Source organism: Variovorax sp. VNK109 (assembly GCF_049445855.1).
GTDB lineage: Bacteria > Pseudomonadota > Gammaproteobacteria > Burkholderiales > Burkholderiaceae_C > JAGOCV01.
Genome location: NZ_JBMSDV010000001.1, coordinates 1 through 56,527 on the forward strand (window position 1 = coordinate 1; position 56,527 = coordinate 56,527).

The following is a 56,527-nucleotide window of genomic DNA, read 5'->3' on the forward strand; positions in this document are numbered from 1 at the left end:
GGCGAAACGGGGCCTCATGAAGCTCCAAATCGCCGTTCTGGCACCTCAAAGCACTGGATGAGAGGTGATGGTCGGTCAGGACTTCAATGCCGAGCGGCTACTGCGCGTTTGCACACAGCCTCGGCCCAAAGCAGACTATGAAACAGCCGCTCAATCGTCCCGGTCGTAGCCCATTGATCGCGGGGCTCGCGGCCAGAACCACACTCCTGCCAACATCGCAGGGGGTAGCCCTAGCAAGTATCCAGTTTTCTCTGCCACGTCGAAGACACCAATGGCGATAAGTGCCACGGCAACAAGTACTACGTACATAAAAATAAATGTGGCAATTGCAGAGGCGCACGTTCTATTGAACTTTGCCAAACGAGAAGGAGCTTTCATTCTTGAACTGTGACTGTCTTCCGTGGTCGCCAGACCAACCAAAAGGCTATTGCCGAGACAACCCCAGTGACTACTGATACTAGAAGAGTTGCTTGACCGTCACGAAGGGATAGGCCGACTGCTAACCCAGCCAACAACCCGGTGACAGACGAAGACCAAAAGTTGACGCGGTTGAAGTAGCGCAGTGCGAAGAACACTGGCAACCCGATGAAAAGTACCGCTGTCAGTGAAACAAGGTAGGAGAACGGCAGCACAGAGAGAAATAGGGCGGCCTCAACCGGTTGTCGAGCGGCCCCTGCTCCCAAGAACAAAAGAGTGGCAACCATCGCCGATACGGCAGCGGCAGCAGAAATTTTCAAAAATTGAGGCATCCGAACGTCCGCTTCTGGCCGATAGCAGAAATATTACCCAGAGCCTAAAGCAAACCCAATCCCATCACAACTTGGCTGGCACACTTTCTGCGTCTGGTCTGGATTGTGCACAATTCACACGATTAAGTGCACAATTCGGGTGCACACCGGTCTGCGGCTTGCCACCCATCCGTCCAATGTTCCAGACTGGAGTTCGCCATGAACAAGTTGTCGTCCGTGTCCTCTTTTTCCCGTCGCCGTGCGGCTGTGGTGCTGTCGCTCGGTGCGGCGCTGGCTGTCGCGCTGCCTGCCGTGCACGCGCAGTCGCCAGTTGCTTCGTACCCGGACAAGCCGGTGAAGATCATCGTGCCCTTCCCGCCCGGTGGCGCGGCGGACATGTTCGCGCGGCTCGTGGGCCAGAAGCTGTCGGAGGCCTGGGGCAACAAGCCGGTGGTCATCGACAACAAGCCGGGGGCGGGCGGCGTCATCGGCACGGAAGTAACCGCCAAGTCGCCCGCCGACGGCAGCACTTTCCTGATGGTGACCATCGGCCACGCGGTCAATCCGTTCATGTACGCCAAGCTGCCTTACGACACCAAGGCCGACCTGGTGCCGGTGGGTGTGGTGGCGCAGGTGCCGAGCATCATCGTCAGCGGCCCGGCGCTCAAGGGCAAGTCGCTCAAGGACCTGCTCGCGATGGCCAAGGCCAAGCCCGACGAGCTGCAGTACGCATCGTCCGGCACGGGCACGACGAGCCATGTGGGCGCGGCGCTGATCGAATCGATGGCTGGCGTTCAGATGACGCATGTGCCCTACAAGGGTGCAGCCCCTGCGCTGCAGGACGTGATGGGCGACCGCGTGCCGCTGTCGGTGGACATCATCACCTCGTCGCTGCCGCTGGTGAAGAGCGGCAAGCTCAACGGCGTGGCCATCACGAGCGCGAAGCGTTCTCCCAAGCTGCCCGATGTGCCCACGGTCGCCGAAGCCGGTGTGCCGGGCTACGAATTCGTGTCGTGGTACATGCTGCTGGCGCCCGCAAAAACGCCGCCCGCCATCCTGGAAAAGGTGAATGCCGAACTGCGCCGCATGGCCACGCTGCCGGACTTCCGTACCCGCATCGAGGACACGGGTGGCGAGGTGTCGAGCATGTCGCTGAAGGAGTCGAACGACTACCTGAACGCCGAGTTCACCCGCTGGGCCAAGGTGGTGAAGGACCGCAACATCAAGGCGGAATGAGTTTGAACGGAGTGAATGCCGATGCGTGATTTCAGGGGGTATGCCAACCAGCCGCCGGCCGTGAAGTGGCCGGGCGATGCGCGGGTGGCCGTGTCGTTCGTGCTCAATTTCGAGGAAGGTGCGGAATTCTCCGTGGCCGATGGAGACGCGCGCAACGAATCCGTGTACGAGGTGATCGACCCGCGCGCGGGCTGGGACCCTTGCATCGACAGCCACTTCGAATACGGCACGCGCGCAGCATGGTGGCGCATCGCCGACACCTTCGATCGCTGGCAGGCGCCGATGACGGTGAGCGCCTGCGGCCTTGCGGTGCAACGCAGCCCCTGGCTCGCGCAGGATGCCGTCGCACGTGGTCACGAGATCTCCGCGCACGGCTGGCGCTGGCAGAGCCACGCGGACATGACGCCCGAGCAGGAGCTGCAGAGCATTCTCGGCTGTGCGCACACCATCGAGGCGGTGACGGGCAAGCGTCCGGTCGGCTGGCACACGCGTTCGGCCTGCACGCCTGCCACGCGCGCCCTGCTGGTGCGCAGCGGCTTCCTGTACGACAGCGACGCCTACAACGACGACGTGCCCTACTTCGTGCAAGTGCCGGTGGACGGACGCGAGCGCAGGCACCTCGTGCTGCCGTATGCGTTCGACACCAACGACATGCAGTTCCAGCACACGCAGCGATTCGCCACCTCGGACGATTTCTCGTCGTACGTATGCGATGCGTTCGACTGGCTGCTGGAAGAAGGCGCCCACGCACCGCGCATGATGTCGGTCGGCCTGCACCTGCGGATGATCGGCCGGCCCGCGCGCATGAAGGCGCTCGCCGACATCCTCAGCCACATGCGTGCGCAGCCCGGCGCCTGGATCGCCACGCGCGAGCAGATTGCACGCCACTGGATCGCGAGCAGCGATGCGCAGCGCCAGTGACCCCGCGCCGCTGCGATACATTCATCGCATGCGGACCGAAGAAGAAGCCATCCACCAGACCCTGTCGCAAACCCTGCTTGCCGGCCGGCTCGCGCCCGGCGCGCAGCTCGTCGAGATGCGGCTGGCCGAGATCTTCGGCGTGTCGCGCGAACGCATCCGCAAAGTGCTGCACCGGCTCGGGCACGAACGGCTGCTGGACGTGATTCCCAACCGCGGATGCTTCGTGTCGAGCCCGACGCTGGTGCAGGCGCGCGAAATCTACGAAGCGCGGCGCATCGTCGAAGGCGGCATCACCGGCTGGCTGGCGGGCCGTCTCGGCCCGGCGCAACTGGAGGCGCTGCGCGAACACGGGCGGCGCGAGCACGAAGCCATGCACAAGGGCGACCGCGCGCTGTCCATCCGCCTGTCGGGCGAGTTCCACCTGCTGCTCGCCGGCTTCACCGACAGCCCGTTCGTGGTGCGCCAGTTGCAGGAACTCGTCAGCCGCACGGCGATGCTGGTCGCGTTCTTCGAGCCGGCTGCATCGTCCGAATGCGCCTGCGAGGAGCACGACGAGATCCTCCAGACACTGGCGCAGGGCGATGCAGCACGCGCGGTGAAGGCAATGCACGTGCACCTGTCGCTCATCGAGACGCGGCTGAATCCGCGCACCAGCACGCCCGCAGCAGGGGATGTGGAAGCCGAGATCGCCCGCGCGTGGGCGGCTGAACTCAAGTCCCGGAAAGCCCCAAAGAGCCGCGCCACCAGGACGCCGAAGGCGGCACCTGCGACGCCTGCGACGCCTCCGACGCCTGCGGCCCGTCCATCTCGGGCCGCGCGCGCTTCATGAACCTCCTCGTCCTGAACCCGAATTCGTCGCCCGGCATGACGGCGCAGGCCGTGGACGCGGTGCACCACGTCACGGGTGACCGGGTGCAGGCGCGGGGCGTGACGGCGATCCAGGGCCCGCCGGTCGTCGCATCGCGCGAATCCTTCGTCGCCGGTGCGTGGGCCGCGCTCGAAACGCTGAAAGCCGAACGCCCATCGGACGGCGCCGTGCTGCTGGCCTGCTTCGGTGACCCGGGCCTCGCCGCACTGCGCGAGGTATCGGACGTGCCCGTTGTCGGCATGGCAGAAAGCGCGCTCCTGGAAGCAGCAACGATCGGCAAGCCTTTCCACATCCTCACCGCCGGTCTTGCATGGGACGCGATGTTGCGCGAAACCGTCCGCCTTCACGGATGCGAGCCGCTACTCGATGGCGTCACCGTGCTCGACACCACCGGGCTCAGCATCAGCGCCGATCCGCAGGCCCACGCGCAACGCGTGCAGGCCGCGCTGGACGGCATCGCCGCACGCGGCCAGCCGACCTGCATCCTGGGTGGAACGGGATTCGCCTCGATGGCCGGCACGCTGCGTTACGGCGGCGTACTCATCGACGGCCTGGCAGCCGCCGCACGACGCGCGCTGCGACTGGCCGAAGCGGCCGAAGCACGCTAGCCAGCAGTGCGCCCTCTCAGAGCTTCTCGGTTTCGCCCGAACGCGGCTGCCACTTCATGAGCCGCTTCTCCACGCGCCCGACGATGCCGTCGAGCAGCAGCGCAAACGCCGTCAGCACCACGATGCCGGCGAACACCGTGTTCACGTCGAACGTGCCTTCGGCCTGGAGGATCAGGTAGCCCACACCGCGTGCGGAGCCGAGGTACTCGCCCACCACCGCGCCCACGAAGGCCAGGCCCACGGAGGTGTGCAGGCTGGAGAACACCCAGCTCGTCGCGCTCGGCAGGTACACCGTGCGCAGCAACTGCTTGCGGTTGGCGCCCAGCATGCGTGCGTTGGCCAGCACCACGGGGCTCACCTCCTTCACGCCCTGGTAGACATTGAAGAAGACGATGAAGAACACCAGCGTCACCGCCAGCGCCACCTTGCTCCAGATGCCCAGGCCGAACCACAGCGCGAAGATCGGCGCCAGGATCACGCGCGGCATGGAGTTGGCGGCCTTGATGTACGGATCGAGGATCGCGCTGGCCGTGGGCGCGAGCGCCAGCCACAGGCCGAATACCAGCCCCAGCACAGTACCGATGCCGAAGGCCAGCATGGTCTCCAGCAGCGTCACGCCCAGGTGGACGTAGATGTTGGCATTGCCGGGCAGGCCATCGGGAAAGAGCGCGCTTTCGCCGAAGCCGAAGGGCATGAACCACGACCAGACGCGACCCAGCACCTTGATGGGCTCGCCCATGAAGAAGGCCACGTTCTGGTTGCGCGACGCCCAGTGCCATGCCACCAGCACGACCACAAGCAGGCCGATCTGCCAGACGCGCAGGTTGCGCTCCGACGGCTTGATCACATTCCAGGGATTCATCGGATCAGGCTGCCTTCTTCAACTGCTGCGCATAGCCCTTGAGCACTTCGTCGCGCAGCACGCCCCAGATCTGGCTGTGCAGCTCCACGAAGCGCGGCTGGTTGCGCACCTCGGCCACGTCGCGCGGACGCGGCAGGTCGACGATGAATTCGCCGATGGGCCGCGTCGCCGGGCCAGCCGACAGCACCACCACGCGGTCGCTCATGGCGATGGCTTCGTCCAGATCGTGCGTGATGAAGAGCACGGCTTTCTTCTTCGCGGCCCACAGGTCGAGCACCTCGTTTTCCATCAGCTGGCGTGTCTGGATGTCGAGCGCGGAGAACGGTTCGTCCATGAGGATGATGTCCGGGTCGAGCGCGAGCGTCTGCGCGAGCGCGGTCCGCTTGCGCATGCCGCCCGACAACTGGTGCGGATAACGGTCGCCGAAACCACCCAGGCCTACGCGTTCGAGCCAGGCATTGGCCTGACGGCGCGCCTCGGCGTCCTCCATGCCCCGGTACTGCAGGCCGACCATCACGTTGTCGAGCGCGCTGCGCCATGGCATGAGCGCGTCGGCCTGGAACATGTAGCCGGCGCGGGCATTGATGCCCTGCAGCGGCTGGCCGAACACCTTCACCTCGCCCGACGACGGCGCGAGAAGACCCGCGCCGATATTCAGCAACGTGGACTTGCCACAACCCGTCGGCCCCACCACCGAGACGAACTCGCCCGCGCCGATGCGCAGCGTGGTGTCGCCGACGGCGGTGTAGCGGCGGGTCTTGTCTTCCTTGTCGCGGAAGGTGCAGGTGATGTCGAGGAACTCGAGCGCGTAGTCGGACATCGAGGCAGACATCAGGCTTTGAACTTGTCCTTGGCCTTGCGCGCGAACTCGTTCGTGTAGGTCTTGCCCAGGTCGATCTTGTCCGCCTTGATGGCAGGGTCGAAGCTGACCAGTGCCTTCAGCGCGGTGCGCGCGCCTTCCTCGGGGATCAGGCCGTCCACCGAGAACGCCTCACGCACCTTCGTGAACGATGCGAGATACAGCGCGCGGTCGCCCAGCAGGTAGTTTTCGGGCACGGTCTTGATGATGTCCGACGGGCCGGCCGTCTGCAGCCACTTCAGGCCATGCACGATGGCATTGGCCAGCGCCTGGCAGGTGTTGGGGTTCTTCTGGATGAACTCGGTGGGCGCATACAGGCAGGCCGCCGGCATGGTGCCGCCGAAGACTTCCTGCGTGCCCTTGAGCGTGCGGGTGTCGGAGACGATCTTCACTTCGCCCTTCTGCTCCAGCATGGTCATCACCGGGTCGATGTTGCTCATCGCGTCGATCTGGCCCGAGCGCAGCGCGGCCAGCGCACCGGCCGAGGTACCCACGCCGATGAAGCTGACGTCGGTGGGCTTGAGACCCACACGCGACAGCAGCAGGTTGGCGGCCATGTTTGTGGAAGAACCGGGTGCGGACACACCGATCTTCTTGCCCTTGAGGTCAGCCAGCGTCTTGTAGTTGGGCATGGCCTTGGTCGACACGCCGAAAGCAATCTGCGGTGCGCGGCCCTGCAGCACGAAGGCCTGGAACATCTGGTTCTTCGATTGCAGGTTGATCGTGTGCTCGTACGCCCCCGAGCAGACGTCCGCCGAACCGCCGACTACCGCCTGCAACGCACGGGCGCCACCTGCGAAGTCGGAAATCTCGACGTCCAGTCCTTCGGCCTTGAAGTAGCCCAGTTGCTCGGAAATCGTGAGCGGCAGGTAGTAGAACGAGGCCTTGCCGCCGACGGCGATCGAGACCTTTGTTTTCTCCAGCTTGCCCTGCGCACGCAGCGGCGGTGCAGACATGGCGGCAATGGCTGCCAGTGTGCCCAGTGCGGCGCCATTGAACGCGCGGCGGCTGACCAGGCTGGACGCAACGGTGTTGGATGTGAACCGGTTTGTTTTCATGAGTGAGCTTCCCTGTGATTTCGTGAACGCGCCAAGCGTAGCGAACGCACCGAAGCGGCGCATCGGGAACATCCCGTGGTAGGGGTTATTACGTAGGGTGCAGCAGGCGCTGCGGCAGATCAGCGATAGCCGACGAACAGGATGGCGATGTTGACAAAAAACCCGAGCGCCCAGACAGCGCTGCGGGCATTGCCGAAACCGCCGACATACAACGCGATGTAGATCAGCCGGAGCAGGACGTAAGCGAACGACAGGAGGTCCACCAGCGCCTGGTTGGCACCGAGCTGGTGGGCCACGATCACCGCGCCGATGAAGAACGGCAGGCCCTCGAAACTGTTGGCCTGCGCCGCGTCGGCGCGCGCCTGCCAGCCGGTGAGCTTGCCTTTCCAGGCACGCGGCTCGACGTTGTCATAGCCGCCGTTGTGTCGCGACCGGCCCATGGAAGGGTACTTCGCAATGCCAGCACACACGAAGGGCAGCAACGCCGCGACGAGCAGGCACCAGTAGGCGAAGGTGAAGTGATGGGTGTTCATGGCATGTCTTCCAGTGCGTTGTTCAGCGCCGGTCCACCAACGCATGGGCGATGGTGCCCAGATCCACATATTCGAGTTCACTGCCGGCGGGCACGCCGCGCGCGAGACGCGTCACATGAAGACCGCGCGCGCGCAGGCCTTCGCCGATGACATGCGCCGTCGCCTCGCCCTCGGCCGTGAAGTTGGTGGCGAGGATGACTTCCCGCACGTTGCCGTCGGTGGCTCGCTCGAACAGTTTCTGCAACCCGATGTCCTTCGGGCCGATGCCGTCGAGCGGGCTGAGCTTGCCCATGAGCACGAAGTACAGCCCCTTGTAGGCCGCCGTGCGCTCCACCGCCGACTGGTCGGCCGGCGTTTCCACCACGCACAGGCGCGTGATGTCACGTGACGGGTCGAGGCAGGTCGCACACACCTGCGCTTCGGTGAAGGTGTGGCAGCGCTCGCAGTGGCGGATGTTGAGCGCCGCCTCGCGCAAGGCCTGCGACAGATGCTGTGCACCTTCACGGTCATGCTGCAGCAGATGGAATGCCATGCGCTGGGCCGACTTCACGCCCACGCCGGGCAGGCGGCGCAGCGCCTCCACCAGCGCGCTCAGCGAATGTGCGTCGGCCATGCGGTCCTGCGGTGTGCGATCAGAAAGGCAGCTTCATGCCGCCCGGCAGGTTGGGCATGCCGGCGCTGATCTTGTTCATCTTGGCGGCGGAAGTTTCCTCGGCCTTGCGCACCGCGTCGTTGAACGCCGCGGCCACCAGGTCTTCGACCATGTCCTTGTCGTCCGAGAGCACGCTCGGGTCGATGGAGACGCGACGCACGTCGTGCTTGCAGGTCATGACGACCTTGACCATGCCGCCGCCGGCCTCCCCTTCCACCTCGATGTTGGCCAGTTCTTCCTGGGCCTTCTTGAGGTTGTCCTGCATGGCCTGGGCCTGTTTCATCAGGCCGGCGAGTTGTCCTTTGTTGAACATGAATGAATCCTTCGGTTCGGAAATGAGGGCTAGTTGGGTTTGATGCTTCCGGGCACGATTCTCGCGCCATATTCGCGCATCATCGACTGCACGAACGGGTCTGAATGGATGACTTCCTCGGCCTGTCGCTGGCGTTCGGCGGCAGCGGCGGCATTGCGACGCGCGGGACTATCCGAAACACGGCCGATCTCCACGGCAAGCCGCACGGTGTTGCCAGCCGCGTGCAATGCTGTCTGGAGGCGTTCGCGGCTCACAGGCTGGTTCAGTGATTCGCGCTCCACGCGCAGCAGCCATTGGTCGGTGTCGCGCGCCACCAGCTGCGACTGCAGCGCGAGTTCACGCACGAGCGCCGTCACTGCTTCGGCCGCCACGAGCTGCTGCACGGTGGAATACCAGAAGTTGCCTTCTTCGGTAGGCACGAGTTGCGCGGCTGCCGACTGCGCGGCCACCACGTCCTGCCGCGATTCGGATTGCTGGCGCACGGGCACCTGCATGAGCGGCGCGGCGGCGCGGTCGGCGGAATCGCTTGCAGGTGCCACAGGGCGACCGGGCAACGCGCGTGGCTCGACGACCGGGACGACGCGGCCTTGCGGTGAAGCAGGTCGCGATTCAGGTGCCCCCTGGGCTTGTGGCGAAGGTGTCGCACGATCCTCGGTCCGCGCCTGCATGGCGGGAGCGGCAGCGGGGGCACGGGCTGGCGCAACCGGTGCAACCGGCGCAACTGCCTGCGCCCGTGGCTCACTCAGAGTTTTTTTTTCAGCCGAGGCGGTGTTGCCCGAACCTGCTGATTTGAAGGCCAGCAGCCGCAGCAGCACCATGGTGAGCGCCGCATATTCATCGGGCGCGAGGCCCAGCTCGGCGCGGCCGTGCAGGCACATGCTGTAGAGCAGTTGCGTTTCGTCGGCGGGCATCAGCGCGGCCAGACGCGCAATCTCGACGACCTCCGCATCCGCACTTTCGACCGGCTTTGCGACCGCCTGCAGCACCGCCATGCGTTGCAGCACCGTGCTCATTTCTTCGAGCGTGGAGGCGGCGGACAGGCCGTTCACCCGCAACTGTTCGGACGTTTCGACGACCGTGCGTCCGTCGCCCTGCGCGAGTGCGTCGATCAGGCGGAACACATAGCTGCGGTCCACGCTGCCGAGCATCTGGCGCACGGCAGCTTCCTCGAGCTTGCCGGAGCCGAACGCGATCGCCTGGTCGGTGAGCGACAGCGCGTCACGCATCGAACCGCGCGCGGCGCGCGAGATCAGGCGCAAGGCTTGCGCGTCGGCGGACACGCTTTCGTTCTGGAGCACGTTGACCAGATGCTCGTTCACCGTCTCGGGCGCCATCGGCCGCAGGTTGAACTGCAGGCAGCGCGACAGCACGGTCACCGGCACCTTCTGCGGATCGGTGGTGGCGAGCACGAATTTCAGATACTCGGGCGGCTCTTCCAGCGTCTTGAGCATCGCATTGAACGCGGTGTTGGTGAGCATGTGCACTTCGTCGATCATGAAGACCTTGAAGCGCCCCTGCACCGGCTTGTAGACCGCCTGTTCCAGCAGGCCCTGCACCTCATCCACACCACGGTTGGACGCCGCGTCGAGCTCGGTGTAGTCGACGAAGCGGCCTGCGTCGATGTCGGTGCAGGCCTGGCACACGCCGCAGGGCGTGGCGGTGATGCCGCCCTGCCCATCGGGCCCCTGGCAGTTCAGCGACTTGGCCAGGATGCGTGACACGGTCGTCTTGCCCACGCCGCGCGTGCCGGTGAACAGGTACGCATGGTGCAGCCGCTGCTGCGTCAACGCGTTGGTGAGCGCCTGGACCACGTGCTCCTGCCCCACCATTTCGGAGAAATTCCGGGGGCGGTATTTGCGGGCCAGCACGAGATAGGACATCCGTGCATTCTACGGGCCGGGCCGGCCCCGTCCGGACAGCTCACAGCCTTCATCGCGGATAATCCCCGCCATGAGTTCCCCCTCCAAGAGCCATGGCACGCCCTCGTCCGCCGACACGCTGAGCTATGAACAAGCCGGCGTCAATTACGACCTGATCGACCCGCTGAAGGTCACCGCGCAGCGCGCCGCCGCAGCCACCGCATCGCATCTCACCGCCCACGGCTTCGCCGAAGTCGCGGCATCGCGCGGCGAATCGGCCTATGTCGTCGATGTGGGCCCGTTCTACATGGCGAGCATCGTCGAATGCCTGGGCAGCAAGGCACTCGTTGCCGACGAGATGGCCAGGCTCACCGGCAAGAGCTACTACGACGGCATCGCGCAGGACACCATTGCCATGGCCATCAACGACCTGATCACCGTCGGCGCAACGCCGCTCGTGGTGCAGGCCTACTGGGCCGCCGGCGGCAGCGACTGGTTCGGCGACGCCCAACGCGCGCAAGCCCTCGTGGCCGGCTGGAAGAAAGCCTGCGACACCTGCGCCGTGGCCTGGGGCGGTGGCGAAACGCCGGCGCTGGCGGGCATCGTGGAAGAAGGCCGCATCGACCTGGCCGCTTCGTGCACCGGTCTCATCAACCCCAAGGAACGCCTGTCGGTCGGCGACAAGCTCGGCGCGGGTGACGCCATCGTGCTGCTGGCCTCGAGCGGCATCCACGCCAATGGCCTGAGCCTCGCGCGCAAGCTGGTCGAACGCCTGCCCGATGGCTACCTGACCGAAGTGCAACCGGGTCTGACCTACGGCGACGCCCTGCTCGCCCCCACCGTGCTCTATTCACCTGTGACCGAAGCGCTGTACAAGGCCGGCGTGCGACCGCACTACTGCGCCAACATCACCGGCCACGGCTGGCGCAAGCTGCTGCGCCATCCGTCCGAACTGACCTACCGCATCCACACCGTGCCCCCGGTCACGCCCGTGCTGAAGTTCATGCAGCAGCATGCGAAGCAGGACGACCGAGAGGCTTACAGCACGCTCAACATGGGCGCAGGCTTTGCGATCTTCGTGAAGCAGGAAGACGCGCAGCGCACGGTAGACGTCGCCAAAGCCTGCGGCATCGACGCCATCGTTGCCGGGCAGGTGCAAGCCGGGCCGAAGCAACTCGTCATCGAGCCCCTGAATATCACCTTCGGCAACGACGATTTGCAACTGCGCTGAAAAGCGCGCGGGCCGCGTCGCCTACAATCGCGGGTGACGGGCCTCCCCGCATGGTGAAGCGGCCAACCGGGTCAGGTGGGGAACCAAGCAGCCCTAACTGTGTAGCCAGTGCCGGGGGTAAGGCTCGTCACCTCCAGTCGATTCTTCCGTATCCGTCTCCTTTGCGAGTACGGCCTCTCGCTTGGAGCTTCTCCTCATTCGAAGACATTCATGGTTCGGCAACCAGATCGCAAATTATTCAATAATTCAAATATAATTGAATAATGGAAGAACAAGACGTTGTCACGGCCCTTGCGGCCCTTGCCCAGCCGGTTCGCCTTCGGGTGTTCCGCGCCCTCGTGGTCGCCGGTGCTGGAGGGCTGACACCATCGGCCATGAGCGAGGCGCTTGCGGTCGCCCCCACGTCCCTGTCGTTCCACCTCAAGGAACTGACCCACGCCCGACTGGTGACACAGGTGCGCGACGGTCGGAACCTCATCTACCGCGCCGCGTTCGGCGAGATGAACGCCCTCATGGGCTACCTGACCGAGAACTGCTGCCAAGGCGAGGACTGCGCCGTGTCCTCCGCTTCTTGCGCCTGCTGACCGGTTTCCGCATGACCACCAACGTCCTCATCCTCTGCACACACAACTCGGCCCGCAGTGTTCTCGCAGAGGCCATGCTGAATCACTGGGCGGCCAAGCTCGGGGCTGACATCCGGGCCTACAGCGCGGGAAGTTCGCCGAGCGGTCGCATCAACCCGCTCGCCCTCGATGTCCTCGAGGCCGCTGGCGTGTCCACCGAGGGTGCCCGGAGCAAGAACTGGGACGAGTTCGCCAGTGAGTCCGCACCGCACATGCGGGTGGTCATCACCGTCTGCGACAGCGCCGCGCAGGAGGCATGCCCCTTCTGGCCCGGTGGCCCCGTCAAGCTGCACTGGGGCTACCCCGACCCATCCAACGCTCCGGGCGATGACGAGGCCCGCCGGCAAGCCTTCGAGGTGACCCGCCAAGCCATCGGCTACCGGATGCTCCAGCTTGCCCAGCTCAAGGATATCGAGGCCATGCCCGATGCCGACCTGAATGCAGCCCTTACGGCCATCGAGCGCGGCTAGACCATGAACGTCGCTGTACCTGCTCACACGACGCCTGCGGCCTCCATGAGCCTGTTCGAGCGGTTCCTGACGCTCTGGGTGTTCCTCTGCATCATCGTCGGCATCGGCCTGGGGCAGTTGTTCCCCGGTGTGGCACGTGCCGTCGGCAGCCTTGAGGTTGCCCGCGTGAACATCCCGGTAGGCCTGCTCATCTGGGTGATGATTGTTCCGATGCTCCTGCGCGTGGACTTCGCGGCCCTCAGCGGGGTCCGCAGCCACTGGCGTGGCATCGGCGTAACCCTCTTCGTGAACTGGGCTGTCAAGCCGTTCTCGATGGCGTTCCTCGCGTGGCTGTTCGTGCGGCAGGTGTTCGCGGAGCATCTGCCCGCAGACCAGCTCGACAGCTACGTGGCGGGACTCATCCTGCTCGCCGCTGCGCCCTGCACGGCGATGGTCTTCGTGTGGAGCCGCCTCACCGGGGGCGACGCGAACTTCACGCTCTCGCAGGTGGCCCTGAACGACACCATCATGGTGTTCGCCTTCGCCCCCATCGTGGGCCTGCTGCTGGGCCTGTCGGCCATCACCGTGCCGTGGGACACGCTCGTGACCTCGGTGGTGCTCTACATCCTCGTCCCGGTGGTCATCGCGCAGGTGTGGCGAGGTCGTCTGCTCCGTGCTGGCGGCGAGGTGTTCGAGCGCACGTTGGCCCGCATCGGCCCTTGGTCCATCGGGGCGCTGCTGCTCACCCTCGTGCTGTTGTTTGCGTTCCAGGGCGAGGCCATCCTGCAGCAGCCGCTCGTCATCGCCATGCTGGCGGTACCCATCCTCATTCAGGTGGTGCTGAACTCGGGGCTGGCCTACGTGCTCAACCGCGCCGCCAAGGAACCGCACAGCATCGCGTGCCCGTCGGCGCTCATCGGGGCCTCGAACTTCTTCGAGCTGGCCGTGGCCGCTGCCATCAGCCTGTTCGGGTTCCAGTCCGGCGCAGCCCTTGCGACCGTCGTGGGCGTTCTCATCGAGGTGCCGCTGATGCTGGCCGTGGTCAAGGTCGTGAACTCGACACGTGTCTGGTACGAGCACCCGAGGGCGAGAGAGGGCAGGTGAACTGATGAGCAGCAGGGTCGCCCGTACCACTGTGCTGCTCGGCATCACTCAGACTATCGCGTGGGCCTCGACCTACTACCTGCCCGCGATGGTCACCACCTCGATGGCGAGGGACATCGGCGCGGAGTCGAGCGTGCTGTTCGGCGCCTTCTCCTTCGCTCTCGTCGTCTCTGCGCTGGTCGGCCCGGCGGCCGGAAAGGCCATCGACGTTTTCGGCGGCAAGCGGGTGCTGCTGACGACCAACATCATGTGTGCAGGTGGCCTCGTGCTGCTCGGAGCCGCGAACGACGTGCTGATGGTGTTCCTTGCGTGGATGCTGTTGGGCTTCGGGATGGGGGCGGGTCTGTACGAGGCCGCGTTCGCCACCGTCGTGCGCCTCTACGGCCACAACGCCCGGCGCAGCATCACCGGCATCACGCTCTTCGCAGGGTTCGCCAGCACCGTCGGCTGGCCGCTGACCGCGTACCTGGAGGCCCGCTACGGATGGCGTGTGGCCTGTTTCACCTGGGCGGGGGCACACCTTCTGCTCGCGCTGCCGCTGAACGCACTGCTTCCCGGCGGAGGTCTGGCGACAGCGCCCCAGCATGATGGCGCGCACGCCGTGGCTCCTGCGCCGCCCTTGCTGGCGTCCGGAGTCCTGGCCTTCGTGTTCGCCGCAGGATGGTTCACGAGCACGGCGATGGCCACCCACCTTCCAACACTGCTGATGACTGGGGGAGCCTCGATGGCTTCGGCAGTGGCGGCAAGTGCCCTCGTCGGCCCCGCTCAAGTCGCTGCGAGGCTGCTGGAGTTCGGCTTCATGCGCCGGCTTCACCCGCTCGTCTCGGCTCGCCTTGCCTCGGTCGCACACCCCATCGGGGCGGGTGTGCTGCTCGCTGGCGGTGCCGCAAGTGGTGGCTTGTTCGCGTTGCTCCACGGTGCGGGGAACGGCATCCTGACCATCGCCAAGGGCACGCTACCGCTCGCGTTGTTCGGGCCAGCGGGCTACGGCGCGAGGCAAGGGCTGCTGATGGTGCCCGCGCGAGTCGCGCAGGCAGCAGCCCCGTGGGCGTTCGGGCTGTGCGTTGCTGCATGGGGAGCGAAGGCATTGTGGCTGACCAGTGCATTGGGGCTGGCATCGTTCTTCATGCTCGGGCTCATGAGGGGTACGACTGGACGTGCAGGTATCGCTGACGACACATGAGTCCGCACCACTCCCCGAACGGAAGTCAGAGCACGAGAAACGCCGCGCCGGCAATCGCCGTCGGCACCAACGCGCCGAGCAAAAGCCCACCGATGCTGATCGTTTCGTGCGTGAAGCCCTTCTTCAGCAGCGCGACGCCCGCCGGATTCGGCGCATTCGCGATGACCGTCAAGCCCCCGCCGGCCACGGCGCCTGCCACCAGCATGTACTTCGTCTCGTCCGCAATGCCTGTGATGAGCGAACCCAGATAGGTCAGCGCCGCGTTGTCCGTGATGGCCGTGAGGGCCATGGCACCGAAGTACAACTCCAGCGGCGCCAGGCTGCTGACCACCGGCTGCAGCCACCAGGCCTGCATGCCGCCGAGCACCACGAGGCCTGCGAGGAAAAAGCCCACGAGCAGCGCCTCGCGCAGCACCGGCGGGCTCTGGTAGCGCTCATAGGCCTGCATGAAGCCGAAGAACATGAGGAAGAGCGCGAGAAAGATCACCGGATGGTGTGCAAAGACCACGATGCCTGCGAGCAGCACCGTGTGCACCAGCACCACCGGTAGCGGCACGGGCGCATCGTGCTGCGTGCCGTCGGGGTTGCCGTCGACGAGGTGCCGCCGCAACATCAGCGTCGCCAGCGTCGCGTTGATGACAACCGCAATCGCAGCCTTCCAGCCGAAATTGCTGAACATGAAAGCGCTGTCCCAGCCCCAGACGTTGGCCACCATCAGCACCGGCGGCGCGGCGAACGAAGTCAGCGTGCCGCCAATCGAAATGTTCACGAAGAGGACACCGAGCGCGAAATACTTGGGACCGCTGGGCATCAGGGGCCTGAAGACCTGCGGCGCGAGCATGAGGGCTGCAATCGTCATGGCGGCCGGCTCCGTCACCAGCGAGCCGAGCAGCGGTACGGCGGCGAGCCCCAACCACACTGTCGCCACATGGGTTTCGACCGGCATGCGTCGCGCGACCGCATGCAGTGAGCGCGTGACGGTCTGCATGATCGGCCGCGATGCCGCCACGACCATGACGGCCACCACGAACAGCGGCTCGGTGTAGTTGCGGCTTTCCGCATACTGGATGGCCGCGCCGCCGTCCACGGCCAGCGCCATCGCGATCACGAGGACGATGGCCCAGAAACCGAAGACGACTTCGACCTCGCCGAGAAGGTGGAAGACACCCGCATGGCGCTCGAAACGGCGCGAAAGCCGCTCGAACTGCTTGGCGAGGAACGTGTGGAGAAGCGCTAGCGCGAAGATGCAGGCCGCGATGGCCTCGATAGGGGTGGGTGTCATGGACAGAGTCGACAAAACCGCGAGGCGGCCCGACCTTCGCTACACCTGACACGCCGGCTGGCATGTCACCCGGGCGCTATTCTAGGGGAGTCGCCCGGGCGAGCGTAGACGCGGGGTTTCTAGCCGTCCGGATCGGCCACCGACAGGACGCGCTTGAGCTGGTCCAGGTCCACGGGCTTGGTGATCACGTGATCGCAGATGGCGAGCATGAGTTTGTAAACCATCGCCTGCGCGTCTTCACCCGTCATCGCGATCAGGGTAACTTCGCCCCGGAACTTCCGCCGCAGTTGTCGCCCGAGTTCCACGCCGTTCATGCCGGGCATGTGCAGATCCAGCAACACGCATTCCGGACGGTGTTCATCTGCCAGTGCAAGCGCCTGCTCGCCCGACGTGGCAGGAAAGGCGTCGTAGCCCAGACCCCGGAGGTACTCGGCCAAGATCTGTGCGGTGGATTCGTGGTCATCAACGACGAGCACGCAGAGGTGATGTGTCGCTGCTGGCATCGCCTGAAGGTAAGCGGTGGCGGGACCGGAATGCGTAGGACAAGGGCGCTACCTCAGGGCAAAAAAGAACGTCGTCCCCTCGCCGACCACCGACTGCCCCCACACACGCCCCCCGTGGAGCGAAACGATGCGCCGCACGGTCGCCAGGCCGATGCCGGTGCCGGGGAAGTCGTCCGCCGCGTGCAGGCGCTGGAAGGTGCCGAACAGCTTGTCCGCGTACGCCATGTCGAACCCCGCGCCGTTGTCGCGCACAAAAAACACGGGCGAGTCACTGTCCGCCGTCGCATCGCGCCCGAATTCGATGAGGGCCGCGGGTTGCCTGCCGGTGAATTTCCATGCATTGCCCAGCAGGTTCTCCAGCATGGCGCGCAGGAGACGTGGATCGCCCTCGACAACCAGGTTGTCCTGAACGGTCACGCTGACGTGCCGCCGCGGTTCACTCTCGGCCAGGGTGGTCAGCACTTCGCCGGCCACGGCGCTCATGTCCACTGCCGCCATCTGGACCTTCGTGCGCGACAGTTGCGCCAATGACAGCAAGGCTTCGATCAGGTCGCTCATGCGCGTGGTGTTGGCGCGGATACGCGCCAGGTTGTGCGCCACTTGCGGCGATGCGTTCTCGCCCAGCGTGCGGCTGAGCAGGTGTGCGAACCCGTTGATGGAATTCAGCGGGCCGCGCAGGTCATGCGACACCGTGTAGGAGTAGGCCTCGAGTTCACGATTTGCCTCCTGCAACTGGGCCGTGCGTTCACGCACGCGCTCTTCCAGACCGGTATTGAGGCGTCGCACTTCGTCCTCGGCGCGCTGTCGCTCATGCACCTCGTGCTGCAATTCGACATTGATCTCGCGTTGACGCTCCAGTACTTTTTCGAGTTGTCGCAACACGAGCGCGCTGGCCGTGGTGATGACCGAGTTCACGAACAGGAAGTTGAGCGTGATGATGAACCAGCGGAACAACGGCACCTGCGTAACGCCGGGCAATGGCAGGTCGAGGTTGGCCAGGTAGCCGATGCCCATGAGCGTGATGCCGTTCACCAGCAACGAAAGCACCGACGCCCGCAGCCCCAGCAACACCGAGGCCATGACGGGAAAAGCCATCATGTAGATCAGCGCCACGACACCCACCGAGATGACGAACCAGGTGCCCAGCGCGTAGATGAGGAGCACGAAGCCCCAGGCACGGATGCGGTAGGGCCAGTGGCGCATGCGCCAGAGGGCGAACAACGTGGCCAGCGCGGCCACATCGACCACGACGATCGAGGGCGCGTCGTTGCGGACGGCCGAAATGACACTGGGAATCGCGACGACGGACCCGCAGATCAATGCATACCGCAACATGGTGGCCAGGAAGTCCTCGAGCCACTGCGCCATTCCCTTCACGTCGGATTCCGCTGTCAAAAGCTTCGCCCCCGTCGTCATTACGACGTTGGTTGTAACCCATCCGCTGCAATTCCCCAAGAGGAATGGGCGCGATCCCCGGGAATCAGGGCACCCTGCCGAACCACACCATGGACAGGATGGCCCCGGTCAGCGCGAACAGCGCTGCCAACACGGAAAGCAGGCCGGCCACTTCCGTTTCGCGTGTCTGCACCTGCAACGTGGAGCCCAGGTTGGCGTAGACGCTGCGCAGCGCTTCGGCGGTGCCCGCGTAGTGGTATTCGCCACCCGTCATGCGCGCCACTTCCTTCAGGGTGGGCTCGTCCAGCCGCAGGTACATGGGCATGCCCTCTGCGGTCAGCGCTTCGCCATCGACGGTGCCCAGGCCCACCACGTAGATGCGGACACCGCGGTCGGCCGCCAGCTTTGCGGCTTCGAGCGTGTCCACGCCCGTGGTGCGGCGGCCGTCGCTCAGGAGGATGATCGCGGCGGAGTTGTAGGAACCCGGTGCGACGGGCGTGATCTCCTTCGGCGGTGGCTTGGCCTGCGCATCCAGGCTCTTGCTGCGTATGCCGCCCTTCTGGTTGCGGCCGAAGGTCATCTCGCCCACGTCGAGCCCGTGGTCCGGGAAGAGTTCGTTCAGGCTGACCACGATGGCGTTGCCCACGGCCGTGCCCATCTGCATCTGGAAGCCATCGATCGCGGTCACCAGCAGTTCCCGGTCCAGCGTCGCGGTCTGTGCCACCTGGCTGCTGCCTGCGAATGTGACGAGGCCGACCTCGATGTTCTTGGGCAGGTCCTGAAGGAATGACTTGGCGGCCTCCTGCGCTGCCACCATCCGGTTCGGTTTGACGTCGGTGACACGCATGCTGAGCGACACGTCGATGGCCAGCATGATGAGCGAGCGCGTCCATGGCAGCGTCACCCGTCCCACGGGCCGCGCGGCAGCCAGCAGCAGCAGCGCGAAGGCAAGAAAAATCAGCAGCGGAGGAATGTGCCTGCGCCAGTTGCGACGCGCCGCAGCCTGCACGATGCCGACGCTGCTGTAGCGCAGCGCTGCCCTGTTGCGCCGTCGCAGGAGCCACAGATAGGCCAGGGGCAGCAGCGGCAGGGCGAGCAGCAGCCAGAGGTACTGGGGCCATAGGAAGAACATGGGCGGGTTCCTGCGCCACGAATTGCCGCAACGCAACAACATCGTGCCTCGGAAGCGCGTGGTTTGCAATCGCCCTTCGACGTATGCGGTCAGCCCCGTAGCGACGACTGGCCGAGGCGGGCCAGCACGCCTTGCGCCGCCACGACGCCCGAGGCCATGGCCGCCGTGAGCAGGTAACCGCCGGTCGGCGCTTCCCAGTCCAGCATTTCGCCGGCACAGAACACGCCGGGCATGGCACCCAGCATGAGATGCTCGTCCATCGCATCGAACGTCACGCCGCCTGCAGTGCTGATGGATTCCGCAACCGGCCGCGCAGCGGTCAGCGTGATGGGCAAGGCCTTGATGGCCGTGGCCAGCCGGACGGGAACGCCCATGTCATCGCGTGGCACGAGTTCGTGCAGCAGCGCCATCTTGATGCCGTCGATGTGAAGCCGCCCCTTGAGGTGACTGCTGAGCGAGCGGGATCCGCGTGGGTGCGCCACCTCGGCCAATACGCGCTCCGCGGGCATGTCGGGCAGCAGATCGAGATGGAATGTCGCGCTTCCTCCGGCAATGATCTGGTCGCGCAGCAGCGAAGAAACGGCGTACACCAGACTGCCCTCCACCCCCGTGGCCGTGGCGACGAACTCGCCTTTGCGTGTCAAGGTGCGGCCTTGCGGATCGGTGAAGCTGATCGCCACCGACTTGAAGGGCTGCCCCGCGAACTTCGAAGAGAAGAACTCCGTCCAGCCGCCTTTCACATCGAAGCCGCAATTGGCAGGCAGAAGACCGGTCACCGGCACGTTGCGCGCGGCAAGCCAGGATGCCCAGGCCCCGTCGGACCCGAGACGCGGCCAGCTTGCGCCGCCCAGGGCCAGCACCGTCGCTGAAGGCGTGCAAGTCACAGTGCCCGACGGGGTCGAGAACTGCAGTGCGCCGTCGGCCGTCCAGCCGGTCCATCGGTTCCGCATGTGGAACTGCACGGGCACACCCGTCGCAGGATGACGTAACCGTTGCAGCCACGCGCGCAGCAGCGGCGCTGCTTTCATGTCTTTCGGGAACACCCGGCCCGAGGTGCCGACGAATGTGTCGATGCCCAACCCCTGCGCCCATGCGCGAAGATGGTCCGGGCCGAAGCGGCGAAGCAACGGCTCCACCTGCGCACGACGCGCGCCGTAGCGCGTCACGAACACGTCGAACGGCTCCGAATGCGTCAGGTTGAGGCCCCCCTTGCCGGCCAGCAGGAACTTCCGGCCCACCGAGGGCATGGCATCGCAGAGATGCACGGCCACACCGGCAGCGCTCAGCACTTCAGCCGCCATGAGGCCGGCTGGACCGCCGCCGATCACGACAACGGATGTCACGTCTTTCAAAGTCTTCATTCGATTTCCACGAGCGCGCCCTGGCCGGTCATGAATGCAATGCGGATGACCGCCTGCGACCCATCCGGCCCGAGCGCTTGCCGATACGCTTCGCGATAGGTGCGAAGCTGCTTGAGCTTGATGTCGTCGTCCTGGGGTCGCGCCGCGGACTTGAAGTCGAGTACCCACCAGTGCCCGGTGTCCCGGCGGCGCACCAGCCGGTCCAGGCGCATCACCTGCCCGTGGTGATGCAGCGCGACTTCGTTTCCGTGCCAATCGATCACATCCGGGTTCCACGCCCACGACCCTCCACCGGAACGGATGGCGCGGGCCATGCCTTCGGCACGGTGCATCTGCTCCGGGGAAAGCTCGAATTCGCGCGCCGCCTGGCGGACCTGCGCGGGCGTGAAGCCATCGGGGCCCGACCATTCGAGCAGGCGGTGCAGGGCCTTGCCGACGAGCGACTCTCCGGTGTCATCGTCCGCCGGCCCGCGTTCGTCCGTCGCGTCTTTCATTTTCACGCGCGTGGTATCAAGAGCGGGCAGTGCAGGCATGGTGAAGGTTTCGCCGGACGGTGCACGGCCGCCTGCCAGCGCCGGGCTGCCACGCGCACCATCACCCGGTGCGGGCTCCATGGCCACCGGCTCGCACAGATCATGCAACCGCTTCCACCAGCTGCCCGGACTGCTGCGATGCGGCTCGGCGGCCGACAGCACCAAGGTCTTGCGCGCACGGGTCAGCGCCACATACAGCGCATTGAGTTCTTCCCGCTGTCGCGCCTGCTGCTCGGTCGAGAGCAGCTCGTCAGCACACGCGGGCGGACGTTTCTCGCTGGCAAGAAACACCATGCGTTGCGGCGCCCGCTCCTGGCTCGGCCAGTTCGCCAGCACGCCCATCGTCTCCGCCGTGGGCGGTGGCGCATCGGTGTCGAGCAGGAGCACCAGATCGGCCTCGAGCCCCTTCGCACCGTGGATGGTGAGCAGGCGAACCGCGCCTGGTGCTGCCGTCACCGGTGCCTGGATGCCACCCGCACGGATGGCCCGCACCAACGCATAGGGTGTGGCGTAGCGCGCGCCGTCCACCTGCAAGGCGGCCGAGAGCAACGCACGCAGGTTGGCCTGCACCGGCAGGCGCAGCGCGGCAGGAGACGCGGCCGCAAAGCGCGCGAGGACGTCACCGTCGTGGTAGATCGCGTCCAGCGCGTCGTGTGGCGGCAGTGCCTGCAACCAGGACTGCCAGCGCGTGAGCGTCCTGCCGGCGTCGGCGAAGCGCCCGGCCAGTTCGCCATCCTGCAGCAGCTGCAGCCAATGACGGTGGGGGTGCTTCTGCCGCAACCGGGCAATGCGCACGAGATCATCGTCACCCATGCCGAAGAGCGGCGACTTGAGTGCCCGCGCCAGCGACAGGTCGTGGCCCGGCGATACCAGCGCGTCCATCAGTGCCACGACATCCTGCACTTCGGGCACGTCGGCCAGATCGGTCTTGTCAGGCTGCTGCGCGGGAACGTGCAGCGCACGCAATTCGTCCTGCATGACGGCGAGACGGTCGCGTTTGCGGGCCAGCACCATCACGTCCTGAGGTTTGGTGCCGGCCGCGACGCACTGCGCGATCCACTGCGCGGCCTGTCGGCATTCGCGCGTCCGCAGCGTCTCCTCCGGCAGCTCACGCGGGGTGGTGAGGCTGTCGCGCCAGGCGAGAGGATCGTACGGCGCGCCGGCATCGTCAGCGGCTCCCCCGTCCCGCATCGTCATCGGCAGGCGCAGTGTCTGGCCTTTTTCTTCCGACTCGGTCGTGTGCGCGCGAAAGCCCGGAAGCTCGCCGGCCTGCCCTGCTGCCAGCATCGCGCCGTTCACAGCTCCGATCACGCCCGGGGCGTTGCGACGCGTGTGATCGCTGGCCAGCTTGTCACCGCCCAGGCCATCGACGATGAATTCGCACGCGTCGACGAACACCTGCGGTTCCGCCCGGCGGAAGCGGTAGATGCTCTGCTTGGGATCGCCCACGATGAAGACACCGGGTGGATGGCCACCTGCGCCCGCATAACCCGACAGCCACGAATGCAAGGCCTGCCATTGCAACGGATTGGTGTCCTGGAACTCGTCCACCAGCAGATGGGCAATGCGTGCGTCCAGCCTCTCCTGCACCCACGCGCCAAGAACCGGGTCGGAAAGCATGCGCAGCGCAGCACGCTCCACGTCGTTCATGTCCACCCAACCCCGCTCGCGCTTGAGCTGCGCAAACTCGGCCAGCAATATGCGCGCGAGCCGCACGATGCGCTGGTGGTATGTCCATGCCTCGTGTTGTGCCTGCGCGGCGCACAAGGCCTGCAATTCGGCTTCGGCGTCCTGCGCAGCAGCAAACTTGACGAGATTCTTCGTGAGCCGGTCTTCGTCTTTCACGAAGAAGGCCTTGCGCAACGCAGCGATGCATTCAGCGCCGGGTTCGAGCGCCAATGCATCGACGACTTCGTTCGCGGCTTTCTGCGGGGTCTTGTTGGCCTCGCGGCCCAGCGCCGATGCACGCGCCAGCCACCGCGCGCGCGCAATGTCGCCCCCGAGCGCAAGCCCCGGCTCCTGCAGACCCGCCCACTGCGGGAAGCGACCGGTGAAATGCGCGACGGAAGTTTCCAGCGTCTGCGCGCCATCAGCCAGCACGAATTCGACGCGCCGCGACAGTGCAGCCTGCAGGGCCTTGTGCGTCTGCGAACGCCCATGCGTGGCAACGACAGCCTCGAAATCCGCGCGGTATTCGGGCTGGGCCGCAAGCGCGGCGTAAAACCGTCGCCACACGTGGCGCACGGCCTCGGCATCGTCTTCCAGCAACTCGTAGCTGGCAGGAAGACCCAGTTCGTCCAGCACGGCCAGCGGCGCATTGCGCAGCAGCGCAGCAAACCAGCTGTGGAAGGTGCGCACCTGAACCGGTCTGCCGCAGTCCAGAACGGAACTGGCAAGCTTGCTCAACGCTTCATGGAAGCGCGGCGCCTCGGCCGCGTCCATGCCCCAGGAAACGAGCGCAGCCTGCAGCACATCACGGGGCGCGCCCGAATGACTGAGCAGCGCTTCCTGGAGTCGCTCGCGCATCTCGCCTGCCGCCTTCTTGGTGAAGGTGATCGCCAGAATCTCATGCGGCTTCGCCCCGTCGAGCAACGCACGCACGATGCGCGCGACCAGCATCCAGGTCTTGCCCGCGCCTGCACATGCCTCCACCGCGACGCTGCGACGCGGATCGCAGGCGATGGCGTAGAACGCCTCGCGGCTGACCGGCCTGCCGTTGTGCTCGTAAGCCGGGGTCATGCGGCTTCCCAGAAATCTTTACGGCACAGGCCGCGCGCGCTGCAGTACTCGCACGCACTGCCCTCACCCAGCGCAGGCAGCGGCATGCCCTGTGCAATGCGGCTCATGTCGACGAGGATGCCGTCGATCAGCGCATCGCGTGCCGCGACCAGGTCGTCCTGTTCGTAGGTGTGCGTGCCGTCGCGTTCGCCGACATTCACATAGGCGGCACGGAGCGTGTCGTCGGGCAGCAATGCGGCGTAGAAGGCGATCTGCGTGTCTTCCAGCGGCGTCCTGATGCGCTGGCGCGTGGTCTCGCGCGGCTCGGTCTTGTAGTCGATCACGAAAGTACTGCCGTCCGGCAACTGGTCGATGCGATCGATGTAGCCGTGAAGCACATGCTCGCCCAGTGGTTGCGACGTTTCGAATTCGGCCTTGCTGAACCGGCCTCCATCGGCTTCGTGCCCGGCCAGCCAGTCGAGATAGCCGTCGCGCAGGCGCGGCCATGCGGAGGCGAATGGAAGGAACTGGTCGTCCTCCAGGCCCATTCTCCGGGTCACGGTGGCCGCCGCTTCGTCCAGCAGCGCCGCGCGTTGCCGGGCGGGATTCGCAGCTCCATCGCGCAGCGCTTCGTGGAACAGCCGCAGCACGGCATGCAGCCAGTTGCCGAAGTCGCGCTTGTCCACTTCGACGTCGAGCTCATCGGCCTCGCGCAGCCCCAGTTGGCGCAAGGCGAAGAAGCGGTAAGGACAGCGCCGGAGGTCTTCATAGGAACTGGCCGACAGTCGCGTCACGGGCAATGCGTCGCCACGCGGCATGGGCAGTGGCGTGGGTTGGGGCAACACTTGGCGGTTCGGGCGCGGGTCTGACTCTTCGGGTTTCGCGCCTTGCAGCAGCAGCGCTTGCACCAACGGGCTCGGCAACACGGCTTCGCCACCCGCGTCGTGTGCACGCCAGAGCACATCCACAAGCGGGCGACCCAGGGCAAACCGCCATGCGGCCAGAAGGCTGCCGTCCAGCAATGCGCGGGACGGCAGGCCAAGCAACTCCCGTTGCAGCGCCGTCCACGGGCCGGGCGGCTCGGGCGAGGCTGCCAGCCGTACTTCGTCACTGCCGGGCAGGACGACCGCCTCGAACGGCCACGCCGGCAACTGGAGCAGCGGCAGGATGACGACCGGCGCATCCCTGGGCGCGCCGGGTTTGAAGGTCATGGCTTCCAGCGCTTCATTCGCCCAAGCCATGAACTGCGCATGGCTCATGCGACGCGATGCGTACGGCGAACGCGCGAGGAAGTCTGCGAGCCCGGCTGCGTCTTCTTCGTCCAGATGCAGCGCTGCAAGCACCCTGGCACCCGCAGCGTCTGTCGCGAGCGGCTCCCATTGACCACACGCCTGCAGGAACTGGCGCGTCGCTGCGAGCCACGCGGTCAACGGACGCGCGGCATTCATCGCCTCACGGAACTCGTCGGCCATCGTGGCGATGACCAATGCGTTTTCAGCATCACTCACATGGGCAAGCCAGTGACGAACGCCGGACCATGCAGGCATGCCTTCGCGACGCAGCAATGCTTCGAGGCGCGAGACGGAGCGGGCGTCAAACGCAGGCGCATTCTTCAGCCAGTCGAGCACGGCATCGGTGGATGCCTGCCGTGCACACGCACGCAAGGCCACCATCCAGCTTGCCGCTGCGCGCGTGGTGGAAAGCTTCCAGCCGGTCTCGTCGCGCAGCGGAACGCCCGCTGCGTCGAGCAGTGCACGCACACGGCGCGTGAGTGTGCGATCCGTCGCAACCAGCGCGACAGGCGAAACACCGGCATTGAGCCGGTTCAGCACGCAGGCCGCAGCGCGTTCTGCTTCATCCTCCGGATCCCTTGCGGCGTGCAGTGCGATTGCGCCACGCGCCGCGAAGTCATGTGCCAGCGGCAGGATCACCGCACGTGCGCCCTTGCTGCGCGCGATCTCATGCGCCAGTGCGTCGTGCTGGAAACCCTCGATCACGGCAATGCATTCGACGTCGTCGGCGAGCGCCGCTTCGAAGAGGACGTCGGTCGCGTACCCCGAAGCCGCAGCCCATTCCACCGCGACTCGAGCCACGGCAGACTCCAGTGCGAGCATGGGGTTGTCGAGCCCTCCCGACACGGCAGCTCGAGCGTCCGCAGCCCAGGCTGCACGCGCGGACGGACTTTTCGCCGCCGCCACCTGCGCCAACGCATGCGCGGACTCCACCAGACGCGGAGCCAGCACCTCGCGTTCCGCCGAAAGACCGGCACGCTCGATCCACAGCCGCGCCGTGAGCCCGTCGCGTGCCATGTCGAAGCTGATGTCCTCAGGCTGAGGGACGAAGCCGCCGAGCGCACGTGCCCATGTATGCGTGGTCTCGAAGCGGGGAACAAAGCCCGATGTCGCGCCTCGCGCCCACTCGGCGCGAGCAGCGGGCAGCATCTGCGCAAAGGGCAGCAGGACCACCGTGCGCAACGGGTGGCAGCGGGTCAGGGACAGGTGCGCGCGTACGCCTTCCAGCCAGTCTCGGGCCGGGGCGGCGTCATCGCTTTTTGCTATGTCATTCATAGCAATCCCAATCCCGATGGAGGCACTTGGTTTCTGTCACAATCCCCCAACTTTAGCTGCATCGTCATTCCATCCAGAGGACCCCACCATGGCAAGTGAACTCATCAAACACATCACGGATGCATCCTTCGAATCCGACGTGCTGCAGGCCGACAAGCCGGTGCTCGTGGACTACTGGGCCGAGTGGTGCGGCCCCTGCAAGATGATTGCTCCCATCCTGGACGAAGTCTCCGGCACCTACCAGGACAAGCTGCAGATCGCCAAGATGAACGTCGACGAAAACCGCGACATCCCCGCGAAGTTCGGCATCCGCGGCATCCCGACGCTCATGCTGTTCAAGAATGGCCAGCTCGCCGCCACCAAGGTCGGTGCCATGAGCAAGGCGCAACTCACGTCCTTCCTGGACCAGCAACTCGCCTGACCCCTCCCGGAACACGGGTCCGCAGCGGCCCGTGTTGCAACCCGGCGCAATTACCCGGTCGACAGCCGGTTTTTCCTGTCATAATGCCCCTCAATTCGCCGCGCGGCCTAGTCCAGCGGCCCGAATGCCCGAAGCGGGCGGCGCCTCCAGCCGCTTTGCCCTCCCCCCAGATTTTTCATAGAACTCCCTTCAAGGGATCATTCCATGCACTTAAACGAACTCAAGGCACTGCACGTGTCTGAAGTCCTCAAGCAGGCCGAAGCCCTTGAGATCGAGAACACCGGCCGCATGCGCAAGCAGGAGTTGATGTTCGCGATCATCAAGAAGCGCGCCAAGACCGGCGAGCAGGTGTTCGCCGACGGCGTGCTCGAAATCCTGCCCGACGGCTTCGGCTTCCTGCGCAGCCCGGACACCAGCTACACCGCGAGCACCGACGACATCTACATTTCCCCCAGCCAGGTCCGTCGCTTCAACCTGCATACGGGCGACATGATCGAAGGCGAAGTGCGCACCCCGAAGGACGGTGAACGTTATTTCGCGCTGACCAAACTGGACAAGGTCAACGGTGGTGCACCGGAAGACAACAAGCACAAGATCATGTTCGAAAACCTGACGCCGCTGTTCCCCAAGGAACAGATGCGCCTGGAACGCGACATCAAGAGCGAAGAGAACATCACGGCCCGCGTGATCGACATCATCGCCCCCATCGGCAAGGGCCAGCGCGCGCTGATCGTCGCCCAGCCCAAGAGCGGCAAGACGGTGATGATGCAGCACATCGCCCATGCCATCACCGCCAACTACCCCGACGTCCACCTCATGGTGTTGCTGGTCGACGAGCGTCCGGAAGAAGTGACCGAAATGCAGCGCACCGTGCGCGGCGAAGTCATCGCCTCCACGTTCGACGAACCGGCCGCCCGCCACGTGCACGTGGCCGAGATGGTCATCGAACGCGCAAAGCGCCTGACCGAACTCAAGAAGGACGTGGTGATCCTGCTGGACTCCATCACCCGTCTGGCCCGCGCCTACAACAACGTCGTGCCCTCGTCCGGCAAGGTGCTGACCGGCGGTGTGGACGCCAATGCACTGCAGCGTCCCAAGCGCTTCTTCGGCGCAGCCCGCAACATCGAGGAAGGCGGCAGCCTCACCATCATCGCCACGGCCCTGGTCGACACCGGCAGCCGCATGGACGAAGTGATCTTCGAAGAGTTCAAGGGCACCGGCAACAGCGAAATCCACCTGGAGCGCCGCCTGTACGAAAAGCGCGTCTTCCCCGCCATCAACCTCAACCGCAGCGGCACCCGCCGCGAGGAATTGCTGCTGGCCCCCGAGGTGCTCCAGAAGACCCGCATCCTGCGGCAGTTCATGTACAACATGGACGAAATCGAGTCGATGGAGCTCATGCTCAAGAACATGAAGGCCACCAAGACCAATGTCGAGTTCTTCGACATGATGCGAAGGGGCGGGTAATCCGGGCTATAATCGGCGGTTTCGCGGAAAGTAGCCCGGATTGGCCGGACCGGCTCCCGCACATGACAAGGAAAGACCATGAAAGAAGGCATTCATCCCAATTACCGCGAAGTGCTCTTCGTGGACCTGTCCAACGGTTTCCAGTTCGTCACCCGTTCCTGCGTGAACACCAAGGAAATGGGCAAGACCGAAGACGGTCGTGAACTCCCGCTGTACAAGCTGGATACCTCGAGCGAATCGCACCCCTTCTACACCGGCACGCAGAAGTCGGTCGACAACATGGGTGGCCGCGTCGAGAAGTTCCGCAACCGCTTCGGCAAGACCGCAGCCAAGTAAGCTGCAAAGCGCCGGCCACGTTCATCGCAGCGTGGCCGCAGCAGCACCAGACGGGCAGCCCGGGTTTCCGCGCTGCCCTTTTTCTTTGCCGAGCCCGACAATCCTCCTCCGGTGAACCGTCCAACTCCAGCCATCGTCGCGCAAAGCGCGGTCCGGCGCCTGCCGCGCATCGCCCTGCTGCTGCTTTGCGTGGCCTATGTGCTGCCCGGCTTCATCGGCCGCGAGCCGTGGAAGAACGCCGACCTCGCCACCTTCGGCTACATGTACGACCTGGCGACCGGGACGTCCGACTGGTGGAAACCCACGCTCATGGGCATGCCACCGGAAGTGGACGGCCTGCTGCCCTACTGGCTGGGCGCCTGGGCCATGCAGATCGCGCCGCCGTGGGTGGAACCCGACTTCGCAGCCCGCATTCCCTTCGGCATGCTGCTGGCGCTGACACTGGCAGCCATGTGGTACGGCGTCTACTACCTGGCGCGCAGCCCGCGCGCGCAACCCGTCGCCTTTGCGTTCGGCGGCGAGGCGCAGCCGGCCGACTATGCACGCGCCATTGCCGACGGCGGGCTGCTCGCACTGGTGGCATGCCTGGGGCTCGCGCAACTCTCGCATGAGACCACGCCTTCGCTCGCGCAGCTTGCTTTTACCGCGCTGGCGTTCTACGGCATGGCCGCGCTTGCCCGCCGCACCTGGGTGCCGATGGTGGCGGCGGCTGCCGGGCTCGCAGGCCTGTCGCTTTCCGGCGCGCCCGCCATGGGTTTGCTGTTCGGACTCGGCGGCTTCGCCGTCGCACTGATCGACCCGTCTCGCGAAGATGCCGAGGACGGAACATTGCGCCCCGTGGCGCAGGCGGCCGTGTTGCTGGCGCTGGCCCTGGCTGCCGCCGTGCTCGCCTGGGCGCTGGACGAGTGGCGTTGGCGCCTGAACCTGCCCACGCGCGACTGGCGCAGCCTGGGTCGCCTGTTCCTGTGGTTTCCATGGCCCGCGTGGCCATTGGCGCTGTGGACGCTCTGGCGCTGGCGCCGCCAGTTGACGAGCCGGCACGTCGCGCTGCCGCTGTGGTTCGCGCTGGTGTCTGCGGGCGCGACCATCTTCACGACGTCCGGTGACCGCTCGCTGCTGCTCGGCCTGCCCGCCGCTGCAACGCTCGCCGCTTTCGCACTCCCCACCCTGCGCCGCAGCGTGGCCGCGCTGATCGACTGGTTCACGCTGCTGTTCTTCACTTTCTGCGCAGTCATCATCTGGGTGATCTGGATCGCCATGGAAACCGGCGTTCCCCGCCAGCCTGCGGCCAACGTCGCCAGACTCGCGCCAGGCTTCGAGCCGAGCTTCGGCTGGATTGCATTCGGCGTCGCGCTCGCGGCCACCATCGCATGGGCCTGGCTCGTGAAATGGCGTGTGGGCCGCCACCAGTCGGCGCTGTGGAAGAGCCTGGTGCTGCCGGCGGGCGGCGCCATCCTGAGCTGGCTGCTGCTCATGACGCTGTGGATGCCGCTGCTGGACTTCGCGCGCAGCTACGCGCCTGTGGTTCAGCTGGGTGCGCCGGTCCTGAATGCAGGCGGACAGAAGCCCGTCTGCTTGGAAGCCTGGGGACTGAGCCGGCCGCAGATCGCCGGCTGGCGCTATCACGGCAAGTACGACATGCAACACGCCGGCGGCCCGGTGGCGTGCCCGTGGATGCTGGTCGATGCAGACGATGCGGCAGCACTTTCCATTGCGGTGGACATGCGCAAGTGGACGCTGCAGACGACCATCCGTCGCCCGGTCGACCGCAACGACGTCGTGCTGGTGTACCGGCGCGTGAGTCCTTGAGCACGCCTTCCGAATTCCGTGTCATCACGCGCCACGCCGGCACGGTGCTGGTAGGCCAGGTCGCGGTCATGGCTTTCGGCCTGGCCGACACCGTCGTCGCCGGCCGCTACGCCGATTCGGCCCTTGCTGCGCTGTCGGTCGGCTCTGCGGTGTTCATCAGCGTGTTCGTCGCGCTGCTGGGCGTCATGCAGGCCCTGTTGCCGGTCTGGGCAGAACTGCACGGCAGTGGCCGGCAGGCGCAGGTGGGCGTGTCGGTGCGACAGTCGCTCTATCTCTGCGCCGTCACCATCGTCACCGGCTTGCTGATCCTGCTGAACCCCGGACCGGTGCTCGAATGGACGCGCGTTCCCGAAGCCTTGCGGCCGGAGGTCGAGGCGTACCTTGGCGTGCTGGCGCTCGCGCTGCCGCCGGCCCTGCTCTTCCGCATGTTCAGCACGCTCAACCAGAGCCTGGGCAAGCCGAGGCTCGTGACCTGGCTGCAGATCGGCTCCCTCTTCGTGAAGGTGCCGCTGTCGATCTGGTTCACCTTCGGAGGTTTCGGGCTGCCGGCCGGCGGTGTGGTCGGCTGTGCGTGGGCCACGCTGGTCGTCAACTACCTGATGTTCGGCACTGCGTTGTGGCTGCTGCGGACGCAGGTGCTCTACCGGCCCTACCAGCTGTGGCGGCGCATGGAGCGGCCGGACTGGCCGGCGCTGGGCCAGTTCGCGCGCATGGGTGTGCCAGGCGGGCTGGCGATCATGGTCGAGGTCACCTCGTTCACGCTAATGGCCCTGTTCATCGCACGCATGGGCACGACGGCGAGCGCGGCGCACCAGATCGCGGCCAACATGGCGGGGCTGCTGTACATGGTGCCGCTGTCGCTGGGCATCGCGGCGAGCGCGCGCGTGAGCTTCTGGCTGGGCGCGGGCGACGCCACGCATGCGCGTCTCGCACTCGCTACCGGGCTGCGCCTCACCATGGGCATCGCCGTCGTGCTGGCTGCGGCGATGTTCCTGCTCCGCGCACCGCTTGCGTCGCTGTATTCCGGCAATCCGGCCGTGGTTGCCATGGCGTCCGGCCTGCTTGCCTGGGCCGCGCTCTACCACGTGGCGGATGCCATGCAGGCAATCTGCGTTTTCCTGCTGCGCTGCTACCGCGTGACGATCGCGCCGCTCGTCGTGTATTGCGTGCTGCTGTGGGGTCTGGGCCTGGCGGGCGGCTACGTGCTGGCCTACGGTGGTGCCGGCATCGAGCCCTGGCGCGGCGACGCGGCCACCTTCTGGATCAGCAGCGCCGTTGCGTTGTGGATCACAGGGCTCGCGTTCCTGGCGCTGCTCAGGCGCGCTTCCGTACAACGGCATAATTGACGTTAACGTAAACGTCAGACTCGAGGAGCACTCTCATGGACATCAAGGGCAAGGTCTTCATCGTCACCGGCGGCGCGTCGGGCCTGGGCGAAGGCACGGCACGCATGCTGGCTGCCAATGGCGGCACCGTCGTCATCGCCGACATGCAGGCCGAAAAAGGCGAAGCGGTGGCAAAGGACATCGGGGGTGCCTTCGTCAAATGCGACGTGAGCAACGAGGCCGACGGCCAGGCCGTGGTCGCCAAGGCCGTGTCGCTGGGCAAGCTGGCGGGTCTGGTCAATTGCGCGGGCATCGCGCCGGCCGAGAAGACAGTGGGCAAGAACGGCCCGCACGCGCTGGCCGTGTACACCAAGACCATCATGGTCAACCTGGTGGGCAGCTTCAACATGATCCGCCTGGCGGCCGACGCCATGAGCAAGAACGAACCTGAAAGCACGGGCGAGCGCGGCGTGCTGATTTCCACCGCATCCGTCGCGGCCTATGACGGCCAGATCGGCCAGGCGGCCTACAGCGCGTCCAAGGGCGGGGTGGTCGGCATGACGCTGCCCATCGCGCGCGACCTGGCCCGCAACGGCATCCGCAACATGACCATCGCCCCCGGCATCTTCGGCACGCCCATGCTGTTCGGCATGCCCAAGGAAGTGCAGGACGCGCTGGCCGCCGGCGTGCCCTTCCCGTCCCGCCTGGGTACCCCCGAGGACTACGCGAAGCTGGCGAAGCACATCATCGAGAACGACATGCTCAACGGCGAGGTGATCCGCCTCGACGGCGCGATCCGCCTGGCACCACGCTGAGCCGATGAGGGGCCCTGACGGCGCTGCCGCCAGCCGTCGGCCCCGAGGCATGCCGTGACCAGCGACTTCATCGAAGGAGACCGCATGAAGACCAGGACCAACATCGTCGCGCTGGCCACCGCACTGCTCGTTGCCGGTTGCGCCACCCAGGCCCCCGGCTTCAACTACACCGTTCCCGCGCAGCCGGAAGGCGCCTCGGGCTACACCGAGAAGCCCGGCTGGGCAACGAGGAAGTTCGCGGTCGCCGCGGCCAACCCGCTGGCGACCGACGCGGGCTACCAGATCCTCAAGGCCGGCGGCTCGGCCATCGACGCAGCCATCGCCGTGCAGATGGTGCTGGCACTGGTGGAGCCGCAATCCAGCGGCATCGGTGGCGGCGCGTTCCTTCTGCACTACAACGGCAAGGACGTGGAAGCGTTCGACGGCCGCGAAACGGCCCCCGCCGCCGCAGACGAAAAGCTCTTCCTGCTGCCCGATGGCAAACCCATGGCCTTCTACGATGGCGTGGTCGGCGGCCGCTCGGTCGGTGTGCCCGGCGCGGTGCGCATGCTCGAGATGGCGCACAGGCAATACGGCAAGCTGCCGTGGTCCACGCTGTTCCAGCCGGCCATCACGCTTGCGGAAGGCGGTTTCAAAGTCAGCGCACGGCTGAACACACTGGTGACGGCCGACGCCCACCTGAAGAAGGACCCGGTTGCCGCCGCCTATTTCTTCAAGTCCGACGGCGCGCCGCGCGACGTGGGCGTGAGCCTGCGCAACCCGGCATTCGCCGAAGTGCTGAGGAAGATCGCCGCCGAAGGCTCGCGCGGCCTGCATGAGGGCGAAGTGGCGCAGGCCATTGTCGCCAAGGTGCAGGGCCACCCGACCAACCCCGGCAAGATGACGCTGGCCGACCTGGCCAACTACCAGCCGAAGAAGCGCGTGCCCATTTGCCACGACTACAAGGCAAGCGGGCATGACTACCGCATCTGCGGCATGCCGCCACCGAGTTCGGGCGCGATCGCCGTCGGGCAGATCCTGGGCATCCTGAACAACACGAATGCCGCCACGCTGCCCCTTGCCGATGGCGTGGCCAGCCCCGCCGGCAAGGTGCCCAGCGCGGAATGGCTGCATCTCTACACCGAAGCCGCGCGGCTGGCCTTCGCCGACCGCGCGCAGTACCTTGGCGATCCGGACTTCGTGCAGCCGCCGTCCGGCAACTGGATGAGCCTGCTCGACCCCGGCTACCTCGCGCAGCGCGCCCGCATGATCGGCGCGCAGAGCATGAGACTCGCCAGGCCCGGCACGCCCGGCGCGACGCAGGTGAGCTACGCCCCGATGCCCGACCAGCCCGAATACGGCACCTCGCACATCAGCATCGTGGATGACGCAGGCAACGCGATTGCGATGACGACGACCATCGAGGACCAGTTCGGCGCGCGCCAGATGGTCGGCAAGGCGGGCGTGTCCGGTGGCTTCCTGCTCAACAACGAACTCACCGATTTCAGCTTCGCGCCTACCGATGCCGAAGGCAAGCCGGTCGCGAACCGCGTGCAGCCGGGCAAACGCCCGCGCTCGTCGATGGCGCCCACGCTGGTGTTCGACAAGGGCAGCGGCCAGCTCGTCATGAGCGGCGGAAGCCCCGGCGGCGCGCTGATCATCCACTACACGGCCAAGACGCTGTACGGCACGCTCAACTGGGGCATGAACGCGCAACAGGCGATCAACCTGCCGAATTTCGGTTCCAACAACGGGCCGACGCTGCTGGAGGAAAGGCGCTTCCCGTCCGCAACGGCGGAAGCGCTACGCGCGCGCGGCCACGAAGTGCGCGAGCAGAACATGACCAGCGGCCTGCAGGCCATCCAGAAGACGCCTTCGGGCTACTTCGGCGGGGCCGACCCGCGCCGTGAAGGGGTGGTTCTGGGGGACTGATAATCCCCGGATGGCCATCCCGCAAACCTTCGTCCAGGAGCTGCTCGCACGCGCCGACGTGGTGGAAATCGTCGGCCGCCATGTACAGCTCAAGAAGGGTGGGGCCAATTTCATGGGGCTGTGCCCCTTCCACGGCGAGAAGTCGCCTTCGTTTTCGGTCAGCCCCACCAAGCAGTTCTATCACTGCTTCGGCTGCGGAAAGCACGGCGACGCCATCAGCTTCCTGATGGAGCACACGGGCTCGACCTTCGTCGAGGCCGTGCACGACCTGGCCCAGCAATACGGCATGCAGGTGCCGGAAGACGACGCTTCCCCCGCCGATCGCGCACGCGCCGCCGAGCAACGGCAAAAGCAGGCCACGCTCTTCGACGTGCTCGAGAAGGCCGGCGAGGCCTTCCGCAAGAACCTGAAGAACTCGCCACGGGCCATCGACTACTTCAAGCGCCGCGGCGTGTCGGGCGAAATTGCCAGGCGCTTCGGCCTCGGCTACGCACCCGAGGGCTGGCGCGCCCTGGCCAGCGTGTTCCCCGACTACGCCGACCCGTTGCTGGTCGAAAGCGGACTCGTCATCACGAATGAAGACGAGGGCGGCAGCGATGAGAAACGCTACGACCGCTTCCGCGATCGTGTGATGTTCCCCATCCGCAACATCAAGGGTGAGTGCATCGGCTTTGGCGGCCGCGTGCTGGGCGACGAGAAGCCCAAGTACCTCAACTCGCCGGAGACGCCGGTCTTCAGCAAGGGCCGCGAACTCTACGGCCTGTTCGAGGCGCGCGAAGCGATCCGCGATGCTGGCTACGTGCTCGTCACGGAAGGCTACATGGACGTGGTGGCGCTGGCGCAGCTCGGTTTTCCGCACGCCGTCGCCACTCTCGGCACGGCCTGCACGACGGATCACGTGCAGAAACTCTTCCGCTTCACGGATTCGGTGGTCTTCAGCTTCGACGGCGACGCCGCCGGTCGTCGCGCCGCACGCAAGGCGCTGGACGGTGCCCTGCCCTATGCGCAGGACACGCGCACCGTGAAATTCCTCTTCCTTCCCGCCGAGCACGACCCGGACAGTTACATCCGCGAATTCGGCGCCGATGCATTCTCTCGCTATGTGAGCGAGGCCACGCCGCTCAGCCGCTTCCTGGTGGACTCGGCGCGCGAAGGCTGCGACCTGACGACCGCAGAAGGCCGCGCGCACATGGCGAGCAATGCCCGGCCGCTCTGGATGCAATTGCCCGACGGCGCACTCAAGCGGCAGATGCTGGGCGAAATCGCACAACTGGCGCAACTCGATGCATCCGAACTCGCCTCGCTGTGGGGCCAGAAAACCTCGACGGGACGCACGGGAGGCAACCGTTCAGGCGGTGGCTGGAATGGCACTCCCGCCAGCTCTGCGGGCTACACCACGCCCCGCCGCGCCACACGCACCCTGCCGCCCGGCCGCGCCGACCGCGCATTGCAGATCGTCTTCATGGATTCCGCCGCCTGGGCCGCGCTCGGCCACGACGACCACCAACTGCTCTGCGACCTGGCCCCGCCGCACGGCCCGCTGTTCGCCTGGCTGGACAGCCAGGTGCAGGAACACGGGCCCTTGCCCTGGGCCGAATTGCAACAGGCCCTGCAGGGTCATGCGCTTGAAAACCACGCCGTGACCCAGATCTCGAAAGTATTCGAGCAGATCGAGAATGACCCGGGTGAACTCCAGCGCATCCTCCAGATGGAACGCAAGCGCTTGCGGGACGAGGAAAAAGCCGACTTGTCACGCCGCGCGGCGAGCGACCCCGAGGCCTACGCCCGGCTGCGCGAACTGATCGCCGAGGACAAGGTGGGTCCTGCGGCCTGAAGCTGCGGTCTGGAGCGGAAAAAATGGCGAAAAGACGGCTTGAAATTGCAGCCTGACGCTATAATGTACGGTTTGCTACCGGCAAGAGCGACAGCAGCACCTCCGGATCCGGCCCACTGATGCCAACGCGCACGACCGGCCACCCTCCCCGCAAGGACTGCACACCAAATGTTCGCCCACCCATCTTGCCCCTGAGGTCCGCCCTCACCACCCGCGCCGGGATTTCGTGGCGCGCCTGCCAGTTTCTTTGTGTCCGTTTTGAAGCCAAGAGGTTCTATGCCTGTTCAAAAGTCCGGGAAGCCGTCCAAGCCCGTCGCGAAGCCCGTTGCAAAAACCGTATCCAAACCGGCCGCCAAGCCGGCAACAGCCAAAGCTGCCCCGAAGGCAGTCAAAACTGCTGCCAAGGCAACGGCCAAGCCCGTCACGAAAGCCTCGCCAGTGCCCACCAAGCCCGTCGCCAAGACCGCCGCCAAGGAAGAACTCAAGAAACCCGTTGCCGCCCCCGCCGCATCGGACGCCCCTGCCAAAAAGAAGCCGGGCCGGCCCCCGAAGGCCGCTGCGGCCGAGAAGGACACCCCGCCCAAGGCCGCCACCGGTGCCAAGCGCGGCCGCAAGCCCAAGGCCGCCGCAGGCGCTGTCAAGGCTGAAGACGACACCGACCTGTCCGATATCGAGGCTGAATTCGCCGAGGAGCCAGTTGCCGAGACGGCCGAGAAGGTCAAGCCGCTGCGCATGAAGATCAGCAAGGCGAAGGAACGCGCCTTGATGAAGGAATTCGGCCTGGACGAAACCATCCTGTCCGAAGAAGACATGGCCAAGCGCCGCCAGCGCCTGAAGACGCTGATCACGCTGGGCAAGACGCGCGGCTACCTGACGCAGGGCGAAATCTCCGACCACTTGCCCGACAAACTGGTCGACAACGAGACCATGGAAGTCGTGGTCACGATGCTGAACGACCTGGGCGTGGCGGTGTACGAGCAGACGCCTGATGCCGAGACGCTGCTGCTGAACAACACGGCCCCCACCGCCACCACGGTGGAAGAAGCCGAGGAAGAAGCCGAAGCCGCCCTGTCCACCGTGGACAGCGAATTCGGCCGCACCACCGACCCGGTGCGCATGTACATGCGCGAAATGGGCACGGTCGAGCTGCTCACGCGCGAAGGCGAAATCGAGATCGCCAAGCGCATCGAAGGCGGACTGCAGGCCATGATGGAAGCGATCTCCGCATCGCCCGCCACCATCGCCGAGATCCTGCGCATGGCGGCCGAAATCCGTGAAGGCAAGGTCGTCATCTCCACCGTGGTGGACGGCTTCTCCAACCCGAACGAGGCCGACGACTACGTGGCCGAGGAAGACTTCGACGAGTTCGACGAGGACGACGACGATGACGGCAACGGCGGCTCCAAGGCGCTGACCAAGAAACTCGAGGAACTCAAGCGCGAGGCGCTGGAGCGGTTCGACCGCATCGCAGGCCTGTTCGAGAAAGTCCACAAGATCTACGACAAGGAAGGCTACGGCACGCCGGCCTACCAGAAGGCCCAGCACGCCCTGTCCGAAGAGCTGATGACCATCCGCTTCACCGCCCGCACCATCGAGAAGCTGTGCGACATGGTGCGCGCACAGGTCGAAGACGTGCGCAAGAAGGAGCGCGAGCTGCGCCGCATCATCGTGGACAAGTGCGGCATGCCGCAGGACGTGTTCATCAAGGACTTCCCGCCCAACCTGCTGAACCTCAAGTGGGTCGAGAAGCAGGCCGCCGCCGGCAAGCCCTGGAGCGCGGTGATGACCCGCAACATCCCGCCGGTGCAGGAACTGCAGCAGAAGCTGATCGACCTGCAGTCGCAGGTGGTCGTGCCGCTGGGCGAGCTCAAGGACATCAACAAGCGCATGAACCAGGGCGAGTCCAACTCGCGCGACGCGAAGAAGGAAATGATCGAGGCCAACCTGCGCCTCGTGATCTCCATCGCCAAGAAGTACACCAACCGCGGCCTGCAGTTCCTGGACCTGATCCAGGAAGGCAACATCGGCCTGATGAAGGCGGTCGACAAGTTCGAATACCGCCGCGGCTACAAGTTCTCCACGTACGCCACGTGGTGGATCCGCCAGGCCATCACCCGCTCGATCGCCGACCAGGCCCGCACCATCCGCATCCCTGTGCACATGATCGAGACGATCAACAAGATGAACCGCATCTCGCGCCAGCACTTACAGGAATTCGGCTTCGAGCCGGACGCCGGCATCCTGGCCGCCAAGATGGAAATTCCCGAGGACAAGATCCGCAAGATCATGAAGATCGCGAAGGAGCCGATCTCGATGGAGACACCCATCGGCGACGACGACGATTCGCACCTGGGCGATTTCATCGAGGACACCGGCAACACCGCGCCGATCGAGGCCGCCATGCAGGCCGGTCTGCGCGACGTGGTGAAGGACATCCTCGACTCGCTCACGCCGCGCGAAGCCAAGGTGCTGCGCATGCGCTTCGGCATCGAGATGAGCACCGACCATACGCTGGAAGAAGTGGGCAAGCAGTTCGACGTGACGCGCGAGCGCATCCGTCAAATAGAAGCCAAGGCGCTGCGCAAGCTCAAGCACCCCAGCCGCAGCGACAAGCTGCGCAGCTTCATCGACACGCTGTAAGCGGTCGCGGGGTTTCGACCCCGCTCAGCCCTTGCGCGACGACGCCCCGGCCCTTGCGGCACGGGGCGTTTTTTTTGTCACCTTGCGCACTTCGTTCTCGCGCGCGCGGCGCATGAGGTTGCTCTCGCTGGTGCACGCACCGATGGTGCGCGCCAGTTGACGGCTGACACTGATGTACGCGTGGGCGATGCGGCTGTCGAAGTACAGCGAGTCTCCACGTGACAGCTTCACCACTTCGCCGGTCTCGAAGTGCACTTCGACCGCCCCGCTCAGGATGTAGACGAACTCCTCGCCCTCGTGGCGCGCATAGTCCTCGGGCCCGTTGATCGTGCGCGCATGCACCGTTCCGAGGATGGGGCTCATCTGCTTGCCCACAGCCTGCGTACCCAGGAATTCGTACGAGAACGCGAGGCCGCGGTAGTGCACACCCTCGCCCGAGCGCGTGACGACAGGCCTGTCCAGCGCCGTGGTCTGGGCGCCAGCCTCCGAGAACATTGCGCCCATGTCCATGCGCAAGGCGCGGCCCAGTGCCGAGAATTTTTCGTAGCTCAGCGCGAGCTGGCCGCGCTCGGCGCGCGAGATGGTGGTGATCGATACGCCAGATTGCTCAGCCACTTCGGCAAGCGTCCAGCCGAACTGCTTGCGCGCCGCGCGCAGGCGTTTGCCGAATGTCACGCGGTCGAGCGTGTGCGACGCAAGGGCGTCCTGCGGCGCATTGCCGCCCGCCTTCCTGGCATTCATGGATGTCCTGCTTCTACTCGCCATACTTTTTCATGACCTTGTAACGCAAGAATTCTGCCAGCAATGCTGGCGTGGAAGTTGCATATCCGCAAAATCCCTGAATTGCGTAAACGCAAATTGCACCATCATTGAACACGAATCCGACAAGGGAAGTCCAGCAATAAATTTGCATATCTGCAAATTTGTACATAGACTGCATCGCAAATGAACAGCACGACCCCATGATCCATACAGCAGACTTCATCGTCATCGGCGGCGGCATCGCAGCCGCTTCGGTGGGCTACTGGCTCGCGCCGCATGGGCGTGTCGTGCTGCTGGAGCGTGAGTCGCAACCGGGCTATCACTCGACGGGCCGCTCCGCCGCGCTGTTCATGGAAAGCTATGGCACGCAGCAGGTGCGCGCGCTCACCATGGCCAGTCGCGCCTTCCTTTCCGAACCCCCCGAGGGCTTCACCGAGCACCCCCTGCTTTCGCCGCGCGGCGCGATGATGGTCGCATCGCTGGGGCAGGACGAAGGTCTGGCCGAGCATTGGGACATCCTGCGCGCCATGACGCCGCGCGCGCGACTGCTCGACGCGGCAGGCACCTGCGAGCTCGTGCCCGTGCTGCGCAAGGAAAAGCTGCTGGGTGCCGTGCTCGAACCCGACGCCGCCGACATGGACGTGCATTCCATCCACCAGGGTTACCTGCGTGGCGTGCGCCGCGCGGGCGGGACGCTTGTCTGCAACGCTGAAGTCACCGCGCTTTCGCGCAACGACGGTGTCTGGAACGTGCAAGCCGGCGGCCAGACCTACCAGGCCCCCGTGGTGCTCAACGCCGCAGGCGCATGGGCCGACGCCGTTGCCATGCTGGCCGGCGTGCCGCGCATCGGCCTGCAACCGAAACGCCGGTCGGCCTTCATCTTCACGCCGCCCGAAGGCATCGCGAGCGCGCACTGGCCCATGGCCGCGAGCGTGGGCGAGGACTGGTACTTCAAACCCGATGCCGGCATGCTGCTCGGCTCGCCCGCCAATGCCGACCCGGTGGACCCGCAGGACATCCAGCCCGAAGAGATGGACATCGCGCTCGCGATCCATCGCATCGAGGAGATGACGACGCTCACCATCCGCCGCCCCACGCGCATCTGGGCCGGGCTGCGCTCCTTCGTGGAAGACGGTGATCTCGTCGGCGGCTTCGACCCCGACGTGCCCGGCTTCTTCTGGGTCGCGGCACAAGGCGGCTACGGCATCCAGACCTCGGCAGCCATGGGTGAGGCCTGCGCGGCACTCGCACGCGGCCTGCCGATTCCCGAACGCATTGCATCGTTCGGCCTGACGAGCGACATGCTCGGCCCGCAACGCCTGGCCGTCCGGGCGAAGCAGGCCGTCGCCGCCTGACAGAACACAGACCACGAGAGCAGCCCACATGCGCGTTTTCAGCGGATCCCTCGCCACCGAAACCAACACCTTCGGGCCCATGCCGACCGGCATGGCCTCGTTCAAGGACCGTGGCTACTACCCTGCGGGCACGCACCCCGACCACCTTTTCTATTTCGCCGGCCCGCTGTGGGCCGCGCGCAAACGCGGTGCGGAAAAGGGTTGGGATCTGGTGGAGGGCCTGGTCGCAGGCGCGCAACCCAGCGGCACCACCACACGCCAGACCTACGAGGCTTTGCGCGACGAACTGCTCGAAGACCTGCGCAAAGCCTTGCCGGTGGACATGGTTGTGCTCGGCCTGCATGGCGCCATGGTGGCCGACGGCTATGACGACTGCGAAGGTGACCTGCTCACACGTGTGCGCCATCTCGTCGGCCCGGACATCGTCGTAGGCGCCGAACTCGACCCGCACAGCCACTTGACCCCCGCGATGGTGGACAACGCCGACCTGCTGATCGCCTACAAGGAATATCCGCACACCGACGTGCTCGAGCGTGCGTACGAGGTCGTCGACCTCTGCGCAGCCATGGTCGAAAAGCGCATCCGGCCGGTTGCGGCAATGGTCGATTGCGAGATGATCGTGACCATGCACACCTCGCGCAATCCGGCGCGGGCCTTCGTCGACCGCATCCAGTCGATGGAAGGCAAGGACGGCGTGCTGTCCATCTCCATCGCACACGGGTTCGCCTGGGGCGACGTGCCGGAGATGGGCACCAAGGTGCTTGTGTACACCGACGGCAACGCCGATGCGGCGAACAAACTCGCGCGGCAACTCGCTGACGAACTGATCGGCATGCGCGAAGCCCTGGCCGTGCGCTACCCCGCCATCGACGAAGCGCTGGACGAAGCACTCGGCTTCGACGGCGGCCCGGTCATCATTTCCGACGGCGCAGACAACCCCGGCGGCGGCGCAGCGAGCGACTCCACCTTCATCCTGCGCCGCATGATCGAGCGCGGCGTCGGGAACGTGGCACTCGGCCCCATCTGGGACCCCGTGGCCGTGCGCATCGCTTTCGAAGCCGGCGAAGGTGCGCGGCTGCCGCTGCGCGTCGGCGGCAAGATCGGGCCGCTTTCGGGTGAGCCGCTCGACCTGGATTGCACCGTCAAGGCGCTCAGGCACGAACTCGTGCAGACCGGCCTGTCCAATGCGCCCACGGCCATGGGCGACTGCGCGCTCATCGAATACAGCGGCATCGAGATCGTGCTTTGCACACTGCGCAACCAGGCGATGGGCACCGACCTGTTCACCGGTCTCGGTTGCGACCTCGCTGCGAAGAAGATCATCGTGGTGAAGTCGTCACAGCACTTCTACGCGTCCTTCTCGAAAGTCAGCAAGCACGTCATCTATGCCGCGGCACCCGGCGCGGTGACGCTGGACCTGACGACGCTGCCGTACAGGAAGATCCGCCATCCCAAGTGGCCCCTGCGCACCTGAAGCACCTGAACCACCTCAAGCACCTGAGTTTCCACCCCTGTTCCATCCCTACTGACTGGAGATCCGAAGATGAAACGACGCACGCTCGCCGCCCTCGCCTCACTGCTGCTCGGCTCTGCCGTCGGCATGGCCAGCCTGCCCGCCATGGCGCAGGCCAAGACCCTCAAGGTCGTCGCACACGCAGATGTGAAGATCCTGGACCCGACCTTCACCACCGCGTACATCACGCGCAATTTCGGCTACATGGTCTACGACATGCTCTTCGGCCTGGACGACAAGGGCGTGCCCAAGCCGCAGATGGTGGACAAGTACACGACGTCCAAGGACGGCAAGCTGTGGACCTTCACGCTGCGCCCCGGACTGAAGTTCTCCGACGGCAGCGCCGTCACCTCAGCCGACGCCGTGGCCTCGATGCAGCGCTGGACCGCGCGCGACAGCATCGGCCGCGCCATGACCACGATCTCGGCCGCCGAGTGGAAGGCCGTGGACGCCACCACCTTCACGCTCACGCTCAAGGAGCCCTTCGGCCTGGTGCTCGAAGGCATGTCCAAACCGTCGGGCTTTCCGCCTGTCGTCATGCCCGAGCGCCTGGCCAAGATGCCGACCACCTCGCCGCTCACCGAAGTGATGGGCTCTGGCCCGTTCATGTTCAAGCGCGACGAATGGGTGCCCGGCAACAAGGTGGTGTTCGTGAAGAATCCGCACTACGTGCCGCGCAACGAAGCACCCAACGTGCTCGCCGGCGGCAAGAAGAGCGCGTTCGATCGCGTCGAATGGCTCTACCTGCCCGACTCCAACAGCGCCATCGCTGCGCTGCGCAAGGGTGAGGTGGACTACGTCGAGCAGGTGCCCGCCGACTACATCAACACGCTGCGCACCGACCCGAACGTCTCGGTGAAGGCGTCCGGTGCATGGCAGGGCTGGATGGTGATGAACCAGTTACACCCGCCGTTCAACAACCCGAAAGTGCGCCAGGCCGTGCTGAAGGCCGTGAACCAGGAACGCTTCATGGCGGCCATGGGTTACCCGCTGGACATGCGCGTCACCTACTGCGCCACGTTCTTCGTCTGCGGCAGCGCCAACGACACCTCTGCCGGTGCCGAGCCCTACCGCACGCCCGACGTCGCCAAGGCCAGGCAGATGCTGGCCGAAGCCGGCTACAAGGGAGAGAAGGTCGTGCTGCTGGTGCCCAGCGACGTGACCTACCTCAACGCCGAAGGCCTGATGGCCGCGCAGACGCTGCGCAGCATCGGCATGAACGTGGACATGCAGGTGTCCGACTGGGCCACCATCGGCGGCCGTCGCGCAAAGCGCGACGCACCCGACGCCGGCGGCTGGAACATGTACGTGACAGTGGCAGGCGGCTTCGACGCAGATTCGCCGATCACCAACGCCTATCTCAGCGCCTCCTGCGGCAACGGCCTGCCCGGCTGGCCTTGTGACAAGGAACTCGACGAGCTGCGCATCGCCTGGCTCAAGGCCCCTGCCGCCAAGCGCAAGGAAGCGCTCGACGCCTTCCAGCGTCGTGCCTACGAAGCGCTGCCGTACATCAGCGTCGGCCAGTACTCGCCCGCCATCGCCACACGCAAGGAAGTCAAGGGCGCGGAAAAGCTCTGGGGCGGCCTGCCGCTGGTCTGGATGTTGAGCAAGTAATCATGGGCTACATCCTCCGCCGCCTGCTCTCCACGCTTCCAGTGATGGGGGTCGTGGCGGTGGTGGTGTTCCTGCTGATCCACCTGTCGCCGGGCGACCCGGCCGCGCTGATCGCCGGCGACCTCGCCACCGAGGACGACATCGCCAAGCTGCGTGTCGCGCTCGGCCTGGACAAGCCGCTTGTGACGCAGTTCCTGATCTGGCTGGGCCGCCTGCTCACGGGCGACCTGGGCACGTCCATCTTCACACAGGTGCCGGTGTCGCAACTGCTGGCGCAGCGGCTGGAGCCGACGCTCTCGGTCGCCATCATCACCATGGGACTCACGCTGCTCGTGGCCGTGCCGCTGGGCACGCTGGCTGCCTACCGCGCCGGCACCTGGATCGACCGCCTCGTGATGCTGTTCGCCGTGCTTGCGTTCTCGGTGCCGGTGTTCCTCATCGGCTACCTCCTGATCTACACCTTCTCCATCCACCTCGGCTGGTTTCCGGTGCAGGGCTACGTGCACATCCGCGACGGCGTCGTGCCGTGGTTGATGAGCCTCGCATTGCCGTGCATCAACCTCGCGCTGGTGTACATCGCGCTCATCACGCGCATGACGCGCGCCACCGTGCTCGAAGTGCTGCAGGAAGACTACATCCGCACTGCACGCGCCAAAGGCCTCGGCGTTCTGCCCGTGCTCGGCCACGCGCTGCGCAATGCGGCCATTCCCATCGCCACGACGGTGGGCGTGGGCATTGCACTGCTGATCGGCGGCGTGGTCGTCACCGAAACCGTGTTCGCCTTGCCCGGTGTCGGCCGCCTCGTCATCGACTCGGTGCAGCGGCACGACTACCCGGTCATCCAGAGCGTGCTGCTCATCTCGGCTGGGGTCTATGTGCTGATCAACCTGCTCATCGACCTGAGCTACCGCCTGTTCGACCCGCGCATCCGGTACTGAAAAGCCAACGGAAGCCACTGACCAACGACGCCCCATACATGACCACTGCGTCCCCGACCGTATCCACCGCAGAGGCCATCGCCGAAGCCGCGGCGCCACCGCGCCGCCGCTGGCGCTGGCTGCGCAAGAACCCCACGCTCATCCTGGGCGCGTTGCTGCTGCTCGTCGTGGTCGCGCTGTCCATCGCCGCGCCGTGGATCGCCACGCACGACCCGCAGGACATCGACCCCATGGTGCGCCTGCAGAATTCCTCGGCCGAGCATTACTTCGGCACCGACGCGCAGGGCCGGGACGTGTTCAGCCGCGTGGTGTGGGGTGGCCGCGTCTCGATGATCGTGGCACTCTCCGTCGCGGTCCTCGCCACCTTCTTCGGCGTGCTGCTCGGCCTCACGGCCGGCTTCGTGCGCTGGGCCGACGGTCCGGTCATGCGCGTGATGGACGGGCTGATGGCGATCCCCGGCATCCTGCTGGCCATCGCGCTGATGGCCGTCACGCGGGCCAGCCTGCTGACTGTCGTTGTCGCCATCACCGTTCCGGAGATCCCGCGTGTGGTGCGGCTCGTGCGCTCGCTCGCGCTTACGTTGCGCGAGCAGCTCTATGTGGAAGCCGCGCACGCCGTGGGCACGCGGCTGCCGGTCATCCTGTGGCGGCACGTGCTGCCCAACATGCTGGCACCGCTGGTCGTGCAGGCCACGTTCGTCGCGGCTTCGGCCGTGCTGATCGAAGCCTCGCTCTCGTTCCTGGGTGTCGGCGTGCCCGCCCAGACGCCGAGCTGGGGCAACATGATGGCCGAGGGCCGCAACTACGTGGCCATTGCCTTCCACAACATCCTCTACCCCGGCGTGCTGCTCGCCGCCACCGTATTGGCCATCAACATGCTGGGTGACGGCCTGCGCGATGCGCTCGACCCGCGACTCGCAAGGCAGCTGTGACCATGAATGCCGAAATCACGACACCACTGCTGGAAGTCGATGGGCTCAAGACCCACTTCGACACGCTCGCCGGCACCGTGCGCTCGGTCGACGGCGTCTCGTTCACCGTTCGGGCCGGCCAGACACTGGGCATCGTCGGTGAATCGGGCTGCGGCAAGAGCGTGACGGCGCTTTCCATCCTGCGCCTCGTGCCCGCGCCGCCGGGCCGGCACGTGGGCGCCGTCCGCTACCGAGGCACGAACCTGCTGGCGCTCAGCGAGAAGGAAATGCGCAAGATCCGCGGCAACCGAATCTCGATGATCTTCCAGGAGCCGATGACATCGCTGAACCCGGTGCTCAGCGTCGGTCGGCAGATTGCCGAAGCCGTACAACTGCACCAGAAGGCCAGCCGCAGCGTCGCCATGGAACGCGCCGTGGAGATGCTGCGTCTCGTGCAGATACCCGAACCCGAACGCCGCGCCAGCGAATACCCGCACCAGCTCTCGGGCGGCATGCGCCAGCGCGTGATGATCGCGCTCGCCCTCGCCTGCAACCCCGAACTGCTGATCGCCGATGAACCCACCACGGCGCTGGACGTGACCATCCAGGCGCAGATCCTCGACCTCATCAAGCAGTTGCAGCACAAGCTCGGCATGGGCGTCATCATGATCACGCATGACCTGGGCGTGGTGGCAGAGAGTTGCGACCGCGTCGTCGTCATGTATGCAGGCCGCAAGGTCGAGGAAGCGGACGTGACCGACCTGTTCGATGCGCCCCAGCATCCTTACACACGTGCGCTCATGGCATCGATGCCGGCCATGAACAGCCACGCACGTCGCCTCTCGGAGATTCCCGGCCTGGTGCCAGCACCGCATGAAGTCGGCAAAGGCTGTGCATTCGCCGCGCGCTGCAACTACGCGCAGGAGCGCTGCCGCGCCGAAACACCGCAGCTCATTGCCGCCGGTGGAGGAGGCCATGCCGTTGCCTGCTTCGCCATCGAGGAAGGCCGTCTCGGCATGAACACCTCCAGTGGCACGGAGGCGCAACCCGCATGAGCAGCAAGAACACACTGCTGGTCGTCGACCAGTTGAAGAAGCACTACACGACACCGCGCAAGTGGCTGTCGAAATCACGTCCGCCGATCCAGGCCGTGGATGGCGTGTCGTTCAGCGTCGCACGTGGCGAGACGCTGTCGCTCGTCGGCGAATCCGGTTGCGGCAAGACGACCACGGCCAAGTCCGTCATGCGCCTCGTCGAGCCGACGTCAGGCTCGGTGAAGCTCGAAGGCGAGGAGCTGCTTTCGCTGGACAACGAACAGATGCGTCTTCGCCGTCGCGACCTGCAGATCATCTTCCAGGATCCGTACGCCTCGCTGAACCCGCGCCTGTCGGCCGGTGACATCGTCGCCGAGCCGCTGAAGAATTTCGGCTTGGGCAGCAGCGCCGAGCGCAAGGAGCGCGTGCAATGGCTGTTCTCCAAGGTCGGCCTGCGCCCCGAGGCCACGAAGAAGTACCCGCATGAATTTTCGGGCGGACAGCGCCAGCGGCTGGGCATCGCGCGCGCACTCGCGCTCAACCCCAAGCTCATCGTCTGCGACGAGCCCGTTTCCGCACTGGACGTGTCGGTGCAGGCGCAGGTGGTCAACCTGCTGATGGACCTGCAAGAGGAATTCGGCATCGCCTACCTGTTCGTCGCGCACGATCTCGCCGTGGTCCGCCACATCAGCCACCGCGTGGCGGTGATGTACCTCGGTCACATCGTCGAAGTGGCCGACCGCGAGACACTGTTCTCGGCGCCGCGCCACCCGTACACCGAGATCCTGCTGTCGGCTGTGCCGGTGCCCAATCCGCGCACGCCGGCAAAGCGCATCCTGCTGCAGGGCGATCCGCCGAGTCCCGCCAATCCGCCCAGCGGCTGCCGCTTCCACACGCGCTGTCCGCTGGCGCAACCCATCTGCAAGGAACAGCAGCCCGCGCTGACCGCGCGGACGCTGGATGACGACGACAGCCTGCCGCGTCGCGAGCATTGGGTGGCCTGCCACTTCCGTTGAGTTTTCGTTGAACGCACTGACACGACCATGACCACGACCCACTACGACCTGCTCATCCTGGGCGGCACCGTCATCGACGGCACCAAGGCACCCCGCTTCGACGCCGACGTGGGCATCGTCAATGGCCGCATCGCTGCCATCGGCAAGCTGGCCGGTCACACCGCGGACCAGACGATCGATGCCACGGGCCTCATCGTCGCACCCGGCTTCATCGACTCGCACACGCACGATGACGCCGCCGTGCTCTCGCAGGCCGACATGTCGTTCAAGGTCTCGCAGGGCGTGACCACGGTCATCGCCGGCAACTGCGGCATCAGCGCCGCTCCGCTGCGGCGCGACATGGATCTGCCCATGCCGCTCAACCTGCTGGAAGCGCCACCGGAAGAACGCTTCACCACCTTTGCCGCCTACCTCGAAGCACTGCGCAACACGCCCTCGACCGTCAACGTGGCGGCCATGGTGGGCCACTCGACGCTGCGCGCGGTGACGATGGAATCACTCGACCGCGAAGCCACGCCGGAAGAAATCGCCGCGATGCAGGCGCTGGTGCAGGAAGCGCTCGATGCAGGCGCCATCGGCATGTCCACCGGCACGTTCTACCCACCGGCAGTGAAGGCGACCACGGAGGAGATCATCGAGATCGGCCGGCCCCTCACTGCGCGCAACGCGCTGTACGTGACGCACATGCGCGACGAATCCGGCAAGGTGATGGAGTCGCTGGAGGAAACCTTCCGCATCGGGCGCGAGCTGGACATCCCTGTCGTCGTGTCGCACCACAAGGTGCAGAACTCACCGAACTTCGGCAAGTCCGCCGTCACACTGCCCTTCATCCAGGAAACGATGAAGCACCAGTGCGTGTCGCTCGACTGCTATCCGTACACAGCGGGTTCGACCATGATCCGCACCGATCGCGGCATGCTCGACGGCCGCGTGCTCATCGCCTCCAGCGTGCCGCACCCCGAATGCGCGGGCCGCGACCTCGACGACATCGCCGCCGAATGGGGTGTGGAGAAAGACGAGGCCGCGCGCCGGCTGCAACCGGGCAGTGCCATCTATTTCCTGATGGACGAGAACGATGTGCAGCGCATCCTCGCGTTCGACGAAACCATGATCGGCTCCGACGGTATCCCCGTCGGCGAAAGCCCGCACCCGCGCCTGTGGGGCACCTTCCCGCGCGTGCTCGGGCACTACGCGCGCGATGTCGGCCTGTTCCCGCTGGAGACCGCGGTGTGGAAGATGACAGGCCTGACCGCACGCAACTTCGGCCTGGACAAACGCAGCACGCTCAAGGTCGGCCACCATGCCGACGTCGTGATCTTCGACGCAGCGACCATCAAGGACTCGGCCACCTACGCGAAGCCGACGACCCCGGCAGAAGGCATCGACACCGTGATCGTGAACGGCACGATTGCGTGGCAAAGCGGTGGGCACACGGGCGCACGGCCCGGTCAGGTGGTGACACGCACACCGGCTGTTGCAGCACCTGCGAAGTAAGATGCGGACGTCATGTCCGTACTCTCGCAACGCGCCGCCAACCGCCGCGGCATCACGGCGATGCTGATCTCCATCGCATTCTTCGTGGTCAACGACGCCATCGTCAAGTACCTCGGTCAGACGCTCGGGGGTGGGCAGACCATCTTCCTGCGCGGCGTCTGTGCGGTGCTGATGCTGGTGTTCGTTGCGCGCGTATTCGGTCTCGCGCGCGACTTCTCCGGGTTGAAGGACCGGAAGGTGATCATGCGTTCGGTGGTGGAGGCATGCGCTTCGACTGCCTACCTCACCGCGCTCTTCCATATGCCGCTGGCCAACGCGACGGCCATCAACATGGCGACGCCACTGGTCATCACGCTGTTCGCGGTGCTGTTCCTCAAGGAGCATGTCGCGCCGACCCGATGGCTCGCGGTGTTCGGCGGCTTCGCCGGCGTTCTGCTCATTGTGCAGCCGGCTGCAGCGAGCTTCAATGCCTATTCCGTGCTGTGTGTGGGTGCGATGCTGCTCTACGCCACGCGCGACTTCATCACCCGGTTCATCACTTCAGGTGTGCCGACCATCGTGGTGGCCATCGCATCGGCCATCGGGCTCACGCTGTTTTCCGGCGGCGTGGCGCTCTTCCAGGAATGGAAGCCGCTGACACTGCAGCATGTCGGCCTGCTGGCCGCTGCCGGTGCCTGCGTGAGCGGCGCGTTCTACATGCTCATCGTCAGCCTGCGCGCGGGTGAGATGAGCGTCATCGCGCCGTTCCGGTATGCGGCGCTGCTGTTCGCCCTCGTCCTGGGCTATTTCATCTGGGGCGACATCCCGAACACGATGGCATGGATCGGGATCGCGCTGCTGGTCGCGGCGGGCATCTACCTGCTGCACAGCGAGCGGGCGCGGCGCAGCGATGCGGTGCTGGAAACTGCGACGGACTGACGCTGCAAGGTCTGCGAGCCAGCTGCTTTTGCCGGTGCGCCTAAGTCAGCAAGGCCTCGGCCAGCATGGCTGGTGAATGAATCGTCACCCCACCGAAGGTGCGCCCGTAACCGGGACCAAAGTGTGTCTTGTCCCCCGTCACCAGCACATTGCAGTGGAGAGCCATCGCCGCAAGAAGAACTGGGCGGTCCTTTTCGTGCAACCATTCGAGAAGCCCGCTCTCCGCATCTGCAGGCCTGCGCAGCAAGCCCTGCACAGAGACAATCGTCAGCAACTGATCGAGATCACCGACGGCGTGCGGAGCCTTGGCCGCAATGTTTCGGGCGGCCTCGGTCGTGACATAAGTGTCGGCCATCAATTGATGATTGCCCTCGATCAACAACCTCAGCAGTTCGCGAATTGCGCCATCGGACCGTGCCGCCGAAAACAGCACGTTGGCATCCAGAAAGATCCGCATCGGAAGCGTCAGCGCCTCTGCTTTTTCCGGGCAAGCGTGGCGGCGAGTTCTGCCTCCGCCGTATCGAATTCACGCACACGGGACTCCGAATAAATCTCGATGGGAAGCGTGATCGCCGGACGAAGCAGCAGGCCTTCAGGCGTGGTTTCTGCGATCAGATGATCGTCCGCCTTGAAGCCCATAGCCTGGCGAAGCTTGGCCGGCAGCGTGACGACGCCGCGACTGGTGATCGTGAGAGTGGCTTGCATGGGTCCGATTTTCGCCGAATTGCAGAATTTCTGCAATTCGGCAATCGTGAAGCATTGTCAGGCGAAATCTTCCGTATCGACCTCGCCACGCGCCTGATCCGCATACCGGTGGCCGGCGACGGTGGATTGGTTGATCAGTGACTCCAGCCGCGGCAGCAGTGCCGGAGACAGCTTCACGGCATCGGCCCCCAGATTGTCGTGCAGGTGCGCAACGTTGCCCGTACCCGGGATCGGCACGATATGCGGCGCCTTGTGCAGCAGCCAGGCGATGGCCAGTTGCGCTGGCGTACAACCGGCCTCTTCAGCGAGCGACAGATATGGCGGCAGCAGCTTCAGGTTGCGCGCATGGTTCTCCGGGGAAAAGCGCGGCATCGGCGAACGGATGTCGCCCTTGGCGAAGCCGGACACGTCGGTCAGCTTTCCTGTAAGGAATTGCCGCGCAAGCGGACTGAAGGCAACGAACGCGGCGCCGATCTCGCGGCACGCGTCGAGCATGCCGATCTCGGGATTGCGCGTCCACAACGAATATTCGCTCTGCACAGCCACGATCGGGTGGACCGCGTGCGCCTTGCGCAGCGTCGCCACGGACACCTCACTCAAACCAAGCTCGCGCACCTTGCCTGCACGCACCAGATCGCTCATCGCGCCGACGCTGTCCTCCACGGGCACTTTCTTGTCCCACCGGTGCAGGTAGTAAAGGTCGATCACATCCGTCTGCAAGCGCCGCAGGCTGTCCTCGCAGTTGCGGCGAATGGCTTCGGGCCGGCCGTCGATCACGCGCCGCATCACGCCGTCTTCGCCTCTCACACCTGCCATGCCGCCCTTGCTGGCCAGCGTGTATTCATGGCGGCGGCCTTTGATCGCACGGCCCATCAGCTCCTCGCTGCCACCGAAGCCGTAAAGCGCTGCGGTGTCGAGCAGTGTCACACCGCTGTCGAGCGCGGCGTGCAGGACGCGCGCACCTTCTTCGGGGGCAGGCGCCGGGCCGTAGTTCTGACCGCTCAGGCTCATGCATCCGAGGCCGATGGCGCTGACAGTGAAGGGACCGATGGTGCGTTGTTGCATGCATGTACTCCTGGGAAACAGATATTGAATTTAACCGCGGGTGAAAGACCCCATGGACGCGCGCAGTCGCTGCATGCACAGCGCCTGCCACACCGCACCGCCGTAGCCACCCACGAGGTCGCGGTCGAGCGCTGCCCAGCCGGGCAACGCTGGATCGATACCCAGATCGCGAACGTAGCCTGCAGGCACGACGACGAACTGCCGCCGGTAAGGCATCAGAAAGCGTTCGGCCCCGCCTTCGCGCAGGCCCTGCTTCGCCACCCGCAGGTCGACATGCCATTCGCTCAGGTAGGCCGCGCAGGCCGGTGCCCACCAGAACTTGCCCATGTCGTCGCCGGCCGAAGCTTCGCCCGAGAGCACACGGCGCGCGTGTTCCCAGTGCACGAAGCCGGCGTGCCTCGCGACGTCATGCAGGCAGTCGCGCAGCCGAGCGTCCTGCCCTGCCTCGCGCAACGCGTTCAGGCGCAGGCGCGCGCGGACCTTGAGCTCATCGACCGCGGCCGTCAACGCAGCTCCAGTGCGCGGCATTCGCACAACGCGGTCAGCCGGTCCTGCGCATCGTGCGCGCCCGCGAGAGCCTGCTCGCAGATCCAGCCGGCGGTCTCCATGCCTTCGCCGAGAAGACGGCGCCCGGGCGGGCGCAGTTCGATGGCGCGCTGACCGCGCTCGTCCACCGTGCGCCGGACCCAGCCGCTCTTCTCCAGCGCCAGTACCTGCCGCAGCACGTGCGAAGCGCGCTTGCCGAGCGGGTGTTCCAGTTGTGCCGGCGTGCGGCTGCCATCGGACAACACCTGTAACAGCACCAGATCACTCATGTCGAGCCCGTGATGGGTGCCCAATTCCTCATCGAGTTTGCGGCGCAGGCGCGCATGCGCGAGATCGAGCGCGAGGCAGAACGCGAGCGCGGACGATGTGTGCGTGCCGGCCTTCATGCGAGTTCTCCCGCAACCGCATCGCCGAACTCGGCGAGCCAGAGCTGCAGCAAGGTGTCGAGTTCGGCGTCGTAATCGAACATCGGGTCCACGCGCTGCTTCACACGGTCGAGGACCTCGAAGCTGAACGCGCCCACGCCGTGCTGGCGCCAGGCCTCACGCAAACGGACGTTGCGGGGAGCGCCCTGGCGCAATTCGAACTGCACTCGGTTGAGCGTGCCCTCGACATTCCGGCTGCGGCCAAGCCACAGCTCGCCTGTCGCGGTGCACCGAACCGCATAGATACCCATCGAGGGAAAAGCGCGCTTGTAGTCGCGCACGCGTTCGCGGCGCAAAGCCGCAGGAGAAGCGCCCGAAAGCGCGAGGGATGCAAGGGTGTCATTCATGACGGACTCCTGGTTTCGTTGCCAGCCATGTCCCGCGCGGTGGCTGTGACGAAGACCTCGGTCTGTCAGAACTGGAAAGAATCCAAGGGTGAGAGCCTCTTGAGCGGGCAGGCGCCCCTCAGCACCTGTGCCCGCAATTGTAGAGGCCCGGCCGTTTTTACGCCAGTTGCTGCTCCAGCTGGTGCAGTACCTGATAGCACGGCAGCACCTGCGCCACGCTCGCGTTGGGCTCGCGGCCTTCGCGGATGGCGGCGAAGAACTCGCGGTCCTGCAGTTCGATGCCGTTCATCGACACATCGACCTGGCTCACATCGATCTTCTCTTCCTTGCCATTCACCAGATCGTCGTAACGGGCGATGTATGTCGCCGTGTCACCGATGTAGCGGAAGAAGGTACCGAGCGGGCCGTCGTTGTTGAATGAGAGCGACAGCGTGCAGATCGCGCCGTTGGCGGCCTTGAGCTGGATGCTCATGTCCATCGCGATGCCGAGTGTCGGGTGGATCGGACCCTGCACGGCATTGGCCTTCACGATCGGGCTGCCGGCCTGGTAGGCGAACAGGTCCACCGTATGCGCAGCGTGGTGCCATAGCAGGTGGTCGGTCCAGCTGCGGGCCTGGCCCAGCGCATTCATGTTGGTGCGACGGAAGAAATACGTCTGCACGTCCATCTGCTGGATGTTGAACTCGCCAGCCTTGATCTTCTTGTGCACGAACTGGTGGCTGGGATTGAAGCGACGCGTATGGCCGCACATCGCAACCAGGCCCGTCTGCTTCTGCAGCGCGACGACTTCCTCGCCGTCCTTGAGCACGTCGCACAGCGGGATCTCCACCTGCACGTGCTTGCCGGCGTTCAGGCAGGCAATGGACTGCGAAGCATGCATCTGCGTTGGCGTGCACAGGATGACGGCGTCGAGCTCCTTGATCTTCAGGCTCTCGTTGAGGTCGGTCGTCACGTGCTTGATGCCGTACTTGTCCGCGACTTCCTTCGTCTTGTCGAGTTCGCGACCGATCAACGAAATGACTTCGACGTCCTTGATGTTCCTGATGCCGTCCAGATGCTTGATGCCGAACGCGCCGGCGCCGGCGAGGGCTACTTTGATGGTCATGGGTTCAGTTCTCCAGAATCAGATGGCCCACGGCGGTGTTCGACGCAGGCACGTGGAAAAAGCGATGCTTCAGCTTCGGGGCGGGACCGCCCGCAACGTCGGCCATGGCACCGCGCGCGATCAGCCACATCACGAGTTCGATGCCTTCGCTGCCGGCTTCGCGCACATATTCGATGTGTGGTACCTGCGCCAGACCGGCCGGGTCCGCGATCAGGCGGTCAAGGAACCTGTTGTCCCACTCCTTGTTGATCAGGCCGGCGCGCGGCCCCTGCAACTGGTGACTCATGCCGCCCGTGCCCCAGATCTGCACTTTCAGCGGTTCGTCAAAAGATTCGATGGCGCGACGGATCGCCTGCCCCAGTGCGAAGCAGCGCGCGCCTGACGGCACGGGGTACTGCACCACATTCACGTGGAACGGAATCACCTTCACCGGCCACGCCTCGGGCGAGCCGAACAGCAGGTTCATCGGCACGGTGAGGCCATGGTCCACCTTCAGGTCGTTCACGATGGTGAGGTCGAAGTCCTGCTGGATCACCGACTGCGCAATGTGGCTGGCGAGCTCGGGATGGCCCATGACCTTGGGCACGGGGCGCGGACCATAGCCCTCGTCGGCCGGCACGAATTCATCGGCCGTGCCAATGGCGAAAGTCGGGATCACGCCGAGGTCGAAGCTGGTGGCATGGTCGTTGTAGACGAGGAAGACCACGTCCGGCCGGTTGTCGCGCATCCACTGCTTGGAAGGCTCGTAGCCGGCGAAGAGCGGCTTCCAGTACGGTTCTTCCGTCTTTCCGAGATCGATCGCCGCGCCGATGGCCGGCACGTGCGAGGTATAGACCGAAGCCGTGATGTGCGCATGGCCGCTGCCAGCCTGGCCCGCTCCGGTCTGGCGCGCCGCGTGCTCGCCCATGATCTGCGCGGCCAGGGCTTGCTGATGCGTCAGCTCCCAGTCCTTCCACGCGTCGGACTGCGCGGCAGGGCCCTGCGCATTGCCGCCCTCGCCCACCACGCGGTTGCCCTCGGCGCTGCGGCCGCCGCCGATCATCATGTCGCGGTACTGGTGCTCGGTCATGCCGGTCATGCTGCCGGCCATCTGCTGGAACGACAGACCGTCGGTCGCGCCCAGCTTGGCGAGGAAATAGATATTGCCGCCGGTGCGCATTGCCCAGTTGAGATCGCGTGCACGTACCGCGGCGCGCTGCTCGTCCGTCATCGGCCATTCGGCCAGATAGGCATCCTCGTCGGCCTTGAAACGCGCGCGGTTCTCGGCCTTCATCAAGCTCATGCAGAACTGGTTGAGCCAGTAGCCCTTGCGCGACTGGTCAGCGTCGAAGATGGTCGTGCCGGGCACGTCCAGATAGGGTTTGTCGAGAGCCATGTCAAACCTCCTCGGGCCAGTAAAGGCGCATCGGGTTGTCCACGAGCAGCTTCTGCTGCAGTCCGGCAGTCGGAGCGATCTGCGGGATGAAGTCCACCAGCAGGCCGTCGTCGGGCATGTGGTCCTTGAGGTTCGGGTGCGGCCAGTCGGTGCCCCACAGCACGCGGTCGGGGAACTGCTCGACCACCTTGCGTGCGAACGGCACCACGTCCTGGTACGCGGCCTGCTCACCGTCCAGCGCCTTCGGCCCGCTGACGGACAGCCGCTC

51 protein-coding genes, 1 other RNA gene and 1 pseudogene (1 of these 53 cut by a window edge) are annotated in these 56,527 nt (G+C 65.6%); 28 read left to right on the forward strand and 25 right to left on the reverse strand.

Going from position 1 to position 56,527, the window contains the following annotated elements:
* Positions 1–947: 947 nt before the first annotated feature.
* The 4 genes from ACO2Q9_RS00005 to ACO2Q9_RS00020 are packed head-to-tail and all read left to right on the forward strand — an operon-like array spanning position 948 to position 4,361.
* Positions 948–1,964, forward strand: a complete 1,017-nt coding sequence (locus ACO2Q9_RS00005) for a tripartite tricarboxylate transporter substrate binding protein (RefSeq protein WP_423307026.1) — start codon at positions 948–950, stop codon at positions 1,962–1,964.
* 21 nt (positions 1,965–1,985) lie between these two features.
* Positions 1,986–2,885 (forward strand): polysaccharide deacetylase family protein, encoded by a 900-nt coding sequence (locus tag ACO2Q9_RS00010; protein WP_423307028.1) that lies wholly within the window; start codon positions 1,986–1,988, stop codon positions 2,883–2,885.
* 28 nt (positions 2,886–2,913) lie between these two features.
* Complete coding sequence (locus ACO2Q9_RS00015; protein ID WP_423307030.1) at positions 2,914–3,714, forward strand: GntR family transcriptional regulator; 801 nt, start codon at positions 2,914–2,916, stop codon at positions 3,712–3,714.
* Entirely contained in the window at positions 3,711–4,361 is a 651-nt protein-coding gene (locus ACO2Q9_RS00020) for an aspartate/glutamate racemase family protein (protein ID WP_423307032.1), read from the forward strand. Before ACO2Q9_RS00015 ends, ACO2Q9_RS00020 begins: the two co-directional genes overlap by 4 nt.
* Before the next feature lie 16 nt (positions 4,362–4,377).
* On the opposite strand, the gene ACO2Q9_RS00025 is transcribed toward ACO2Q9_RS00020, so the two are convergent.
* From ACO2Q9_RS00025 to dnaX, 7 genes are all read right to left on the reverse strand, one after another.
* Entirely contained in the window at positions 4,378–5,223 is an 846-nt protein-coding gene (locus ACO2Q9_RS00025) for an ABC transporter permease (protein ID WP_423307034.1), read from the reverse strand.
* 4 nt (positions 5,224–5,227) lie between these two features.
* On the reverse strand, positions 5,228–6,043 hold the full coding sequence (locus ACO2Q9_RS00030) for an ABC transporter ATP-binding protein (protein ID WP_423309849.1): 816 nt from the start codon (positions 6,041–6,043) through the stop codon (positions 5,228–5,230).
* Between the two features lie 11 nt (positions 6,044–6,054).
* Positions 6,055–7,038 carry an ABC transporter substrate-binding protein gene (locus ACO2Q9_RS00035; protein WP_423309851.1) on the reverse strand — a complete coding sequence of 328 codons (984 nt, stop codon included), beginning with the start codon at positions 7,036–7,038 and terminating at the stop codon, positions 6,055–6,057.
* Between the two features lie 221 nt (positions 7,039–7,259).
* A complete protein-coding gene (locus ACO2Q9_RS00040) occupies positions 7,260–7,673 on the reverse strand; it encodes an MAPEG family protein (RefSeq protein ID WP_423307036.1) in 414 nt (137 codons plus the stop codon).
* 22 nt (positions 7,674–7,695) lie between these two features.
* Positions 7,696–8,286 (reverse strand): recombination mediator RecR, encoded by a 591-nt coding sequence (gene recR, locus ACO2Q9_RS00045; RefSeq protein WP_423307038.1) that lies wholly within the window; start codon positions 8,284–8,286, stop codon positions 7,696–7,698.
* Positions 8,287–8,305: 19 nt separating this feature from the next.
* On the reverse strand, positions 8,306–8,638 hold the full coding sequence (locus ACO2Q9_RS00050) for a YbaB/EbfC family nucleoid-associated protein (RefSeq protein WP_423307041.1): 333 nt from the start codon (positions 8,636–8,638) through the stop codon (positions 8,306–8,308).
* Between the two features lie 29 nt (positions 8,639–8,667).
* Positions 8,668–10,518 carry a DNA polymerase III subunit gamma/tau gene (dnaX, locus tag ACO2Q9_RS00055; RefSeq protein WP_423307043.1) on the reverse strand — a complete coding sequence of 617 codons (1,851 nt, stop codon included), beginning with the start codon at positions 10,516–10,518 and terminating at the stop codon, positions 8,668–8,670.
* Between the two features lie 70 nt (positions 10,519–10,588).
* Here dnaX and ACO2Q9_RS00060 point away from each other — a divergent pair, with 70 nt between their 5' ends.
* From ACO2Q9_RS00060 to ACO2Q9_RS00085, 6 genes are all read left to right on the forward strand, one after another.
* Entirely contained in the window at positions 10,589–11,728 is a 1,140-nt protein-coding gene (locus ACO2Q9_RS00060; RefSeq protein ID WP_423307045.1) for an AIR synthase-related protein, read from the forward strand.
* A gap of 35 nt (positions 11,729–11,763) precedes the next feature.
* Positions 11,764–11,860: signal recognition particle sRNA small type (gene ffs / locus ACO2Q9_RS00065), an RNA gene on the forward strand.
* A 131-nt stretch (positions 11,861–11,991) separates the two neighbouring features.
* Positions 11,992–12,312, forward strand: coding sequence for an ArsR/SmtB family transcription factor (locus tag ACO2Q9_RS00070; RefSeq protein WP_423307047.1), 321 nt, complete (start codon positions 11,992–11,994; stop codon positions 12,310–12,312).
* A gap of 11 nt (positions 12,313–12,323) precedes the next feature.
* On the forward strand, positions 12,324–12,821 hold the full coding sequence (locus tag ACO2Q9_RS00075) for an arsenate reductase ArsC (protein WP_423307049.1): 498 nt from the start codon (positions 12,324–12,326) through the stop codon (positions 12,819–12,821).
* A gap of 3 nt (positions 12,822–12,824) precedes the next feature.
* Positions 12,825–13,904, forward strand: coding sequence for an ACR3 family arsenite efflux transporter (arsB, locus tag ACO2Q9_RS00080; protein WP_423307051.1), 1,080 nt, complete (start codon positions 12,825–12,827; stop codon positions 13,902–13,904).
* A 4-nt stretch (positions 13,905–13,908) separates the two neighbouring features.
* The gene (locus ACO2Q9_RS00085) at positions 13,909–15,087 is read left to right on the forward strand and encodes an MFS transporter (protein ID WP_423307053.1); all 1,179 of its coding nucleotides are present in this window, start codon (positions 13,909–13,911) and stop codon (positions 15,085–15,087) included.
* Positions 15,088–15,112: 25 nt separating this feature from the next.
* On the opposite strand, the gene ACO2Q9_RS00090 is transcribed toward ACO2Q9_RS00085, so the two are convergent.
* From ACO2Q9_RS00090 to ACO2Q9_RS00120, 7 genes are all read right to left on the reverse strand, one after another.
* Positions 15,113–16,369: a putative Na+/H+ antiporter gene (locus tag ACO2Q9_RS00090; RefSeq protein WP_423307055.1), complete on the reverse strand. Its 1,257-nt coding sequence runs from the start codon at positions 16,367–16,369 to the stop codon at positions 15,113–15,115.
* A 119-nt stretch (positions 16,370–16,488) separates the two neighbouring features.
* On the reverse strand, positions 16,489–16,872 hold the full coding sequence (locus ACO2Q9_RS00095; protein WP_423307057.1) for a response regulator: 384 nt from the start codon (positions 16,870–16,872) through the stop codon (positions 16,489–16,491).
* Between the two features lie 48 nt (positions 16,873–16,920).
* Complete coding sequence (locus ACO2Q9_RS00100) at positions 16,921–18,267, reverse strand: sensor histidine kinase (protein ID WP_423307059.1); 1,347 nt, start codon at positions 18,265–18,267, stop codon at positions 16,921–16,923.
* A gap of 85 nt (positions 18,268–18,352) precedes the next feature.
* On the reverse strand, positions 18,353–19,399 hold the full coding sequence (locus ACO2Q9_RS00105) for a VWA domain-containing protein (protein WP_423307061.1): 1,047 nt from the start codon (positions 19,397–19,399) through the stop codon (positions 18,353–18,355).
* An 89-nt stretch (positions 19,400–19,488) separates the two neighbouring features.
* The gene (locus ACO2Q9_RS00110) at positions 19,489–20,760 is read right to left on the reverse strand and encodes a TIGR03862 family flavoprotein (RefSeq protein ID WP_423307063.1); all 1,272 of its coding nucleotides are present in this window, start codon (positions 20,758–20,760) and stop codon (positions 19,489–19,491) included.
* Positions 20,757–24,032, reverse strand: coding sequence for a UvrD-helicase domain-containing protein (locus ACO2Q9_RS00115; RefSeq protein WP_423307065.1), 3,276 nt, complete (start codon positions 24,030–24,032; stop codon positions 20,757–20,759). Before ACO2Q9_RS00115 ends, ACO2Q9_RS00110 begins: the two co-directional genes overlap by 4 nt.
* Entirely contained in the window at positions 24,029–26,578 is a 2,550-nt protein-coding gene (locus ACO2Q9_RS00120) for a PD-(D/E)XK nuclease family protein (RefSeq protein WP_423307067.1), read from the reverse strand. Before ACO2Q9_RS00120 ends, ACO2Q9_RS00115 begins: the two co-directional genes overlap by 4 nt.
* 88 nt (positions 26,579–26,666) lie before the next feature.
* Between ACO2Q9_RS00120 and trxA the strand changes: the two genes are divergently transcribed.
* The 9 genes from trxA to rpoD all read left to right on the forward strand — a co-directional run bounded on the left by trxA (position 26,667) and on the right by rpoD (position 39,136).
* Positions 26,667–26,999: a thioredoxin TrxA gene (gene trxA / locus ACO2Q9_RS00125; RefSeq protein WP_423307069.1), complete on the forward strand. Its 333-nt coding sequence runs from the start codon at positions 26,667–26,669 to the stop codon at positions 26,997–26,999.
* A 204-nt stretch (positions 27,000–27,203) separates the two neighbouring features.
* Complete coding sequence (gene rho, locus ACO2Q9_RS00130) at positions 27,204–28,466, forward strand: transcription termination factor Rho (RefSeq protein WP_423307071.1); 1,263 nt, start codon at positions 27,204–27,206, stop codon at positions 28,464–28,466.
* Positions 28,467–28,544: 78 nt separating this feature from the next.
* A complete protein-coding gene (locus ACO2Q9_RS00135; RefSeq protein WP_423307073.1) occupies positions 28,545–28,802 on the forward strand; it encodes a type B 50S ribosomal protein L31 in 258 nt (85 codons plus the stop codon).
* 111 nt (positions 28,803–28,913) lie between these two features.
* Positions 28,914–30,611: a hypothetical protein gene (locus ACO2Q9_RS00140; protein ID WP_423307076.1), complete on the forward strand. Its 1,698-nt coding sequence runs from the start codon at positions 28,914–28,916 to the stop codon at positions 30,609–30,611.
* A complete protein-coding gene (locus tag ACO2Q9_RS00145) occupies positions 30,608–31,957 on the forward strand; it encodes an MATE family efflux transporter (protein ID WP_423307078.1) in 1,350 nt (449 codons plus the stop codon). The genes ACO2Q9_RS00140 and ACO2Q9_RS00145 overlap by 4 nt, the downstream gene beginning before the upstream one ends.
* 35 nt (positions 31,958–31,992) lie before the next feature.
* Positions 31,993–32,751 carry a 3-hydroxyacyl-CoA dehydrogenase gene (locus tag ACO2Q9_RS00150; protein ID WP_423307080.1) on the forward strand — a complete coding sequence of 253 codons (759 nt, stop codon included), beginning with the start codon at positions 31,993–31,995 and terminating at the stop codon, positions 32,749–32,751.
* An 84-nt stretch (positions 32,752–32,835) separates the two neighbouring features.
* Positions 32,836–34,662, forward strand: coding sequence for a gamma-glutamyltransferase (gene ggt / locus ACO2Q9_RS00155; protein WP_423307082.1), 1,827 nt, complete (start codon positions 32,836–32,838; stop codon positions 34,660–34,662).
* 10 nt (positions 34,663–34,672) lie between these two features.
* Complete coding sequence (gene dnaG, locus ACO2Q9_RS00160) at positions 34,673–36,496, forward strand: DNA primase (protein WP_423307084.1); 1,824 nt, start codon at positions 34,673–34,675, stop codon at positions 36,494–36,496.
* Positions 36,497–36,772: 276 nt separating this feature from the next.
* Positions 36,773–39,136, forward strand: a complete 2,364-nt coding sequence (gene rpoD, locus ACO2Q9_RS00165) for an RNA polymerase sigma factor RpoD (RefSeq protein ID WP_423307086.1) — start codon at positions 36,773–36,775, stop codon at positions 39,134–39,136.
* A gap of 24 nt (positions 39,137–39,160) precedes the next feature.
* Here rpoD and ACO2Q9_RS00170 read toward each other — a convergent pair whose 3' ends face one another.
* Positions 39,161–39,877 carry a helix-turn-helix domain-containing protein gene (locus ACO2Q9_RS00170; protein ID WP_423307088.1) on the reverse strand — a complete coding sequence of 239 codons (717 nt, stop codon included), beginning with the start codon at positions 39,875–39,877 and terminating at the stop codon, positions 39,161–39,163.
* Between the two features lie 221 nt (positions 39,878–40,098).
* Here ACO2Q9_RS00170 and ACO2Q9_RS00175 point away from each other — a divergent pair, with 221 nt between their 5' ends.
* The 9 genes from ACO2Q9_RS00175 (at position 40,099) to ACO2Q9_RS00215 (ending at position 50,691) form a co-directional block, all read left to right on the forward strand.
* A complete protein-coding gene (locus ACO2Q9_RS00175; RefSeq protein ID WP_423307090.1) occupies positions 40,099–41,253 on the forward strand; it encodes an NAD(P)/FAD-dependent oxidoreductase in 1,155 nt (384 codons plus the stop codon).
* A 28-nt stretch (positions 41,254–41,281) separates the two neighbouring features.
* Complete coding sequence (locus ACO2Q9_RS00180; protein ID WP_423307092.1) at positions 41,282–42,727, forward strand: M81 family metallopeptidase; 1,446 nt, start codon at positions 41,282–41,284, stop codon at positions 42,725–42,727.
* Positions 42,728–42,796: 69 nt separating this feature from the next.
* The gene (locus ACO2Q9_RS00185; protein ID WP_423307094.1) at positions 42,797–44,380 is read left to right on the forward strand and encodes an ABC transporter substrate-binding protein; all 1,584 of its coding nucleotides are present in this window, start codon (positions 42,797–42,799) and stop codon (positions 44,378–44,380) included.
* Between the two features lie 2 nt (positions 44,381–44,382).
* On the forward strand, positions 44,383–45,318 hold the full coding sequence (locus tag ACO2Q9_RS00190) for an ABC transporter permease (RefSeq protein WP_423307096.1): 936 nt from the start codon (positions 44,383–44,385) through the stop codon (positions 45,316–45,318).
* Between the two features lie 38 nt (positions 45,319–45,356).
* Entirely contained in the window at positions 45,357–46,250 is an 894-nt protein-coding gene (locus ACO2Q9_RS00195) for an ABC transporter permease (protein ID WP_423307098.1), read from the forward strand.
* Between the two features lie 2 nt (positions 46,251–46,252).
* Positions 46,253–47,284: an ABC transporter ATP-binding protein gene (locus ACO2Q9_RS00200; protein ID WP_423307100.1), complete on the forward strand. Its 1,032-nt coding sequence runs from the start codon at positions 46,253–46,255 to the stop codon at positions 47,282–47,284.
* The gene (locus tag ACO2Q9_RS00205) at positions 47,281–48,279 is read left to right on the forward strand and encodes an ABC transporter ATP-binding protein (RefSeq protein ID WP_423307102.1); all 999 of its coding nucleotides are present in this window, start codon (positions 47,281–47,283) and stop codon (positions 48,277–48,279) included. Before ACO2Q9_RS00200 ends, ACO2Q9_RS00205 begins: the two co-directional genes overlap by 4 nt.
* A 27-nt stretch (positions 48,280–48,306) precedes the next feature.
* Positions 48,307–49,773, forward strand: coding sequence for an N-acyl-D-amino-acid deacylase family protein (locus ACO2Q9_RS00210; RefSeq protein WP_423307104.1), 1,467 nt, complete (start codon positions 48,307–48,309; stop codon positions 49,771–49,773).
* Between the two features lie 12 nt (positions 49,774–49,785).
* Positions 49,786–50,691: a DMT family transporter gene (locus tag ACO2Q9_RS00215; RefSeq protein ID WP_423307106.1), complete on the forward strand. Its 906-nt coding sequence runs from the start codon at positions 49,786–49,788 to the stop codon at positions 50,689–50,691.
* 40 nt (positions 50,692–50,731) lie between these two features.
* Here the strand turns inward: ACO2Q9_RS00215 and ACO2Q9_RS00220 are convergent, their stop codons facing one another.
* The 10 genes and pseudogenes from ACO2Q9_RS00220 to ACO2Q9_RS00265 form a co-directional block, all read right to left on the reverse strand.
* The gene (locus tag ACO2Q9_RS00220; RefSeq protein WP_423307108.1) at positions 50,732–51,148 is read right to left on the reverse strand and encodes a PIN domain-containing protein; all 417 of its coding nucleotides are present in this window, start codon (positions 51,146–51,148) and stop codon (positions 50,732–50,734) included.
* Between the two features lie 8 nt (positions 51,149–51,156).
* On the reverse strand, positions 51,157–51,396 hold the full coding sequence (locus ACO2Q9_RS00225) for an AbrB/MazE/SpoVT family DNA-binding domain-containing protein (protein ID WP_423307110.1): 240 nt from the start codon (positions 51,394–51,396) through the stop codon (positions 51,157–51,159).
* 57 nt (positions 51,397–51,453) lie between these two features.
* The gene (locus tag ACO2Q9_RS00230; protein ID WP_423307112.1) at positions 51,454–52,461 is read right to left on the reverse strand and encodes an aldo/keto reductase; all 1,008 of its coding nucleotides are present in this window, start codon (positions 52,459–52,461) and stop codon (positions 51,454–51,456) included.
* Positions 52,462–52,491: 30 nt separating this feature from the next.
* On the reverse strand, positions 52,492–52,968 hold the full coding sequence (locus tag ACO2Q9_RS00235; protein ID WP_423307114.1) for a hypothetical protein: 477 nt from the start codon (positions 52,966–52,968) through the stop codon (positions 52,492–52,494).
* The gene (locus ACO2Q9_RS00240; protein ID WP_423307116.1) at positions 52,965–53,393 is read right to left on the reverse strand and encodes a hypothetical protein; all 429 of its coding nucleotides are present in this window, start codon (positions 53,391–53,393) and stop codon (positions 52,965–52,967) included. Before ACO2Q9_RS00240 ends, ACO2Q9_RS00235 begins: the two co-directional genes overlap by 4 nt.
* Positions 53,390–53,779, reverse strand: a complete 390-nt coding sequence (locus ACO2Q9_RS00245; protein WP_423307118.1) for a GIY-YIG nuclease family protein — start codon at positions 53,777–53,779, stop codon at positions 53,390–53,392. Before ACO2Q9_RS00245 ends, ACO2Q9_RS00240 begins: the two co-directional genes overlap by 4 nt.
* A gap of 157 nt (positions 53,780–53,936) precedes the next feature.
* A complete protein-coding gene (locus ACO2Q9_RS00250) occupies positions 53,937–54,884 on the reverse strand; it encodes a Gfo/Idh/MocA family oxidoreductase (RefSeq protein WP_423307120.1) in 948 nt (315 codons plus the stop codon).
* Positions 54,885–54,888: 4 nt separating this feature from the next.
* On the reverse strand, positions 54,889–55,791 hold the full coding sequence (locus ACO2Q9_RS00255) for a class III extradiol dioxygenase subunit beta (RefSeq protein WP_423309853.1): 903 nt from the start codon (positions 55,789–55,791) through the stop codon (positions 54,889–54,891).
* Positions 55,792–55,890: 99 nt separating this feature from the next.
* Positions 55,891–56,259 (reverse strand): annotated as a pseudogene (gene ligA, locus ACO2Q9_RS00260) (protocatechuate 4,5-dioxygenase subunit alpha); the annotation flags it as partial.
* 1 nt (position 56,260) lies between these two features.
* Positions 56,261–56,527, reverse strand: the 3' portion of a protein-coding gene (locus ACO2Q9_RS00265) for an amidohydrolase family protein (protein ID WP_423307122.1). 678 nt of this gene lie beyond the right edge of the window; 267 of the gene's 945 nt are visible here — the last part of the coding sequence; the start codon falls outside the window, past its right edge; it ends in the stop codon at positions 56,261–56,263.

What these genes read in the sequence shown, in the direction of transcription:
- ACO2Q9_RS00190 (WP_423307096.1), top strand. Translation starts at nt 44,383, where the DNA reads ATGGGCTACATCCTCCGCCGCCTGCTCTCCACGCTTCCAGTGATGGGG.
- ACO2Q9_RS00110 (WP_423307063.1), bottom strand. Translation starts at nt 20,760, where the DNA reads ATGAAGACTTTGAAAGACGTGACATCCGTTGTCGTGATCGGCGGCGGT.
- dnaX (WP_423307043.1), bottom strand. Translation starts at nt 10,518, where the DNA reads ATGTCCTATCTCGTGCTGGCCCGCAAATACCGCCCCCGGAATTTCTCC.
- ggt (WP_423307082.1), top strand. Translation starts at nt 32,836, where the DNA reads ATGAAGACCAGGACCAACATCGTCGCGCTGGCCACCGCACTGCTCGTT.
- ACO2Q9_RS00025 (WP_423307034.1), bottom strand. Translation starts at nt 5,223, where the DNA reads ATGAATCCCTGGAATGTGATCAAGCCGTCGGAGCGCAACCTGCGCGTC.
- ACO2Q9_RS00050 (WP_423307041.1), bottom strand. Translation starts at nt 8,638, where the DNA reads ATGTTCAACAAAGGACAACTCGCCGGCCTGATGAAACAGGCCCAGGCC.
- rpoD (WP_423307086.1), top strand. Translation starts at nt 36,773, where the DNA reads ATGCCTGTTCAAAAGTCCGGGAAGCCGTCCAAGCCCGTCGCGAAGCCC.
- ACO2Q9_RS00245 (WP_423307118.1), bottom strand. Translation starts at nt 53,779, where the DNA reads ATGAATGACACCCTTGCATCCCTCGCGCTTTCGGGCGCTTCTCCTGCG.
- ACO2Q9_RS00010 (WP_423307028.1), top strand. Translation starts at nt 1,986, where the DNA reads ATGCGTGATTTCAGGGGGTATGCCAACCAGCCGCCGGCCGTGAAGTGG.
- ACO2Q9_RS00220 (WP_423307108.1), bottom strand. Translation starts at nt 51,148, where the DNA reads ATGCGGATCTTTCTGGATGCCAACGTGCTGTTTTCGGCGGCACGGTCC.
- ACO2Q9_RS00015 (WP_423307030.1), top strand. Translation starts at nt 2,914, where the DNA reads ATGCGGACCGAAGAAGAAGCCATCCACCAGACCCTGTCGCAAACCCTG.
- ACO2Q9_RS00250 (WP_423307120.1), bottom strand. Translation starts at nt 54,884, where the DNA reads ATGACCATCAAAGTAGCCCTCGCCGGCGCCGGCGCGTTCGGCATCAAG.
- ACO2Q9_RS00225 (WP_423307110.1), bottom strand. Translation starts at nt 51,396, where the DNA reads ATGCAAGCCACTCTCACGATCACCAGTCGCGGCGTCGTCACGCTGCCG.
- ACO2Q9_RS00195 (WP_423307098.1), top strand. Translation starts at nt 45,357, where the DNA reads ATGACCACTGCGTCCCCGACCGTATCCACCGCAGAGGCCATCGCCGAA.
- ACO2Q9_RS00020 (WP_423307032.1), top strand. Translation starts at nt 3,711, where the DNA reads ATGAACCTCCTCGTCCTGAACCCGAATTCGTCGCCCGGCATGACGGCG.
- ACO2Q9_RS00120 (WP_423307067.1), bottom strand. Translation starts at nt 26,578, where the DNA reads ATGAATGACATAGCAAAAAGCGATGACGCCGCCCCGGCCCGAGACTGG.
- dnaG (WP_423307084.1), top strand. Translation starts at nt 34,673, where the DNA reads ATGGCCATCCCGCAAACCTTCGTCCAGGAGCTGCTCGCACGCGCCGAC.
- ACO2Q9_RS00185 (WP_423307094.1), top strand. Translation starts at nt 42,797, where the DNA reads ATGAAACGACGCACGCTCGCCGCCCTCGCCTCACTGCTGCTCGGCTCT.
- ACO2Q9_RS00090 (WP_423307055.1), bottom strand. Translation starts at nt 16,369, where the DNA reads ATGACACCCACCCCTATCGAGGCCATCGCGGCCTGCATCTTCGCGCTA.
- ACO2Q9_RS00205 (WP_423307102.1), top strand. Translation starts at nt 47,281, where the DNA reads ATGAGCAGCAAGAACACACTGCTGGTCGTCGACCAGTTGAAGAAGCAC.
- ACO2Q9_RS00035 (WP_423309851.1), bottom strand. Translation starts at nt 7,038, where the DNA reads ATGTCTGCACCGCCGCTGCGTGCGCAGGGCAAGCTGGAGAAAACAAAG.
- ACO2Q9_RS00040 (WP_423307036.1), bottom strand. Translation starts at nt 7,673, where the DNA reads ATGAACACCCATCACTTCACCTTCGCCTACTGGTGCCTGCTCGTCGCG.
- ACO2Q9_RS00105 (WP_423307061.1), bottom strand. Translation starts at nt 19,399, where the DNA reads ATGTTCTTCCTATGGCCCCAGTACCTCTGGCTGCTGCTCGCCCTGCCG.
- ACO2Q9_RS00200 (WP_423307100.1), top strand. Translation starts at nt 46,253, where the DNA reads ATGAATGCCGAAATCACGACACCACTGCTGGAAGTCGATGGGCTCAAG.
- ACO2Q9_RS00230 (WP_423307112.1), bottom strand. Translation starts at nt 52,461, where the DNA reads ATGCAACAACGCACCATCGGTCCCTTCACTGTCAGCGCCATCGGCCTC.
- ACO2Q9_RS00095 (WP_423307057.1), bottom strand. Translation starts at nt 16,872, where the DNA reads ATGCCAGCAGCGACACATCACCTCTGCGTGCTCGTCGTTGATGACCAC.
- ACO2Q9_RS00075 (WP_423307049.1), top strand. Translation starts at nt 12,324, where the DNA reads ATGACCACCAACGTCCTCATCCTCTGCACACACAACTCGGCCCGCAGT.
- ACO2Q9_RS00170 (WP_423307088.1), bottom strand. Translation starts at nt 39,877, where the DNA reads ATGAATGCCAGGAAGGCGGGCGGCAATGCGCCGCAGGACGCCCTTGCG.
- ACO2Q9_RS00210 (WP_423307104.1), top strand. Translation starts at nt 48,307, where the DNA reads ATGACCACGACCCACTACGACCTGCTCATCCTGGGCGGCACCGTCATC.
- arsB (WP_423307051.1), top strand. Translation starts at nt 12,825, where the DNA reads ATGAACGTCGCTGTACCTGCTCACACGACGCCTGCGGCCTCCATGAGC.
- ACO2Q9_RS00060 (WP_423307045.1), top strand. Translation starts at nt 10,589, where the DNA reads ATGAGTTCCCCCTCCAAGAGCCATGGCACGCCCTCGTCCGCCGACACG.
- ACO2Q9_RS00255 (WP_423309853.1), bottom strand. Translation starts at nt 55,791, where the DNA reads ATGGGCGAGCACGCGGCGCGCCAGACCGGAGCGGGCCAGGCTGGCAGC.
- ACO2Q9_RS00135 (WP_423307073.1), top strand. Translation starts at nt 28,545, where the DNA reads ATGAAAGAAGGCATTCATCCCAATTACCGCGAAGTGCTCTTCGTGGAC.
- ACO2Q9_RS00240 (WP_423307116.1), bottom strand. Translation starts at nt 53,393, where the DNA reads ATGAAGGCCGGCACGCACACATCGTCCGCGCTCGCGTTCTGCCTCGCG.
- ACO2Q9_RS00175 (WP_423307090.1), top strand. Translation starts at nt 40,099, where the DNA reads ATGATCCATACAGCAGACTTCATCGTCATCGGCGGCGGCATCGCAGCC.
- ACO2Q9_RS00085 (WP_423307053.1), top strand. Translation starts at nt 13,909, where the DNA reads ATGAGCAGCAGGGTCGCCCGTACCACTGTGCTGCTCGGCATCACTCAG.
- rho (WP_423307071.1), top strand. Translation starts at nt 27,204, where the DNA reads ATGCACTTAAACGAACTCAAGGCACTGCACGTGTCTGAAGTCCTCAAG.
- ACO2Q9_RS00115 (WP_423307065.1), bottom strand. Translation starts at nt 24,032, where the DNA reads ATGACCCCGGCTTACGAGCACAACGGCAGGCCGGTCAGCCGCGAGGCG.
- trxA (WP_423307069.1), top strand. Translation starts at nt 26,667, where the DNA reads ATGGCAAGTGAACTCATCAAACACATCACGGATGCATCCTTCGAATCC.
- ACO2Q9_RS00215 (WP_423307106.1), top strand. Translation starts at nt 49,786, where the DNA reads ATGTCCGTACTCTCGCAACGCGCCGCCAACCGCCGCGGCATCACGGCG.
- ACO2Q9_RS00030 (WP_423309849.1), bottom strand. Translation starts at nt 6,043, where the DNA reads ATGTCCGACTACGCGCTCGAGTTCCTCGACATCACCTGCACCTTCCGC.
- recR (WP_423307038.1), bottom strand. Translation starts at nt 8,286, where the DNA reads ATGGCCGACGCACATTCGCTGAGCGCGCTGGTGGAGGCGCTGCGCCGC.
- ACO2Q9_RS00180 (WP_423307092.1), top strand. Translation starts at nt 41,282, where the DNA reads ATGCGCGTTTTCAGCGGATCCCTCGCCACCGAAACCAACACCTTCGGG.
- ACO2Q9_RS00150 (WP_423307080.1), top strand. Translation starts at nt 31,993, where the DNA reads ATGGACATCAAGGGCAAGGTCTTCATCGTCACCGGCGGCGCGTCGGGC.
- ACO2Q9_RS00005 (WP_423307026.1), top strand. Translation starts at nt 948, where the DNA reads ATGAACAAGTTGTCGTCCGTGTCCTCTTTTTCCCGTCGCCGTGCGGCT.
- ACO2Q9_RS00070 (WP_423307047.1), top strand. Translation starts at nt 11,992, where the DNA reads ATGGAAGAACAAGACGTTGTCACGGCCCTTGCGGCCCTTGCCCAGCCG.